The sequence below is a fragment of the Gilliamella sp. B3783 genome (genome assembly GCF_026536125.1).
GTDB lineage: Bacteria > Pseudomonadota > Gammaproteobacteria > Enterobacterales > Orbaceae > Gilliamella.
The window spans coordinates 115,343-173,013 of the sequence record NZ_JAFNOU010000008.1 but is presented as its reverse complement, the minus strand read 5'-3'; the positions used below and the strand labels follow the sequence as shown (position 1 = coordinate 173,013).

The following is a 57,671-nucleotide window of genomic DNA, read 5'->3' as shown; positions in this document are numbered from 1 at the left end:
GTTTTAAAGGGGTAAAGCTAATTGGAATGATATCAAAGCTATTAGCCAAGCCATATAACAACCACAAATGACCATTTAAACTTAGAAACATTAACAGTGCGATTATATTAATTAAGCGCGATAATACCGAGGTTGCAGGGCCACCAATTGGATCAAAAAAAGTCGCCATACCAAGTCCCATTTGCATACCAATTAATTCACCCGAAAACCTGACTGCCATAAATGCTAACTGCATAGTAAAACCTATCATGACACCGATGACAATTTGTTGAAAAATAATAGCAACCCCGATAAAAGAGTAGATCCCTAAAGTATTATCAGCCTCAGGCAAGGGTAAAAGTATAGTAATAAATAAAGCTAAACCAATCTTAAGTCGCTTAGGGACCTCTTTTTCACCGGTAATGGGCGCAACCATAATCAATGCTAAAATGCGTACAAATGGAAAAAAACACTGTTTTATCCAAGTAAACAAATCAATATTAAGTAATTGCTGAATATTAAAATCCATTAAGCCTAACGCGTTAAGTTTGGAATATCGGTAATAACGATTCGAATATAATCAATCATTGTTGATAACATTGATGGACCTAAAATAATGAGTACTAAAACTACTGCCAAAATCTTTGGGATAAAAGACAATGTCATTTCATTAATTTGAGTTGCCGCTTGTAACAAACTAATAATTAACCCAGTAATGAGTGCAGCAAGGAGTAAAGGACCAGCAAGCAAGCCTGCCACTTTTATCGCTTGCATCGCTAATGTACTGATATATTCAGATGACATAACACTCCTCAACTAAAAAAACTTTGCGCCAACGATCCTAATAATAAGTGCCACCCATCAGCTAACACAAACAGCATGATTTTAAAGGGTAAAGATACCGTTGCTGGTGGAACCATCATCATACCGAGCGCCATGAGTGTGCTTGCTACCACTAAATCAATCACTAAAAAGGGAATAAAAAGCGTAAAACCGATTTGAAAAGCAGTTTTAAGTTCACTCACCACAAACGCGGGCACCAATATTTTTAAAGGAATTTCATCACGCGTTGCAATATCACCTGAATGAGACATGTTTACAAATAACGCTAAATCATCTTCACGGGTTTGAGTTAACATAAACTCTCGTAATGGTTGACTGGCTGTAGATAAGCCCTGATGCAGGGTAATTTGGTTTTGAGAGTAAGGTAAATAAGCATCTTGATAAATTTTATCAAATACCGGTGACATAATAAAAAATGTCATAAACAAGGCAATACCTAATATAACTTGATTAGGTGGTGCTGACTGGGTGCCAAGTGCATTACGTAACAAACCTAATACAATAATAATCCGCGTAAAACTGGTCATTAACAGCAAAATAGCGGGAATGAAGGTCAATAGTGTAATAAATACTAGCGTTTCAACCGGCAATGACCAACTTTGCCCACCTTGCGCTGTGGGTTCGGCAATTAAAGAAAACGGCGAAACGTCAGCCTGACATAATTGACTGAATAATAATAAGCTAAGTAAAAAAACGATTTTTAACTTCACTCGTTATTACTCCTTTTCGAACTTAATGTAGACAGTAATAGTTGATGAAATAAATTATTTTTACTTGATTCTTTGCTTGCGGTAGATTGGGATAATAACATTTCAGTACGTTGTTCATCTATCGTATGTAATAACGTCATTTGTTGTGCGCTCACCCCGACAACCAATAATTGGTGATCAACATGTACTAAAATAATGCGTTCTTTTGGACTTAAGTTATAGGTAGATTTAACCTCAATTAACTGCTTTGTCTTTTTTTTCCAACTCAGCCGCTTGACCACCCAACCTAATAACAAAATAACGCTAATAACTAAAACAAAGGATAGACCCATCGATGTTGCAATTTGTGTATACAGGTTCATTTCTGATGAAGAAGGCACGATATGCTCACTTGTGGATATTGCTTGAGATGTATGTTGATTGTTGCTAGACATTAACGACTCAATCTACGTACACGTTCAGAAGGTGTAATAATATCAGTAATTCGCACACCATAATTATCACCCACCACCACAATTTCACCTTGTGCAATTAAATAACCATTAATCAATATATCTAAAGGTTCACCGGCTAAACCATCTAATGCAATAACTGAGCCTTGCGTTAAATTTAAAAGATCTTTAATCGCCATTTTGGTTCGGCCCAATTCAACACTTAAATTCACAGGAATATCTAAAATCAAATTGATATCTTGCTTTTTGATTTCGGTTTGTTGTGGTGAAAGTGTTTCAAAAATAGTTTGTTTACTCACTGATTCATCAGCCATAGCGGACGTTTGATCCTCATCATGAGTTGATTTGCTATCAGTCATTAAGTGCTCCTTCATTCAGTTGTTCTAAAACAGGATTAATTACCTGTTCGACTTGAATTGCATATTGTTTATTCACTTTACCATAGTGACCTTTTAGCACTGGCACCCCGCCAACAGTGACATCAAGATGTGTAGGCTTTTCAATTACTAAAATATCATTCACTTTTAAGGCTAAAAGTTTATTGACTGTGGTATGGATATGAGTAAAGTTAGCCACTAATTCAACGGTTGATTGTTTAATCCCACTGGTTAACGAACTCATCCAAACATTATCATCCTGATACGTTTGTTGTTCCACTGGCGGTTTTATTAGTAATTCTTTGATGGGTTCAACCATTGCATAAGGAATACAGATGCAAAATGTAGCTTTACAATTACCAATTTCGACTTTGAATGTGGTTGTTAATACAACATCATCCGGCGAGCTGGTAATATTGGTAAATTTACTTTGGATTTCAGAACGAATATATTCAGTTTCGATTGAATATATATCTGCCCAAGCATTTTGATAGATAGTTAAAGCGAGCTCTAATACTCGTTTTATAATTTGTTGTTCAGTATGAGTAAATTCTCGCCCTTCTGTTTCAACTTTAGAGAGGTGACCATCACCGCCAAATAAAGTATCGACAACAATAAACACCAGTTCTGGGGAAAATGAAAATAAACTCGTCCCCCTTAGTGGATTAAGATGGACTAAATTTAGATGATTTGTTGCTGAAATTGCCGAAAACTCTTTAAATGTTTTGGGCTCAATCGGGCAAGCAATAACATCGGTGTTACGGCGAAGTAAATTAAATAAGCCAATGCGAAACTGGCGCGAAAAACGTTCATTAATAATTTCTAAAGCGGTTAATCGCTCAGGAATAAAACTATGTTTTACCGATAAATCATAGGGTTTGACTTCAACCTTTTTACCAACAGATTGCTGAGAATCAATCAAAATATCGGATTGAGCCTCTGCTGGGTTATGAGTAAACTCAGCATCTGGAGTTAGATTAATGTCAACTGTTGATTCTTGCTTATCAGACATAATACTTACCGAAGTATAAAATCAGTAAATAGCACTTCATCAATTTTTACAGAATGTTTTGCGTCATATTGACGAGTTAACGTCGACTTAATCTTTTCTTGTAAATCAGTTTTACCGTTCTCTTTTTTAAGATTATTAACATACTGCTTTGATGCCAAAAGTAAAACATCACTTCTCACTTCTGGTAAATATTCTAACAAAACTGTTTTTTGTTGCTCATCAGCAACGCGTAACACCATACCAACATACAAAATTTTAGTCGCATCACTATTATCTTCGGCAACCGGTAACGAAAGGGTAAAAGGTTTTAAAGTTAAAAATACCGGAGATACAATTGGCGTTTCTTGCTCAACTTGAGGCTTGTTACTTGAATGATTTTGTAACCATAAATAAACTGCAGTGCCTGATGCTAATAACGTAATGATAATAAGTATTATGTTTAAAATACTTACTTTTTTCTTGGTAGTTTGCATATTAATTATTATCTCAGTAAAAATTTAAAATTATTTTTTGACCAACTAAATGGTAAAAATTACAAAAATAATAAATCATGCGCCAAAAATTGATTTGAAGAATAGACAATAAAAATATCACCTATTCGACGTTTTTAACATTGAAACAACGGCTAAACCGAAGCTAACGCCTTCACTTAAGCAAATATACTTAATCCTAAGTGTGATAATGGCTTGTCAGCCTCCACTTGCTCAACAGATTCATCAATGGTATCTGAATTAGCAGCAGTGAATTGATGATTTTTACTTGATTTATATCCAGAGGATTGCTCTGAATGATGCATCGTTGAAAAATCACTAATATTGGTTTGTGCTAAACTCATGCCTTGCTCTTCAAGGGAAGCTCTAAGATAAGGCAATGTAGATTCCAAAACACCTTTAACTGCCGAATGGGCAACTATCATATGCATATTGATTTTATCATCGAGCAGATCAAGCTTAATGTGTAACGATCCTAATTGTTCCGGGTGTAACTTGATTTCCGCACTTTGAAGACCTTGACGTGTTATTAAGCTAATTTGCTCAGTCAACGCTGCCTGCCACTGTGTTACATCAACCGGCATAGGCAAATTCATCACAAACGTCGAGGTTGAAACAGGCGCAGCTTGTTGTGAAAAAGGTTGAGTGAACGTATTAATACTGGTCACAAAATGATTATCGGCTTGGGCATGAATGACAGTATCATTATCTACAGAATTAGTTGCAAACTGATCAAATAAAGCAATGGGTTTATTTATACTACCAGAATCGAGCATCTGACTTGATGTATCTGTTTGCAAATAATGGGCGGTAATTGTTTTATCCGCCAAATCTTCTGCCATTAAACGGTTACTAGCGCCATTACGTTGATTAAAGAACTCATCTGGCTGGCAGATGTTGTTGATCAATTGTTCACTATCATTGATCGATATCAACAACTCGGTAACTTGATTATTGGCAATTGTCTGAAAATCAGCATCTTGCAGCGTATTCAACGGCAAGCTATCAACCTTAGCCGATTGATTAGCATTTAAGACCCAATCTGATTTCTCAATTAAATGATGGGCAATCATATCATTTAATGTTACATCTGATCGGGAATTAACGATTTCTAGCGGAGATGGCGTTATCCATACCATAGCTAAACTATTATCATCTTGTTGAAGATCCGCGTCACTATCATCACTTATTTTTGGCGTTAAGTTAAGGCTGTGTTGCAAACCTAACCCATGATTTTGATTAGCGTGTAATAATTGCTGAAATAACTCGCTATTTGCCAACGATAAATCTTCATCCGTTGAGGGTAACTGCTTTGAAGATGCTAATGCTACATCAGTGATTAGGTTAATATTCATTTAACGCTCTCCTGGCTAATTGTTGCTGAGCAAATTCATCTGTAAGTTTTTGTTGTAACCGGTTTTGTTGCTCTACATATTTTTGCTGCTGCTTATCTAACAATGTTTTATAAGTATTAAGCTTTTTTTGAGATTGATTAAGTTCATGCGTTATCTGCTTTTTTTTGATATCTAACGTCAATAATAACTTTCTTTGTTTCGCAATACCTTGCTCAAGTGTTGCAATAAAAGCCTGAAAATTTGATAATTCATGTCCTTTAATGCCATTAAATAAGGCTTTATTCAATCGTCCCTGATACTCAAGATAATACTCATTTAATAAATTGAGCTGAGACTGAGCATAACGCTGATTATCATCAGCTTTTTTTAACTTAATTAACGTATCATCTAGCGATTTTTTCGCTAACTTTTTTAATGTTAAAAACGCCAAATACCCTGAACTTTTATTCATCATTCCCCCCTTTTAATTAGTTAAAATGGGTTGCAACATATTGGCTAATTGTTGATAAGCATCTTGATAACTACAATGTTCATCAATGCCTTGTTGTAAAAAATCTTTCATTGCTGGGTACAATGTTATAGCGCTGTCTAATAAAGAATCGGTGCCCGAAACATAAGCCCCGACATTAATCAAATCACGATTTCGTTGAAAACTCGAAAATAGCTGTTTAAATAACCGAGATTTTTTTTCATCGGCAACAGGCGTTAAATCAGTCATGACACGGCTGATTGACGCTTCAATATCAATCGCCGGGTAATGCCCAGATTCTGCAAGTGAACGCGATAATACAATATGCCCATCTAAAATAGCACGTGCTGAGTCTGCAATCGGATCTTGCTGATCATCGCCTTCAGTTAATACGGTGTAAAATGCAGTAATCGATCCTTGACCTTTATCATCATTACCTGCCCTTTCAACTAATGCCGGTAATTTAGCAAATACCGAAGGTGGATAACCTTTGGTAGCGGGCGGTTCGCCAATCGCTAAAGCGATTTCTCGTTGCGCCATGGCATAACGGGTCAACGAGTCCATAATGAGTAGCACGTTAAATCCTTGATCGCGAAAGTTTTCTGCAATTTTTGTTGCATATGCCGCGCCTTGTAAACGCAGTAGCGGTGAAACATCAGCAGGTGCAGCCACCACAACCGATCGCGCTAATCCTTCTTTTCCTAAAATATTTTCGATAAAATCTTTCACTTCCCGACCACGTTCACCAATTAAGCCAACGACGATAATATCGGCTTTGGTATAACGCGCCATCATCCCTAATAAAACACTTTTACCAACACCTGAACCGGCAAATAACCCCATTCTTTGCCCTCGACCAACGGTTAACAGCGCATTAATAGCTCGAATACCTACATCTAAGATCTCATCAATAGGTGTACGTTGTAGTGGATTGAGCGATGGATTAGCTAATCCTTGATATTCAATATTTTCAGGTAATGGCATACCATCTAATGGTCTTCCAGCTGCATCAACAACCCGACCCAACAATGCCATACCAATAGGCAACACTTTATGATTAAAGTGGGCTAAATCATATTGTGCGGTATAAACTCTAGCACCTAACAAAATACCTTCAGTGGTATCAAAAGGCATTAAATATAGAGTTTTATCGTTAAAGCCAATGACTTCACACTCCACCGCATCAATTTTTCCATGTGATTGCCGCTCAACAAAACAATTTGATCCTAACGGTAATTTTAATCCGATAGCTTCAAGTACCAAGCCCGAAGCTTTAACTAATCGTCCATAATGACGAATTAACGATAACGATTGCAGCTGCTGCGTCGCATACTCAATTTTAGCAGCCCATTGCTTTGCCAAGCTCACGCTACAGATTCTCTCCTTGTATACAATCGGCCATCATTTGCCAATGACAAGCATTGCTAGCATCGACTTGATTAGTATCGGTCCATATTTTACAGTCACCTAATTCAACATTCGTATCTGCAACTAATTGCCAATGATATTGTTTAATTTCATCTTGTAATAATGGTTCAATCCATAACAGATCATCGGGATGCAGATGCAAAGAAGCTGACTTAATTATCATCGAACCTTCGTCAATTAAGGTCTTAATGGTATGCATTAACTGTTTTTGTTTAACTTTAGATATTGTCCCGACCGTTTTTTGTGCCGCAACTAAGGCTAGATCCAACAATTGAGGAACAATTAAATCATCTATTTGATTGATAGCGGCGTGAAAATGGCTAACTAAATTAGTTATTGTCTCTACTGCTTTTAATTTTTCTGCATTAAGCTGCTGTTCAATTGCCGCTTTGCCTTCTTGCTGACCAATGGCATACCCCTGCTCATAACCTGCTTGTTGACCTATATTAAACCCTTCTTCTTTACCTAAATTAAATCCCTCTTGATAAGCTTGCTCTTTTGCTTGTTGCTTGATAATGGCTAATTGTTGTTCAATAACACTGTTGTCGACTTCAATAACTTTAGGCTCTGGCTTGGGCTCAACCTTATCAGCATGTTTAGTTATTTTCTTTTTGGTTAACTTTTGCGACTTAACTAACGTTAAATCCTGAAAACTTAATGGTTCCCAACTCAGGGTATTGGTTCGATTATACATATTCGTCATCACCGCTACTTAAAATCATTTCACCACTTTCAGCCAATTTGCGCGCAATAACCAAAATTTTCTTCTGTTCTGTTTCGACTTGAGATAAGCGCACTGGTGGTCTATTTTCTAAATCCTCACGTAAAATCGAAGCTGCACGCTGTGACATATTACTTAATAGCTTGTCACGTAATGCCACTGATGCGCCTTTTAAGGCAATAATCAATGTTTCATTATCCACCTCTTTAAGTAGACGTTGGATACTTCTATCATCGACTTCAACCAGATTTTCGAACAAGAACATTTCATCAATAATTTTCTGTGCAAGTTCACTGTCATAATCACGTAAGGAATTGATCACCAATTCTTCTTGTTGTGATTTCATCAAGTTAATAATTTCAGCCGCAGTACGAATACCACCCAGGTTATTAAGTTTAATATTTTGACCATGTAATAACGTCGATAATGAGGCAGATAAAACCTGAAGTGCCGACGGCTCAACCCCGCCAAATGTTGCGATTCGAAGCATGACATCATTACGTAATTCATCATCAAATAAATTTAAAATTTCGGCAGCTAAGTCTCGATTTAAATGAACTAAAATTGTAGCAATAATTTGTGGATGTTCTTTTTTAACTAAATCAACCGCTCTGGCCGCATCGACAAAATTAAGCATCTCAAGTCCGTCTTTCGCCTCTTCTAAATCGACCTCTAACAACTCATCAAGTAACCGATCGGCTTTTTCAGTACCAATTGATTTTTCGAGAATTGAACGTAAATAACCATTGGTATCAGTATTAAGTACAGCACACTCTTCGAGTGTTTTTTGACATTCATTTAAGATGTCTTTCAACTGTTCTTGAGAAAGTTGTGGTAACGACATCATGGCACTACTAATTTGCTGTACCTCTTTAGGATTAAGGTATTGCATAACATTAGCGGCAAGCTCTTCACCTAACACCATTAACACAGTTGCTGCTTTTTGAGATTCACTTAAACTTAAATTCATGGATTTGTGTCCGCCTTACTTATCCAACCACGTATAATTAACGCCATGACCCGAGGATCTTTCTCGACAATTTTGCGAATATATTGTTGCTGCTGCATATTATCTTCAAATATCTTCTGCTGCTGTTTACTATGCGCCTTATAATCTAACTTATCCTCACCCGATAATTTAGTATCAGTTGAAGCATGATTCACATTAAAGAGCTGGCGTTGTAATTTAATCCATAAAGCACGTAACATTTTGCGCCAAACAAACCATAACACTAAAACATAAACAAGATATTTAATTACTGTTTTTAGCACATCATAAAACTCATGTGTTCGCCAAAATGGCAAGCTATCATCCGTTTCGAGTGCTTGATCGGTAAATTTTAAATTTGCAACCGTCAACGTATCACCGCGTGAATCAGAAAATCCCATTGCTTGACGCGCTAATGCTTCAATATTATCCAGTTCATCTTTATCTAATTTCACCCACTGTGGTGCTGGTTCCTTGGCATTGTCTGATTGCTCTTGTAATTGAGATTGATCCAATTGTTGAGCCATAAATTTATAATTAACCAGCACAGCGACTGACAATCGTTTAATACGCCCTTCTGGGATTTTACTGTGCACGATTTGTCTATTTACTTCAAAATTTAACGTATTATTTGATTGTAAATTATAAATTTTTTTCTTATCGTCTTTTGATTTTGAGTCTGGATTCTCATCTATGGGCGCACTCGGTGTTGGCATAGGTTGGTTTGACAAAGCGCCCGGCACACCACCGGTGTTATCGTTTGCTGCTAACTGACGATTCTCCACTTGATGCTTACTACGTAGGGTTTGCTGAGCAGCATCACTATTGGGATCGAAGGTTTCAGATGTTGCTTCTTGCCGGCTATAATCAATATCAGCATTAACTTGCACCATAATATTTTGTTTACCTAACACCGGTGTAATGATTTTTTCGACCCGCTCTCGAATGGTATCTTCTACTTTTTGACTGTATTCTAACTGCGCGACATTGACGTTACCGTCGCGAAATTTTTCACCCGTTAATAAATGACCTTGCTGGTCAATAATTGTGACTTTTTCTGCTTGTAATTCCGGTACACTGCTTGAAATTAAATGAACAATAGCATCAATTTGCCCTTGTGATAATGAGCGTCCAGGTAATAATGTTAATGCTACAGACGCGGAAGGAAATTTTCTTTCACGTACAAATAAAGAGGGCTTAGGCATCGCTAAATGCACTCTTGCATCATCCACACTACTAATAATTGAAATGGTTCTTGACAGTTCACCTTCTAATGCGCGTTGATAATTAATCTGTTCATTAAATTGACTCATACCAAAGCTGTCTTTGTCGAGTAATTCAAAACCAACAGCACCACCTTTAGGTAAGCCTTGCTGGGCAATACGTAAGCGCGTGTCATAAACTTTATCAGCAGGAATTAAGATAGTCGATCCTGAAGATGAAAACTGATAAGGAATATTCATCTTATCGAGTTGGCTAATAATTTCGCCGCCATCTTTATCGCTCAACTGGCTAAACAAAACCCCATAATTATCGTCTTTTAGCCATAAATAGGCGATACTACTAATAGCAAGCACAACCACGCCAGCAACAAGCAGCAGCATTTTACGATTTTGTTTAAATTGATTGATAAATGGTAACTTGCTCAATATTGATTCGCCTTTGTTACCGACAGTTTGGCTATCCATAAAAACCCTAATGCTAAACTAATTAGATTTGTTCTAGAGTTTATTATCAATCCATTTAAAAAAATCAATAGCTAAAAAAGCAAATGCTTTACCCCTTACTTGTGGCATTTAGATTTAAGGTTGTATGTTAAATTCAATCACATATTGAGCAAGTTAAGAAGAGATGACTTTTAACGCCATGAACACGCTAAATACAATTAATAACACCTTTCTAGTTGATTTTAATCAAACCAACGCCACAATAAACAACCAAGCAAAGAGCGCACAATCTGATTTTACTGCGGCATTAAAAATGGCACTCGATCACATTAGCCAAACACAAATTCAGGCCCATAATCAAGCACAAGCTTTTGAACAAGGAAAGCCCAACATCACGTTAAATGAAGTGATGGTTAATATGCAAAAATCTTCGGTTTCACTTCAATTTGGTATTCAAGTACGTAATAAACTCGTTGCTGCCTATCAAGAAATCATGAACATGAATGTTTAAATACTGTTATTGTCTATGCTATCTTCAATTTGCAGGTTTAGCATTACTCACAGCTTGTCATATTGCTATAAACGGTTGTAAGCAGTGCTAAACAAGATTCAAACATCTGATAAGTGATTGCGATACCACTTATCATAACCAAAAATCACTAGCCAACAATATAACTATTTTGCTCAACATAGTTATATTTAACCGTATTTTATTAATAAAACTAAAGCTAATAAGACAAATTAGATTAAACTTGCAATTTTTTGATAGCTATCAAGCTTTGTTTGATAATCGACTTGTTCGCCAATTAACTCTTTTAATTGAGCATGACGATAAATAATTAATTGGCTAATTTGCTGTTGATAGCTATGAATATTTTTAATATACATACTAAATATATCTTGCTGTTTTAAAGGTATTTTATCAACAGCAGTGAGATCATCGACTTGCATAATCGCTTTCGTTAATTGGTGATATTTAGCTTGCCAAGTTAACAATAAATCCCAATTTTCATCACGCGCATTGATAAGCATTTGTTCAGTGACATAATTAAGTTGTTCATATTGTTCTAATAAAGATGTTTTCACATTCCATTCCTTTTTATCTCGCAATTTCGCGCCAAGATTCAGCAATATTATTAAGCAAATCAAAGCAAGTTTGTAATTTTTGCCTATCATTATGTAAATTTGCTAGCACCAATTGTTGAGTCATATAGTGATATAAACGATCTAAATTTTCAGCAATTTCGCCACCTTGTTCTAGGTCTAAACAACTTTTCAACCCATTATCAATTATATTAATGGCTTTTGAAATTGCTGCGCCTTTACCCGCAATATTGCCTCGTTCAATGTGTAAACTGGCCAAGCGAATAGCATTAAGTGCACCATCAAACAGTAATACAATCAATTGATGTGGGGACGCCTGGCTAACTTTTGTTTCTAAACTAACTTGCTGATAAGCATCAGAACCAACTTTATACATCGGGTATTCCTATTTTTTTAAATTGGCCATCATGTCAAATTGAGTAGATAAATAGTTACTCATGCTATCTAACGAGCTGATTAAAACATCCAACTTAGTAAATTGCACTCGATAGCGTTCAACAGTTTGTTCAATTGAGTTATTCACTTGTTCATAACGCTTATCTAATGATTTTAATGTCGAATTTAAACCATTCGTTGCTGAATCAATCATACCGTCATTATCAATAAATCCACTAATCTTAGCGAAAACCTCATTAGCGATACCGCTATTTTGACCATCACCAATAAACAACTCAGCAACAGCTTCACTATTCTCACTCAGTACTTTTTGTAATTGATTTTGGTTAATCGTTAATGAACCATTATTATCCATATTCACACCAATTTGTGCTAAAACCGAAAACTCCCCAGCCTGCCCTTTTGCAAAAATTGAACGAATACTTTGATCGATATTACGTAAAGTAGAATCACCAATAAGCGGTCCATTATTACTATCTAACTCTTCGGAATTGGCCTCTTTTGCGGTAAATTTAGTCAAGCTCGATATGGTTGATTGTAATTGGTTAAATGCTTCAACCCACTGTTTAATAGCTTCTTCAGCTTTTTCGTTATCAGCCGTTATGGTTAAATTTTCGCTAGTTGTAGTCGTTGCCTTTAACGTAATATCAATACCCGCAACCACATCTTTAACGGTATTTGAAGCACTGGTAATGGCAATACCATTAAAAGTAAACTTAGCATCTTGCGCTTGGCAAACTTCAGTCATATTAGCATTATCTTTTTGATTATAGTCAAAGCCAATTATGTTATTTAACTGCTCATCATCTGACGAAATGGACGTAATAGTCTGTTGTTCACCGGTCTCTTTAGCGGTGATAACTAACTGATAACTTCCTGTACCTGAACGAACAACGGCTGCATTCATCGTCGATTCACTCGTACTACCATCAGCATTCGTTACTTTGGCGTGATTAATTGCATTAGCAATTGACTCAAGCGAGGTTTCATCTTTAGATAACACAATATTGAGTTCACTACCATTAGCTTGCTTAATGGTCATTGTGCGGCTTTCACTATCACTTCCTAGACTCATATTTTTATCATTAATTGACGTTGTTGCAACGCTATGCGAAGTCGCTAATTGCTCAACGCTCACAGCATAATTACCCGATTGTGCCTGACTATTTACTTTAGCTGTAAAATAACTATCATTGCCAGTTGCGAGTTTGCTTTGAAATAAATCTTTTTTCTGCAATTTTTCGGTGGCTGAATTAAATGCCGTTAATGCACTTTTTAACTTACCAAATCCACTAATTTTGGCATTAACCGCTTTTTGTTGTGATTTAATTGGAGTTAAACGTGTTTTTTCAACAGACTCTAATTGATTTAAAACTTCATTAAGATCGATTCCTGAACCGATACCTAACACACTCATTGCCATTATCTGATCAACCTATAACAATTATTCGATAAGTTTTATATCGGCTAACTTACTAAAAAGTTTAATCAGGTTTGAAATTTTATCGAGACATAATAAAAACGGTGCGTTTTTATAAAACATAAAAAATAATTTAATTAAATGATTTATATCAATTTACCTAACAAAAATCGCCATTAAAACTGAGTAAAATCAACCATAATGTAGAAAAAAATTAAAGTTTCTTTTTTTACTACCGATACATTATCTGTCAGCAAGAATATTGAATTAATAATCAGTATCACGTTGATTTTACTAATAATATTAAAGGAGATAAAAATGGCACAAGTAATTAATACTAATACGATGTCTTTAATGGCAAAAAATAACCTTAACAATTCACAAAGTGTGCTTGGCACAGCTATTGAACGTCTTTCATCTGGTATGCGTATTAACAGCGCTAAAGATGACGCAGCAGGTCAAGCTATCGCTAACCGTTTTTCTTCAAACATTAAAGGTTTAACTCAAGCTGCACGTAATGCAAATGATGGTATCTCACTTGCGCAAACAACTGAAGGTGCATTAAACGAAATTAATAACAACGTACAACGTATTCGTGAATTAACCGTTCAAGCAGCAAACGGCACTAACTCTCAAAGCGATTTAGAGTCAATCCAAAACGAAATCGATCAACGTTTAGAAGAGATCGACCGTGTATCTAAACAAACTGATTTCAATGGTTCTAAAGTATTGTCAGCAGATAAATCACTAAAAATCCAAGTTGGCGCAAATGACGGCGAAACCATTGAAATCAATTTGAAAAAAATTGATAGTACAGAATTAGGTCTAGCCGCTTTCAATGTATCAAACACACCAACAGCAGATCCATTAAAAACACTTGATGCAGCATTATCAAAAATTGATGCATTACGTGGTGAGCTTGGTGCGGTACAAAACCGTTTTGAATCAACTGTGAATAACATCAATAACACAGTAAATAACTTAAGTTCTGCACGTAGCCGAATTGAAGATGCTGATTATGCAACCGAAGTATCTAATATGACGCGCGGTCAAATTTTACAACAAGCAGGTACATCTGTATTAGCACAAGCTAACCAAGTACCACAATCAGTACTATCTTTATTACAATAAGTTTTTTATCTAAATTTTTCTGGTTACTCTAATTTTGAACTTAGCAATAACGGTTTAATTTCCGTTATTGCTAATAATGCCAAATACCTATTATTTATTACGCTATTCTCGCCATTAAATTAACCGATTATCACCATAATACCATCAGGCATTTTTTACATTGGTTCATAAAATGAATGATAAGCTTTATAACTCACAAGGTGTAATGAATGAAGCTGATTGGCAAAAATATACTCATTTGGTTCGTAATGAAGCACTAAAATTAGCAGTACGTTTACCTACAACAGTAGAGCTTGATGATTTATTACAAGTTGGTTATATCGGTTTATTAGACACAATAAAACGTTATGATGCATCACAAGGTAATACGTTTACAACCTTCGCCATCCCGCGAATCAAAGGCGCCATGTTAGATGAGTTACGTAGTCGAGATTGGCTACCTAGACAAACACGCAAAAAAATTAAAGATGTCACTCAGGCAATTCATCAACTTGAACAGCAGTTAGGTGTTGCACCAACTGATCAACAAATTGCCAATTACTTACAATTATCTCTAAGCGAATATCGAAAAATATTATTAGATTCCAATTATAGCCAACTATATTCTTACGACGAAATACAAAAAAAACTTGGTGACAGTTTGGATGCGATGATTGACTATCAAGATGATAACACGCCTTTTTCCAACATCATTAACGATGAAATGCGTAATATCATTATTGAACAAATAGAAAAACTGCCAGAAAAAGAAAAAATGGTGTTGGCGCTTTACTATCAGGAAGAGCTCAATTTAAAAGAGATTGGTAAAATTATGGATATTAGTGAGTCACGAGTCAGCCAATTACACAGCCAAGCAATAAAAAGAATACAAAGTAAAATTAGCTTATAAAAAAGAGCTAAATAAAATTTAATTAATCGAAAATAAATTGAAATTATTTTTTTATTGATTTTTTTCGTTTAAAAATGTAATTTTAAGCATAAAAAAATATTTCTAATAAAAATTTATTTATTTCGCACTTTTTAATGCGAATTTTACTGAATAGGGATTGGTGATTAAATTGGGTAATATATTAGATGACGATATTCTTAAATGCATACATCATTTGAATCTTTCAACATTACTACTAAGTCAACGCATGCTTGAAAAAGATAAAGTAATGGCGATGTATCGACTAGGTATTGATGAAGAAACAGCAGACATGCTTAGTAATCTCAGTGCTTCTCAAATGTTAGTGTTGTCTGAAACCAACCAATTAACATTTAAATTACGTTTTGAAAATTCAGAAATGATGAAAAAACTAACCGAAGAATCTCGTGTGAGTGACATTAAGCAGATGCATACGGGAATTCTTTTATCTAGTTTACTATTAGATTCAATCAATAAGTAATAGGAAATTAGGATGAGATGCACAAGTATTATTCAAAAATATAAGGAAGTTCAACTGGCCATTCGACTAATTTCGTTAGGTGCTAGAATTCAAATGCTGGAAAGCGAAACCAACTTAAGTCGTGGTAAATTAATCAAATTATATAAAGAGATCCAAGGTTGTCCACCGCCTAAAGGATTATTACCCTTTTCGACCACCTGGTTTATGACATGGGAACCCAATATTCACTCTAGTATTTTTTATAATGCTTATCACTTTTTGGTGAAACATGGTACCAAACCCGGCATTCAATCAATTCTAAAAGCCTACCAACTGTATTTAGAGCAATGTCCGTCTTATAATGAAGAGCCAGTTTTAGGACTTACCAGAGCGTGGATCTTAGTCAAATTTGTTGAAAGCAATGTAATGCAACAATCATGCTGCAAAGCATGTAAAGGGCGATTTATTACCCATGCTTATCAACCGCATAATAGTTTTATTTGTAGTTTATGCCAACCACCGTCAAGGGCAGAAAAAAATAACAAAACACAGAAAGAAAACCATGCAAAATGCTTACAAGTATTATCAATACCCAATGGTTTTAATTCGATTATTGCAAAACAAATGACAGCTTAAATCAACATTATAAAAAAATAAGCATAGTTAATCACGATCAGTTTATGGAGAAAAAGGAAAGCCAATGCTCATCATTGTAGGATATATCGTTGTTATCGCTTCTGCCCTAGTTGGGTATGTACTTAGTGGAGGGTATTTAGCCGTACTTTTTCAACCGTTAGAATTTCTAATTATCGGCGGAACCGCTATCGGTGCGTTTATTGTCAGTAACGAAAAAAAAATCATTATCGCTACACTTAAATCGTTAGGTCAATTATTTAAGACATCAAAATATAATAAAACATTGTACTTAACTCTGATTAATTTAATGTACACCATTTTAACTAAAGTTCGCCAAAATGGGGGATTATCTATCGAGGCTGATATTGATAACCCGAAAGAAAGTGAACTATTTAAAGCTTATCCACTTATTTTAGCAAATCCTCAAATCTGTGATTTTATAACAGATTATTTGCGATTAATGATTAGTGGCAACATGGAAGTATACGAAATTGAAGCATTAATGAATGAAGAAATTGAAACCAAGTTACATGAATTAGAAAAACCAGTCGATGCCATTTCAAGTGTAGGCGATGGCTTACCCGCATTTGGTATCGTTGCAGCCGTTATGGGGGTTATTAATACGTTAGCACAAGCTGACAGACCGGCAAGCGAATTAGGAGAATTAATTGCTCACGCGATGGTAGGAACGTTTTTAGGTATATTACTCGCCTACGGTTTTGTTTCACCTTTAGCTGCACTTTTAAGACAAAAAAACGCCGACAGTGTAAAAATCTTGGAATGTGTCAAAGTGATATTAATTGCAAGTATGCATGACTATGCCCCTCAAATTTGTATTGAATTTGGACGTAAAACCATATTTTCTCATGAAAGACCTTCTTTCTTTGAATTAGAAAAATACCTACAAGAAATCAAAGAAAAAAATACTCAGCAAACAGAAAACAGTGAACAATGAAAAACAACTCAGTAAAAATAATTATCTCTAAAAAAAAATCTGGGCATAGTGGTGGGCATCATGGTGGTTCTTGGAAAATCGCCTATGCCGACTTTATGACCGCTATGATGGCACTATTTTTAGTCATGTGGTTAATTGCTAAAGCTAGCCCTCAAGAATTACAAGGCATTGCTGAATATTTTAGAACCCCTTTAATACTGGGGCAAAATGGCGGAAAAAACCTCAGTGATAGTGAAAGTCCAATACCTGGCGGTGGCGATGATTTTCACAAAAAAATAGGGGAAGAAAACAATACCACCTTGCATCAAGACCTGACTGATTCTGAGAAAAAACAGGTTGAAAAATTACAGTTAATCGAAACCGCACGCAAAATTAATGAAGTATTTGAACTCGATCCACGACTTAAAAAATTAGCGGCAAATTTAATTATAGAATTGACTGAAATGGGGTTACGAATCCAAATTTTGGCTAGCGATGATAAGCCCATGTTTGATGTCGGCAGTGCTGTGATTCACCCTAATATGCAAGAAATTTTAAATGCATTAGCACCAATCATTAATTCACTACCTAACAAAATTACGCTATCGGGTCATACCGATGAACGCCAGTATATCACAGGTGATCGGGGTTATAGTAATTGGGAGTTATCAGCTGACAGAGCAAACTCATCAAGAAGAGAACTGATTGCTGGTGGCTTAGATTCAAACAAAATTATTCGTATTATTGGATTGGCTGATACCGTAAGCTTAAATAAACCCAATTACAGTAATGATGCCAATCGTCGTATCAGTATTTTAATCTTAAATAAATCAGCACAACAATATATTGAAGATGAAAATAATATGACTGGCATTGATTTTTTAAAACAATCACAAAAAATTCAATCCGAATAATGCAGCATAAAAAGTTTTACCAAAAATCAGCGTTGTTTAATTTTGCAAAAAATAATTAAAGTTTTTAGCAATTAATCCGATATAGACAATATTCGTTTAGTTAATTATTGCGTGACTAACTAACACTATATTTGGGAGTTTTTATGTCAAATTCATTGATGAATACTGGTATTAGTGGATTAAATGCAGCACAAAATATGCTTAATGTTATAAGCAATAATATCAGTAATGCACATACTACGGGTTATAATCGTCAACAACAAATTTTAAGCCAAGCAAATAGTACTAAATATGGTTTTGGTTTTGTTGGTAATGGTGTGTGCGTCAGTGCTGTTAATCGAGCCTTTAATGGATTTGTTGTTGGACAATTACGCCAAGCACAGTCACAAAATGGTTCAATAAAAGCGTATTACAATGAATTATCTAAAGTGGATAATTTATTAGCTGAAAATGAAAATAGTATTGCATCACAACTCAATAATTTATTTTCTAGCTTAAATAAACTTTCATCAAATGCCGCTGACGCTGCAACTAAGCAAACGGTGATTAGCGATCTCACTTCACTAGTAAATCAATTTAATAAAACCGAATTAAATTTAAAAAATCAAATTGCCAATATTAATACTGAACTAAGCAATAACGTTAATCAAATCAACGCTTATACCAAACAAATTGCAGAACTAAATCAAAAAATTTCAAAACTACAGGCTGTGGGTGAAGCAAACCAACCTAATGCGCTGCTTGATGAACGCGATCAGCTAGTCAATGAATTAAGTGAAATTATCGGCATCACTGTCACCGAACAAAATGGTCAATATAATATTTCGCTTAGTAATGGCTTAAATTTAGTACAAGGTGCATCAGTTAATCAACTATCAGTACAACCTTCAACAGATGACCCTTCTTTAAATACAATTATTTACACTCATCCTTCTGGTGCGACTCAAGAACTCACAAGTCAACATATCACATCAGGCCGATTAAATGGATTATTAACTTCTCGTGATGGACCACTCCTAGAAGCACGTAATCAATTAGGTTTAATTGCATTAAATTTGGCTGAAAGATTTAATCAAGTCCATATGTCAGGTGTTGATATCAATGGTAATGCTGGCGAAAAATTATTTGATTACAATGCGCCTAGCAGTATCGCCAATATTAAAAATCAGGGAAATGCCACGGTAACCATTGATTATCAATCAGTTAAGGATGTTAAAGCGTCTGATTATAAAATCGAATTTAATGGTAGTGATTGGATAGTAACGCGATTATCTGACAATCAGCAAATCACGCCTCAAGTTGAGAATGGTGCATTAAACTTTGATGGTTTATCAATAAAAATCACTGGTACACCAGTTAATGGCGATTCGTTTATGCTTAAACCTGTTGCTAATATTGCTTCATCATTACAATTGTTGGTAAAAGATGTTAATCAACTTGCTACTGGGCTTGCCGATGACGAAAACGGTACTGGTGACAATCGTAATGTGGCAAAATTTTTAGAGATACAAAATGAAAAATTAATTAATGGCACCAAAACATTAAACAGTGCTTACAACACCTTAGTAAGTTATATTGGCAGTGAAACGCATACCGCCAAAATTTCTCTGCAATCCAACCAAAATATTACAGATCAGATTTATGAGCAAAATCAATCTATATCAGGGGTTAATATTGAAGAAGAGTATATTTCGATGCAGGTTTATATGCAGTATTATCAAGCTAATGCAAAAGTAATTGATGCTGCAACAACACTATTCGATACCATCTTAGGTTTGGCTAATTGATAAAAGGGTTTAATAATGCGAATTAGTACTAATTCAATGTATCAAAAAAATTTAAATAGTATCTTAAATACTAACAATAAATGGCAAAAATCTGGATTACATTTAGCAACAGGTAAGAAAATTTTAACACCTTCAGATGATCCGATGGGGGCATCACAAGCACTGATCCTTAAACAAGCACAGTCGAAGAACGATCAATTCCAAGCAGCACGCGAAAGTGTTGATAAATCATTAAGCCGACAAGATACGATTTTAAAAGAAGTTAATACCGTCATTCAAACTATTCAAGAAACGTTAGTTTATGCCGGAAACGAAACATTAAATGACGAAAACCGCCAAGATCTTGCCAACAAATTACAAGGTTTAAAAGATCAACTTATTTCATTAGCCAATGCTAAAGATACCAATGGTAATTATTTATTTGCCGGTAACAAAAACGACACACCACCATTTGTTGTTGATGAAGCAGGTAAAGTCAATTATGTGGGTGGAACATCACAAATTAACGTTTTGATTGATGACACGCGCGAAGTTTCACTTAGTTTTACCGGTGCACAAACCTTTATGAGTGGCGCCAATCCAAACCAACCTGATGCACCAAGCGATATCTTTGCCAGCCTAGATTATGCGCTTGATGCGTTAAATATGAAATTAGACAATAACGATGAAGATGCCATTAAGCAATTTCGAGCAGGATTAACTCAAGCAAGTTTAGGGATTGATAATGCTTTTGATAACATATCAACTTTAAGAGCGGCTGGCGGAACAGTATTAGCAGAAGTAGAAAGATTATCGGCTTTAGGTGACAGCTTAGATATTGAATTTGAAACCCAAATCAGTCAAATTGAAGATGTCGACTGGTATGAAGCAATTTCAGATTATGTAATGTTACAGGCAAATTTACAAGCTGCGCAATATACTTTTATGAATATGCAAAGTATGTCTTTATTTCAAATGAAGTAATTAACTATTTTTAATAGTTGTACTTTTGTTGCAATCATCATCAGTAAGACATCTCTAAAAATTAAAGGCGGGTTTACCCGCCTTTTTGATTATAGCAACTCGCGCCAACAACCAAAGTGCGCTTAGTTAAAAGCAATTTGTTTAAAACCACGGGTGGATATCGATGGTATTGTTGCTGCAATTTGCTCAATACGACCAATAATTTGAATTAGCTTATCGCGATGATACTTGTTGCAATCATCAGTAAGACATCTCTAAAAATTAAAGGCGGGTTTATCCGCCTTTTTGATTATAGCAACTCGCGTCAATAACTAAGGTGCGCTTAGTTAAAAGCGATTTGTTTAAAACCACGGGTGGATATTGATGGTATTGTTGCTGCAATTTGCTCAATACGACCAATAATTTGAATTAGTTTATCGCGATGATACTTGTTGCAATCATCAGTAAGATCTATCTCAAAAATTAAAAGCGGGTTTACCCGCCTTTTTGATTATAGCAACTCGCGTCAATAACTAAGGTGCGCTTAGTTAAAAGCAATTTGTTTAAAACCACGGGTGGATATCGATGGTATTGTTGCTGCAATTTGCTCAATACGACCAATAATTTGAATTAGTTTATCACTATAGTTTGGATCGGTAGCATAATTTGCCGCTTGTAATGCTTTGGCAGCTGAGCGAGCATCAGGCGCATTAACCACAGCACGATAACGAGGACTTTTGGTTAATAAATTGAGATAATCAGTCAATGCATGTTGTTTACTGTTATAAACTTTAAATTCATCCTGAATTTTTATCATCCGATTATTCACAAATTCTTGAGTGGTTAAGCGCGTTGAACTACCTTTCCAGGCAGGCGTCGCTTTAATCCCAAAGTAATTGTGACTGGTGAGATTATCTGCTGTTTTAATTTCCTTTTGCCCCCAGCCCGTTTCTAATGCTGCTTGTGCAATTATAACTTCATAAGGAATACCAGAAATCCCCGATGCTTGCTTAGCGGGTTTAAGCCACTGTTGCACGAAGGTTGTAACATGATCAGCATCAAGATCTTGGCGCGTAGTGTCAAAAGCTAACTCATTTGACTTAAGTTGTGATGCATTGTCTGCCTTATGTTGATGATACAGCATTTGCCCTAATGCTTGAGGTGAAAGATGCGAAGTATTTTCAGAAAATAAAGATTGAGCCAATTTTAAATTAGGATGTTTATTATTGCTATTAGACTGCATGTTAATCTTGGCTGCATCAGGTGAAGACTTGGTTAATTGTTGAGTGAGCATATTGGCTAATCCCAATCCTTTACCTGCAGATTGTTGTGCTATTTGCTGATCAAACATCGAGGTAAACAGCTGAGTGGCTGCACTAGTAAATAATCCCCCTTCTGGTACAGCCTTACGCATTGATTGCATCATCATATTAATAAAAAGTGTTTCAAATTGTTCGGCAACTTGTTTGATACTATCATTTGCACCGGTTGTCACATTTCGTTTTAAATGATGCAAACTCGATAAATCATAAGCAAAACGGTTAAAACTCTGGCCAATTTTATTATTCATCTTCAATTTTTAAATTTAAATTGTTTCTAATGCTGCATGCAAACAGCCTGCGGTTTTTAATGCTTCAAGTATTGACATCAATTCGGTTGGGGTGGCGCCTAATACATTTAGCGAATTAATCACATGTTTCAAATCTGTACCTGAAGCGAGATTATGTAGTGCCCCACCATCTTGCGTTATACTGACTTGATCATCAGGGATAATAGCAGTTGCACCGCCTGCTAATGGCGTGTTGGGTTGACTGACTTTTAGTTTATTATTGACCACAACAGATAAGTTACCATGTGCGACTGCACAATTATCTAATTTTACTTTTTGATTCATCACCACAACACCGGTTCGCGTATTTATCACCACTTTAGCTGAGATTGGCGTCACACCAATTTCTAAATTTTGAATTTGTGATAAAAATTTCACCCTTGCTTGGCTGTCTTTGGGCATAGATAGGCTAACAGTAGTCCCATCTAAAGCGACTGCTGTATTTTTTTGTAACTTATTAATCGCATCAGCAATTTTCAACGCTTGGGTAAAATCAAAATGGTTTAGATGCAAATACATTGTATTTTGTTCATCTAATCGCGTTGCCAATTCGCGTTCAATTGTCGCACCATTTGGAATGGTTGCGCCTGACATTTGATTAATACTCACACTGCTATTTTTACTGTTTGCGCCCATGCCGCCAACAAAAAGATTGCCCTGTGCAATGGCATAAACTTGATTATCTGCCCCTTTTAACGGCGTCATAATCAATGTTCCGCCTCGTAAGCTTTTAGCATTACCCAGTGAGGACACCACCACATCAATTTGCTGTCCCACTCGGGCGTAAGAAGGCAATTTTGCTGTTACCATCACCGCAGCCACATTTTTAAGCTGCATGTTGCTGCCCGATGGCACCGTAATACCGAGTTGAGAAAGCATGTTAGTGATACTTTGAATAGTAAATGGAGTTTGCGATGTTTGGTCGCCAGTACCATCAAGCCCCACAACCAAACCATAACCCACTAAAGCATTTTCTCTGACACCTTGAATAGAGACTAAATCACGTATACGCTCAGCATGACTCAGTGGCATACCTGCGATCATTGTCAAACTAAAACAGAGAATAAAACGCAAATTTTTCAGCATAACACTACTCATTAAAATGGAGAAAAATTAAAAAATAGACGCTGCAACCAACCCATGGTTTGGGCCTCGTCAATGTAACCATTACCGACATACTCAATACGCGCATCAGCAACTTGTGTTGAAATAACCGTATTGTTGCCACTAATAGTTCTTGGATTAACCACACCTGAAAATCGAATAAACTCGGTGCCTTGATTTATAGCTATTTGTTTTTCACCAATGACTTTTAAATTACCATTGACCATGACATCTTGAACCGTCACTGTAATCGTGCCGCTAAAGGTGTTTTTTGCATTCGCCCCGCCAGACCCTTTAAAATCATTTGCACCAGAAATATCAGTATCAACTTTGCCACGTCCAATTAGACCATCAAGAAATTGCGGCACAGCTTTGACACTTAAATCAGTTGAACCGTTTCGTCCCGCATTGATTGATGAACTTTTACTGGCGCTTACATTTTCTTGTAACACTATAGTTAACACATCACCAATGTTACGAGGTCGACGATCTTCAAACATCGGTTGATAACCAAAACTAGTGGGTTGTGAAGACTGATAAATCGAACCGGTTGAATTACCTATTACGGGCAGCATTGGTTCAATGCTTGTTTCGCCTTCAACTAAAGGTTTTTTAGGTAATTGGGCACAACCCAACAAAAGAAATACGGTTAAAATACCAAGATATCGCATTATGTTCATCGCATGATTACTGTTTAGAGTTGATTTAATCGTTGTAGCATTTGGTCCGAAGCCGAAATAGCTTTACTATTAATTTCATAAGCTCGTTGTACTTGAATCATGTTAACTAATTCTTCAGCAACGTTGACATTCGATGTTTCTATATAACCTTGATATAACAAACCTGCGCCATTTAACCCTGGTGTGTTTTCAGTTGGTGCACCAGAACTTTCGGTTTCGAGGTAAAGGTTTTCACCAACACTTTCAAGCCCAGTATCATTAATAAAAGTATGTAATGTTAACTGCCCGACTTGTACTTGTGTTGATTGATTAGCTAACGTGACATTGACAACGCCATCACGACCTACGGTCATTTTAATTGCGTTTGATGGAATATTAATTGTTGGCTGAATTTCATAACCGGCTGCGGTCACTAGCTGCCCATTTTGATTGACTTGAAAAGCACCACTGCGCGTATAAGCTTGCGTGCCATCGGGCATTAAAACTTGAAAGAAACCTTGCCCATTAATAGCAATATCACTGCTATTGTCAGTTAATTCTAAATTACCTTGACTATGAATACGTTCAGTTGCAACCGGTCTTACTCCTGTACCAATTTGTAATCCAGAAGGTAAGGTGGTTTGCTCTGAAGATTGTGCACCTGGCTGGCGGATAGTTTGATAAAGCAAATCTTCAAAAACAGCCCGTTGCCGTTTGAATCCACCGGTACTAACGTTAGCCAAATTATTAGAAATAATATCCATATTCATTTGCTGGGCAGTTAAGCCTGTTTTGGCTATCCATAATGATTTAATCATGGTTGTTTTTCCTATTCCTTTTAAGTTAATGATAAAATTTGATTGGCTTTTTGTGCATTTTCGTCAGCAGTCATAATCTCTTTCATCTGCATTTCAAATTGACGCGAGTGGCTAATTAAATTAACCATAGCAGCAACCGGATTAACATTACTGCCCTCTAAAACCCCTAACATCAATTTAGTATTAGGGTTATCTTGCATAACCGCGCCTCGGGTATCGCGTGTTGCTTGTGTTAATTGGAACAAGCCATTATCACCCCGTACAATTTCATTACGTTCAAGCTGTACTTTTTTTATTTTACCCACTTGCGCAATTGTCGTTGGCTGGTCACCCGCCCCCAAAGCCGATAAGGTTCCATCAGAACTAATAGTAACTTGTGAACCTTGGGGCACAGTTAATACATCATTATCACCGAGTAATGGATAACCTTGCACATTAAGCGTGCCATTTTCATCAATCTCGATAGCGCCATTGCGCGTGTATGCTTCGCTACCATCAGGTAGTTGCACCGCCAACCAATGATCTTTTGCCAATGCAACATCTAAATCACGTCCGGTATAATTAAATGTACCCATTTGCGAATCAAAGGTTGGTGTTGTCGCGGTAACCATAGTCCTTGTTGGTCTATCATTGCCAATGATAGGAACAGCTTTCATCGCTGTTAGCTGTGCTCGAAATCCTACTGTCGATACATTAGCAAGATTATTGGCAGTAATAGATTGCTGATGAAGTGTCTGACTTGCTGCTGACATAGCAGTATAAATAACGCGATCCATAAATAACCTTTATATCAACGAAGATTCACTAGTGTATTTAAGATCTGATCTTGAGTCTTAATTGTTTGTGAATTAGATTGATAGTTACGTTGAGCAACAATCATATTGACCAATTCTTGACTCATATCGACATTTGATGACTCAACTGCGCCACTGGTTAATGCACCTAAAGTCCCCGAATTTGCAATACCGAGCACTTCAGCACCAGAATTAATGGTTGAGCGCCAGTTATTGTTGCCGGCTGATTCCAATCCATTGACATTGGCAAAATCAGCCATCGCAATTTGACCCAGTAACATCGTTTGTTGATTAGAATAGATACCATAAATCGAACCATCATCACTAATACTGTAACCGACTAAATCCCCCGGTGCATAACCATCGACCACAGGTGTTTTGATGCTGCCAACTTCCTTACCCATATTTTGTTGCGAGCTATTGGCTAATGATAAAGTAAAGGTATTATCAGCAGATCCGTTAAGTCCTTTAATATTAATCGTCATTTCAGGATTGCTAATGAGTTTTCCCGAGGAATCAAACTCCATCTGCCCAATTTTTTGTAAATTACTGCTCGGATCACTACCATCGATATAATGCACATCCCATTGATTGTCGGCAGTTTTGACATAAAAAAGCTGAACATTACGTTGATTACCCAATGAATCATAAGTAGTAACAGTTGTGGAATAATTGAACGTATCAGCATCAAGCGCATTGACAGGTTGTTTTTCAGGTATTTTGCTGTTTGAATTTAAATTGGTTTGTAACGATGCCTTGGTTGTCGCTGATGCATTTAACATTTCTTGCGAAATTTTAAGAGGTCCAGGCGCACTACCTTGTTGTACTTTGGGCGGTGTACCTGATGCCAGATAACCCGTTAATTGCAAACCATCAGCAGAAATAATATTGCGCTCAGCATCTAATTGAAATTGCCCATTACGGGTATAGTAAACTTGACCACTACTATCCACTAAACGAAAAAAACCATTCCCCGAGATAGCAACATCTAAACTATTATTGGTTGAAGTTGCGGTGCCATCATTAAAATTTTGCATAACAGCCGCCACTTTCACGCCCATACCGACTTTTGAGCCAGCATAAATATCGGCAAATGAAATACTCGCACTTTTAAAGCCTACTGTTGCAGAGTTAGCAATATTATTACCAATAACATCTAACTGTTTTGATGCGGCATTCATACCGCTAATTGCTTGAGAAAATCCCATATAAACTTTATCTCCCTAAAGAATTTGACGAACTTCGTCAATACTAATTGAACCAAGTATGCCTAAATCAAGTAAGACTTTATTATTCACTTGACTATTTATAACGCCATAAACGACAGAATAAGATAGTGACGTTGACGATACACTTTGCCCATCGCTTGTCGCCTTAACGGTAAAGGTATAACTGCCATCCGGGGCTGTTGTTCCATCATTAAGTTCACCATCCCAAGTAAAAGAGCTCACCCCAGCGGAAATCGAACCTAAATCAACTTCACGTACCACATTTCCATTTTCATCTTTAATGGTAATAACAACAGAATCCGCATCACGGGCTAATTCAAAACCAAATGGGGTAGTAATGGTTTCGCGCTCACCACCGCTCTCATCTTGTTCTGAGGTAGCAACCAAAATTTTATTACCGGGCACCATCACACCTTTACCAATCAGGTTACTGGCATTAACAGAAAGACTGTCGTCAATTTGACCAGATACTACCCCTAATGTTGTGTTTAACCTTTCAATGCCAGCTAAGGTATTAATTTGAGCCAGCTGCGAAGTTAATTGGCTGTTATCCATTGGATTAGTTGGATCTTGATTCTTCATTTGAGCAATAAGCAGCGTTAAAAAGTTATCTTGCAACTCTTTACTTGAATTTGCTTCCGCTGCACTTTTTTGCATGGATTGTGGGCTTTTTATCGTTGATGATTCCGAAACCGGTACGTTAGACACTCCCATAAATGACTCCTTACTACTGTCCTAAGGTCAGTGTTTTTAACATTAAACTTTTTACCGTATTAATGACTTCTACATTTGCCTGATAACTGCGCGAAGCCGAAATCGTGTTAACCATTTCACCGACAATATCAACATTAGGTTTTTGAATATAACCTTGCTCATCAGCCAGTGGATGATGGGGTTCGTAAACTAAATTCATCGGAGTTGGATCATCAATAACTTGGGTAACTTTTACACCAGCAATGTGATTTTGATAGCCCTGATGATCAACACTAAACACCACCTGTTTAGCGCGATAAGCTTGACCTGAAGTACTGGTCACACTGTCAGCATTAGCAAGGTTACTGGCACTGACATTCATCCGCTGCGTTTGCGCCATTAAGGCTGAAGCTGAAATTGAAAAAATAGAGAAACTCATATCTATTGTTATCCTTGCTGTAATACTGACATTACATTCTTAAATTGTTCACCTAAAAAGGTTAAATTGCTTTGATAATGAATCGTGTTGTCGATAAATTCCGTGCGCTCTTGATCCATTTCGACAGTATTCCCATCAGCCGAAGCTTGATAAGCAATACGATAAAGAAGATTGGTATTCGTTGTTATAGGTGATTGAATTGCAATATGATTTTTGTTAGTCACTTGCAGTTTTACGCCATTAATATTATTTTGATTATTCAGTGCTTTGTTTAATTCAGCATTAAAATCAATATCTCTAGCCTGATAATGCGGCGTATCACTGTTAGCAATATTTGCAGCTAAAATCTGTTGACGTGTTTCACGTATATTTAATGCTTGTTGATGAAAATTCACAAATGTATCTAATTTATTCAGCATAAAAATCATCTCACCTTTATTGATGTTTTGAATTTTAAGTGAATCAAAAAAAAATCATCGTACAAATAACACCAAAAATTGTCCTTATTTCAACATTCAAACCATTTACGCATACAGTAAAATTCGACCATAAATAATTTTAAAAACAAGTAACTATGACATTTTTTATTAGATTGATATTTTGCATTTTTATACTATTAGGCTGGAAAACATCGTTTGCTGATGTACTTGATAATCAGATCCATCATTTTATTTTGGAACAATTGCAAGATAAAAAAATCGATCATATTGCGATTCGTTATCTAGCCGCTCAACCTGATTTAAACTGCCGTAAACCAACATTAAAATTACTAAGTAAAAATAAACTATGGGGCAACCTTACCCTGAGTGCAAAATGTAAAAATCAAACCAAATATATCCAACTCTATGTCGATGTGGTTGGCAGTTATATTGTTGCCAATCAAGCAATAAATGCCGACACCAAAATTACAGAACAACACATAACAGAGCAATCAGGTCAATTAGACAAACTCCCGGCCACAATCATTTTAGATAAAAGCCAAATTATTAACCATATTGCAATACGGCATATCGATCCACAAGAACCCATAAAAACTTCAATGATTAAAAGACACTGGCAGGTTAAAGCCGGACAACAGGTTAAAGTGATCATCAATGGAGATGGTTATTTAGTGGCAACTAAAGGTAAAACGTTGGCTAATGGTGCCTCGGGTGATTATATTCACGTTAAACTCAATACAGGCACGATTGTTGAAGGTATTGTCAGTGAGCAAGGTATAATAATTAATCAATAAATAAAATTAATGATTTTCAAATTTTTGCCGATAATAACATTAAACAAATCATTTAAATTTGAACTTCAATTAAAGGTATTTTATGAGTATAGATGCAACTAAATTGGTGACAACAATATCGGGACTACTCAGCCGTGAGGTAATCAATGAACAACAAAAAAATCCAAAGGCATCTGTACCAGAAAAAAATGATTCAACCACTTGCACTGACTTAAGGTTAAGTCAACATGTTATGGCACAATTGCAGTGCAGTGAGAACGATATTGATATCGAAAAAATAAAGACAATAAAGCAGGCAATTAGCAACGGTAGTTTAGTGATTAATCCAAGTAAAATTGCAGATGCGTTAATTCAACAAACTATTGAAGATATTAAAAGCTAATTCAAAACTGAAGGGAAATAAAAATGTTAGAATTAGACAACATTTTAGATAACGTCATCATTATGTTGCAAACATTATCCGACGTTCTTAACAATGAACAGCAAATATTGATTGAAAATAGTGCTATCAATCAACTCAATGCAGTTATTAACCAAAAAAACCAACTACTCATTGAGTTAAAATTACTCGACGAAAAGCGCATAAATTTTAGCAAACAGAATAATATCCAATCACCTTATAGTGAAAAAGCAAAGCTTGCTGATAAATGGCAATTTATTGTCAATACCACACAACAATTAGCGCTAATTAATCGTGAAAATGGCATGATTATTCAAAAACGTATGAACTTAACACAACAATCAATTGATTATCTAAAAAGCATTAATAATCCGGTTGTTTATACTAATCACGGTTATCAACAGACCGAAATTATTTCATCAAAACGCGCCAAAGTTTAGTGATAAAAGATATTATATGTTAGTAAACGCGATAAATACCCCGTAATTTAGGGTCTTTTCTAGCCAATAACTTTTTCGAGTTGAGTTCATACTGTCACTATTCTTATCCCCTAAATTTTATTTAAGCTCAATATGGCTGACGACAGTGATTTAGATAAAAGCGAACAACCCACAGATAGTAAAATCAAAAAAGCTAAAGAAAAAGGGCAGATTCCACGATCGCGTGAACTAACTTCGTTAATCATATTACTGGTAGGTATTACACTATTTTCGATGATCGGTGCCAATTTAGTTGGCAATTTGATCGTTATTATCAAAACAGCAATGAAAGTGTCTAATCATGTTTTGGATGATAAGCTAGTCATTTTTAATTTGGTTAATTTATTCACAGCTGGTTTTTGGTCTATTTTGCCAATTTTTTTAGGTTTAGTGATTGTAGCTATCCTAGCGCCGCTTTGTGTTGGCGGCTTACTATTTAGTTTGCAATCAATTAAACCTAATTTTAAAAAACTCAATCCAATTGCCGGATTCGGTCGATTATTTAGTACGAAAATTTTTTCTGAACTACTCAAATCTATCCTTAAAGTCGTGTTAATTTCTGCTGCATGCGCACTTTTTTTATTACACCAATTTTCTACCATACTCTCATTGCCCAACATGTATTTAAGCAATGCGTTAGCAAAAGCCGCACAATTAATTATGATTTGTGGGTTATTTGCCGTCATATCTTTAATTCCAATGGTGGGGTTTGATATTTTTTATCAAATATGGAGCAATTTAAAAAAATTGCGCATGTCGAAACAAGAGATTAAAGATGAGTTTAAAGAGCAAGAGGGCAATCCGCAAATCAAAGGGCGCATTCGTCAAGTGCAACAAGCGATGGCAAGGCGCCGAATGATGAACGATGTAAGTAAGGCAAATGTGATTATCACCAATCCAACCCATTATGCGGTGGCTTTACACTATGATGAAAAAACTATGGCGGCCCCTAAATTACTTGCCAAAGGCACCGATAACACGGCTTTACGGATTAAAGAAATCGCCAGTGAACATGATATTCCACAATTAGAAGCACCACCACTTGCTCGCGCGTTATATCGTCACGGTGAAATTGGTCAAACCATTCCGACTGAACTTTATACCGCTGTCGCGCAAATTTTAGCTTGGGTGTATCAATTAAAACATTGGCGTAAACATGGTGGCAACAAACCAGCAAAACCCAATAACTTACCCATACCCGATTTTTTATCTGAAAATAAATAAAGGCAACCACTATTTTTATGATTAAATCTAAATTACTCAATATATTATCAATAAACGCATTAAAAACTGGTCATTATCAAATATTAGCCGGTCCATTACTGATTTTATTAATACTATCGATGATGGTATTGCCCTTACCGGCATTTGTATTAGATCTGTTTTTTACCTTTAACATTGCTTTGTCGATTATTATTTTAATTGTTGCATTATTTACTAAGCGAGTACTTGATTTTGCTGCCTTTCCAACTGTTTTACTTTTTGCCACCTTATTGCGATTATCGTTGAATGTTGCGTCAACGCGCGTCGTGTTATTAAAAGGTCATACAGGTAGTGCTGCCGCAGGGCGAGTTATTGAAGCTTTTGGCCATTTCTTGGTTGGTGGTAATTTTGCAATAGGCATTGTGGTGTTTATTATTTTGGTGATTATTAACTTTATGGTTATCACCAAAGGGGCTGGGCGTATAGCCGAAGTGGGTGCGCGCTTTGCGCTTGATGGTATGCCAGGTAAACAAATGGCGATTGATGCTGATCTTAATGCTGGATTAATTGGTGAAGACGAAGCCAAAGCGCGCCGAGCCGAAGTCACGCAAGAAGCTGATTTTTATGGTTCGATGGATGGTGCCAGTAAATTTGTCCGTGGCGATGCCATTGCCGGCTTATTAATCATGGCCATTACCATTATTGGTGGTTTAATGGTTGGTATTATGCAACATGATATGACACTTGCTGATGCCAGTAAAACTTATGTCTTACTAACCATTGGTGATGGTTTAGTCGCTCAAATTCCCTCACTGATTATTTCAACCGCCGCAGGCGTGATTGTAACTAGAGTCAGCTCGCAAGAAAATATTAGTGAGCAGATGCTCAACCAGTTATTTAAAAATCCACAAGTATTAATTTTAACAGCGGCTGTGATAGGGCTACTTGGTTTGATTCCTGGTATGCCAAATTTAGTGTTTTTATTGTTTACCGGTCTATTATTGGCTATTGCTTGGTGGTTAGCTAAATATAAAAAAAATGAGGTTAAACAACAAACCAAACAAGTCAATGTCGATGCCACTACACCAAGTAATATTGAAGCATCTTGGTCGGATGTCAATATTGAAGATACTTTAGCGATGGAAGTCGGATATGGGTTAATTCCAATGGTTGATCAATCACAAAATGGCGAATTACTTGGTCGAATACGCAGTTTACGTAAAAAATTTGCACAAACTTTTGGATTTTTACCACCACAAGTACATATTCGTGACAATTTGTCCTTAGCCCCTTACCAATACAAATTATTTATAAAAGGTGGTGAAATTGGGCAAGGTGAAATTATGAATAATAAATGGTTGGCAATCAATCCAGGTAAAGTGGTAGAAACCATTGAGGGTATTGCAACAACCGAGCCGGCTTTTGGATTACCGGCAATCTGGATAGATGAAAGCAATAAAGAAAATGCACAAATATTAGGTTATACCGTTGTCGATACCAGCACCATGATTGCCACACATTTTAACCACTTACTACAACAATTTGCCAGCGAATTATTAGGCAGATTAGAAACCCAAGAACTGCTTGACCGCCTGAAACAAGAGGTACCTAAGTTAGTTGAAGATTTTATTCCAGAGGTTGTAACGTTAACAACCTTTCATAAAATACTACAAAATTTAATAGCGGAAAAAGTGTCTATTCGTGATATGCGCACTATTATTGAAACTATTTGTGAAAACGCACCAAATCAAAATGATGTTTATCAATTATTGAGTATAGTCAGGATTGCTTTAGGTAGAGTCATCACTCAACAATGGTTTGCAGGTAACAATCCAATCGAGGTGATTGGCTTAGATATCAATTTAGAACGTTTATTACTGCAAGCCATGCAAAATACCAGTCATGTTGAACCGGGGCTTGCCGAGCAAATCATTGAACAACTTAAACAAGCACTTCATCAACAAGAAGCAATCGGCGCGCCACCAGTATTATTAGTTAACCACTCACTAAGGCTGATGCTATCACAGTTTTTGCGACCTAATTTTCCACAATTGGCGGTATTATCTAATCTTGAAATTACTGATAATCGTGAAATTAAGGTGACATGCCAAATTGGCAATACCTAATAGAACATAACATAAATAAGCATTAAAATTGGTTGACTAGCGAAAGTCGCTAAAGCATAACTGAGTTAACAAAGATGATCATTATCAGTAATGATCATCATTCAATATCACTTATTACTTTTTTCAAAAATAGTACCTTTTCTAAATGGGGATTGTTTAAAGGCATATTTTGTTAATAGAATATAACTCAATCCACCAACAAAAAAGCCAATTAGCCACGATAAACTCACTTCACAAAACGCGGCAGCCGAGCCAATAAACATTGCTAAAATAGCAGCTTTATTAAAGCCTGCAAATTGACCATTTTTATTATAGAGTTCATTAATATCGACTTGTTGGCGCCTTAATAGATAATACTCTACAAGTAAAATTGCCACAATTGGCCCTAAGAACGCAGAATAGATCAAAATAAACAGACCTAAGCCCTTGGCTGATGAGTCTTGCACTAAGATCCAAGGAAAAGAAGCAATGGCGAGTAACCCCGTGATCGTTACCGCTGATTTATATTTGACTTTAGTTAATAAACTAATCACATATGCCGGTGGAATAATATTTGCCACCATGTTAACTGCAATCGCCCCAAGTACAATAAATGACGATACCGCAACAGTAATATAAGAATTATCAACAACAATTGCAAAAGCTTTAACTGGGTTACTGTTGCCTGTCACCGATGCTAACATAGCACCAATTGTGATAACAAATCCATAGGCAATGGTGATAGGTACAAAATATAACAGTCCGCGTTTACCGTTACTAATACCTGATTTGAGTTCGCGTGAATAATCCGCTGCACTCAAAAATATTGCAGCATAATTACCTAAAAACATCATAATAAAACCAAAAAATGGTAATCCCCAAGTTCCTTGAGTATTAATCCATTTTTCAATAATGACAGTTTGATGATTGCGAAGTAATAAAATAAAAGCATAGACAAGTGCGGATAGAATAACTAATGATATTAATATCTCAACCCATTTAATCGCATGAAAGCCATACAGTGATAACCCAATTTGTATAAATTGTAAAACCACAAAACAGATAAAGACATTATCAAAACTCTCATTGGATAGAATTTTGATAATTTCATTAAGTGCCGTGCCACCTATCCAACTTTGAAAGCCATACCAGACAATACCTGGAATACCACGAAGCAGTGAAGAGATTATCGAACCTTTTATACCAAATGACATTCTAAGTTGGACAACATAAGGAATGCCAGTACGGTAACCTAAGCGATCATTAAGTACAAAAATACTGGTAATAATTAAAATAGCAATCAAAGCCGCCATAAAGGTTTGCACAATATTCATAGTGGCAAAACCGGCAACCACTAAACTGGCACCTAAGGTCATATTGCCAAGATTCACACCATCACCAATCCACATAAAAGCATATGCCAAAGGATTAACCGTACGCTGTTGTGGTGTTTTGGGTAATAGTGATTTATCAATATTTAATTGGTTATTAGATAATTGAGGGCGATTATTATTCATTACCTATTCCTTTCGTACTTAACTTTTTAACGCCGCTATATTTAAACTAACGACGAATAAATGATCCTTTTGGTGTCGATTCAATACCCGTAGTCAAATTGTAAACTGTTTCGCCACGTAATAACGTACGTACCACTTGTGCGTTAATTTGTCGTCCAACATAAGGACTAAATTTGTTACGATATTGAAGATCTTCTGCCCTTACCACATAACTTGATTGGGGTTTGATAAAGATAATATCCGCATCTTTGCCAATCTGAATTGAACCTTTAGTTGGTAAGTTATAACGCTCAGCAGGATTTTTAGCGATGATATCGGCAAACTGTTTTAATGACATACCGCGTTTTTGCACCGCTTCATCAAAGAAAATATCGACATTATTTTGTACACCCGAAATTCCACCCCATGCATCAAATGCATTAGTTTTATTTTTCATTTCATAAGTACAAGGAGAATGGTCAGATACGGCGGTAATAATGTGACCAGAAAATAGATATTTCCATAATCCATCTTGGGCTTGTTTATCACGAATAGGGGGTGAACATTTTGCTAAAGGTCCGATAGCATCAAGTTCATCGGTGGTAAAATAGAGATAATGAATACAGGTTTCGCAAGTGACATCAACCCCTTCTTGACGCGCTTTTATCACCTCTTCAACGCCTTCTGGGCACGCCACATGACAAATATGAATACGGCACCCCGTTTGTTTAGCAAAAAAGATTGCCCGGCGAATTGCTTCTACTTCTGTAAAAATAGGACGGGTTGCCACATACTGTGAAACGCGCGTTTCACCTCGATCTTTGGCTTGTTTACCTAACATGTCGGTAATGGCGGCATTCTCAGCATGAATAGCCAGTAACTTACCGGTTTTAGCAATTTGACGCATGCCCTCCCAAAGTGCATAGTCATTAACGTTTGCAAAATCGCCCTCTAAAGTAGGATCGCCACACGTTGCCATAAAACATTTAAATGCGGTAACACCTTCTTTAACTTGTGCTTCAATGCCACCATTAGTGAGGTTATAAGGAACTAAACCGCCAAATGAAGCAACATCAACATAGAGTTTGCCCTCACCGGCAGCGTATTTTTGTCGAAGTGTATCACCACAAGTGGTTGCTGGCAGTTGATTAAGTGGCATTTCAACAAAGGTTGTCACGCCACCTTTAGCGCAAGCTTTGGTACCAGTGACATAACCTTCCCACTCACAACGAATACCGCCAGGTTCGCTTATATGTACATGTACATCAACCATACCAGGGCTAACAATTAAACCTTGAGCATCAATAACTTCATGTGCACCATTTAGATCTGGAGCAATGGCTGCAATTTTGCCATTTTTAATGGCAACATCAGTACGGACTTCACCTGATTCTAAAATGACAATACCATTTTTTATAATTCGATCATACTGCATAATAATTTTCCAAAAATGATTAGTAAAAAATATACTTGTAATAACGCTTATTGTTCATCTTATTCATTATTACTGTTCATTACTACATTTTTGTGCAAAAAACATACCAAGGAAAAAACCACGTATCATTGCTACTTATTTGATCTTTACGCACCAAAATGATCCACTTTATAATTATTGCAGACTGTTTTTAAACATTATGGTGCATTAGGTTAAGCAATACCAAAACGTATCAGCAACGTCATATCAAATAATTTAAATGGTGATGTACTTTAATTATCAATATCAGCCTAAAACCAGGTTCTATTTGTTATTTATGTAAAGTGTTACTGACATAAATAAGAACGACGTTTTAATCTATCGAAAATACTTTTTATAAAGTTTTAATATACTATATTTTTATATAGATTTTATCTTTCAAAAAATCAATCTGTTAAATCTTTAATGGATTTTATTATGGCATTAACTCCAATTTCTACTTTACTGCGGGCACAACCTACATTTAATCTTAAAAATCCTAGTCCAGCATCTCCATAGGTGGATCCAGGCATAATGGCAACTTTTTCTTTAAAGATGAGTTGATGTTGTAATTTCTCATCATTTAAATGAAAAGATCTTAAATCAATCCAAGCTAAATAAGTTGAATCTGGAGGTGTGCAATTTAATTGGGGAAACGCTTTATTTAGTTCATCTGCAACAAAATTTAAATTAGCTTGTAAATAAGTTTTTAACTGAGAAAGCCAAGGTAAACCCTCCTGATAGGCAGCAATTGTTGCAACTAATGACAAAACCGCGGGTGATGAGAGTCCATCACAAGATTTAAGCTGTTGTAGATAATCATTTCTAGTCTCTTCACTTTGGATGATACCGTAAGCACCGGTTAAAGCAGGAATGTTGAAGCTTTTAGAAGCAGAAGAAACTATAGCCCAGTTATTTTTACCATATTGGCTCCATGGAATATGCTTGCCAACCCATACCATATCCATATGAATTTCATCACTAATGACTTTCACATTATATTTATCACATAAACTCGATATAACCTTTAACTCTTCGTGATTCCAGACCTTACCGGTAGGGTTATGAGGATTGCATAACAATAGTATTTTGACATCTTTTTTAGATAAGATTGTTTCAAGATAATTGAGGTCACATTCCCAATTATTATTTTGTTTAATTAAAGGACATGATTGTACTTTTCTTTTATTACCTAAAATGGTTTTATAAAAAGCATCATATGCCGGAGTATGCAATACGACACTATCCCCTTCGTCACTCCATAAAGAAATTAATTTTGATATTATATAAATAACTGATGGGCCATAGACAATCATTTCAGGATCAATTGAGGTATCAAATTGAGATGAAAACCAATATTTAATAGCACCTAGATATTCTTCATTCTTCCAACGACTATAACCTAAAACCCCATGTTCAATTCTTTTTTCCAGTGCTTTTTTGATACAAGGTGCTATTTTAAAATCCATATCTGAAATGGTAAAAGGTGTTAAATTAGCAACGCCAAAACGATCTTGAACATAATCCCACTGTGTACACCATGTCCCTAATCGATTAACAGGTTGGTCAAAAACAAAAATGTCGTTTGATAACGTCATGTCCATATTCCTTGCAAACAAAAGGGAGAGTATAAGTACTCTTCCTTTAGGGTATATAATTAATTATTCAAATATTTTTGTAAATCATCTTTTACAACTTGAACTTGGGGGCCTATCACAACTTGTAAATTATGATCATTAAGTCTAACCACGCCAATAGCTTTGTTAGCTTTTAATTTAGCATCATCGACAAGATTAATATCTTTTACAGACAATCTTAATCTAGTAATGCAATTGTCCAAAGAGATGATATTGTCCACACCACCTAATGCTTCAAGAATTTCAATAGTGTTATAACCAGAATTAGTCGCTAAATTATTCTTAGCTTGAGGAGTACTATCGGTATCAAATTCGTTATCACTTTCTCTGCCTGGAGTTTTTATATTGAATTTCAGTATGAAAAATCTAAAAATAAAGAAGTAAATAACAAACCAAAAAGCAGCAACAACGGGTACTAAATACCATTTAGTGGCAGTACCATGTAAAATACCAAAGACCACAAGATCGATAATATTACCGTCAGTATTACCAATTGTTACACCGAGCAGTGACATTACCATAAAACCAAGTCCAGTTAAAACAGCATGGATAACATATAAAACTGGGGATACAAATAAGAACAAAAATTCTAATGGTTCAGTTATTCCACCAATAGTACAAGCTACAATACCTGAAATTAGCAATCCTTTTATTTTATGTCTATTTTCTGGCTTAGCGCAGACATACATAGCCAATGCCGCTCCAGGTAATCCCCCTAAAAATGATGGCATTTTACCTTGAGATAAAAATCTCGTTGCGCTTTCTGAGAATTCAGTCGTTGTAGGACAAGATAATTGTGCTTGGAATATGGTTAATGCCCCACTAACTGTTTCATTACAAACTTCCATTGTGCCACCAGCATCAGTAAAACGCACCAAAGCAACTAAAATATGGTGTAATCCAAAAGGTAATAACAGTCGTTCGCCAGTACCAAAAATAAATGGACCAAAATCACCAGTACTATTGACAATATAACCTAATCCACTAATACCTTTGGCAAAAAATGGCCAAATTAAAGGTACTAATAATCCCAAAATACCGAAAGTAACAGTTGTAATAATTGGCACAAAACGATTACCACCAAAAAAAGCTAATGCATTTGGCAAACGAATTGCTCGGAAGCGTTCATGTAATATGTAAACCAAAATACCAACAAAAATAGCACCTAAAATACCAGTATTAATTGATTGAATACCAAATATCGATTGAATATCATTAGCTCTTAAGACCGCTGGGTCTGTAGTCGGTAAAATACCAGAAATAGTCAAATAAAAGTTAATACTTAGGTTAAGTACAATATAACCAACAAAACCAGAAAAAGCAGCAACGCCTTTATCTTCTCTAGCTAAACCTAAAGGAATAGCGATTGCAAACATTACCGGAAGAAAGCTAAATGCAAAAGAACCAACTTTACTCATCCATGTGAAAATGGTAATACAAAAGGCATTATCTAAGAAAGGAAGTAAATCCCGCACATCCTGGCTAGCTAATGAACTCCCAATTCCAAGCATAATCCCACAAAATGAGAGCAAAGCTACAGGTAGCATAAATGTCTTACCTAAACTCTGAAAAAATTCCCAAAATGTTACTTTATTTGTTGTTTTATTTTCCATAATTTCATCCATTTTTATAAAAACACATTTAATTTAGCTCAATACTCTATTTTTTACCATAGATGAAATGAGGGAATTATCTCGATAATAATAATAAAATATAATGTGTATGATAACTATATGAATAAAAATAACATTAATAGAATCTGACCAGATTAAGCAGCATGATTAGTTTGCCTATTTTTACCTAAAGTTTAATTTATAGCTGAATTTTGCCTATGCAAACAATAAATATGCTTACCGTGTTTATTGTTTGGCAATTTTAGATTATAAATTAACACTCGTTTAAGCGCTGATGGCCTTAATCAAAAACTTGCAACACTAGTTCGGCAAAAGTGAGCTGAATCGGCAAACCTCATATCATTAGCTAAAGTTGTTAATGTATGACACAACATTTATCATATAAATCATATAAAGTACTAAACGAATTCGAGTTTTCATTTATCCTATTTTCCTAAATTTATCTGTAAATGATTAATAAACAGCTACTCAACCAAATACGATAAAAATGGTTATTAATAGTTGATAAATAGAGTGGTTTATTGGGGGAAAGGTGATCGGTTTTAACTACCTTACATTAATCACAACGACTTAATGTAAGGTAATGTCTAAAGATTACTCAGTAACAATAGTAAAACGTTGTTTAATATGTTTAGCATGTTCAGCTTCGTCGATCATAGCAATTGCATAATCGGCATAGCTAACGTGGCTTTTACCGTTACTATTGAATAAAACTTGCTCACCGCCAGAAGTGTAATGACCGGTTCTTGGTCCATCAGCGATAAACTCAATAGCTGGACTTAAATAGGTCCATTGTACGTCATCGCATTTTTTCAATTGATCAAGGCCTTTAGCCATATTATTGGCTAGCGGTTTAAACTCGTCAGGGAATTGAGGTGTATCAACTAAACGAACTGTTTGTTCTGGGTTAACGTACAAGCTTCCCGCTCCACCAACAACTAACAAGCGATTAGGTTTACCACTTAAAATATCAGTTAAATGTTTTAAGCTAGTTTGATGTTGTGGAAGGGTGTCGGGCGTCCACGCCGCGAACGCATCAATAATGACATCAAAAGATTTCAAATCGTCGTATGTAAGTTGAAAAAGATCTTTAACTAGCACGTTTGCTTTAGGATCAACTTTCGCATCAGCTTTACGTACAATGGCGGTAACATCATGTCCACGCGATAGCGCTTCTTTAACAATCAAACTACCTGATTTACCATTAGCACCAATAACTGCAATTTTCATTATCCACTCCTTTTGTCTTATCTAAATAAAATATTTTAAATTTTGGTTAATGCCTAATTTACTGAGCATCTACGACCCAAACACGATATTTAGATTAATATTCAAAGTTTCTATTGTAAAGTAGGTACTAAGTAGTAATATAGTATCCAATTTGGAACCATTGTTGAATTTAAAGGAATTATTGATATGTTAACCATTGACAATTTACCACCTTGCCCTGTTGAAACTACATTAATGCTAATGGGTGATAAATGGAAAGTTCTGATTATCCGAGACTTACTGACCGGCACTAAACGTTTTGGCGAATTAAAAAAATCACTAAATGGCATATCACAAAAAGTGTTAACTCAACATTTAAGAGCAATGGAAAAAAGTGGTCTTATTCATCGTAAAGTCTATGCTGAGGTTCCCCCTAAAGTTGAATATACTCTTACCGAAGTCGGGCAAAGTTTAAAACAAGTACATGATGCGATGTTAGATTGGGGACAAGCGTATAAATCAAGAAAGAATCAGCAATAATAATTACAAATCAATCATATAGATATAACTAAAAACGCATAATTAAAACCCAAAAGAGTGGTAAACAACTTACCATTCTTCAATCAAATACAGTTAGTTATCTACTTCCAGACAACCAAAATAAAATTCACCGGTTTTAGCGTCTTGATCGCGACCAATAAGCACTGTCTTTGGATAAGGATTATCAGTAGTCACAGGGGCAGTATATTTATAATATTGATTGATATTCCCCCAAGAAAGCGTTTGTTTTAGCTCATTAGGAATTGGTTTTGCGCCAATCGATTGAGCAAAATTATTCATATCCCCTTTAGCGATAGCAAAAAAATAAGACCCACTATCACCAAGATAACGCACAACAGATACTGTAACATTATCAATGTTAAACGGTGTGGCAAAATGAAATTCCTGATTAATCAGTCCATCTTCTTCCAAATTTTTAACTTTAATATTGTGTTCACGTAGTCGCGCTACTGTTTTGGCATCGCGCGCATCAAAAGCCTCGGTTTGGCAGAATAAAGCAGCTTTAAATTCATCTTCAACGGTGGCTGCTTTTGGATTAGCCAATGCCACCCCTTGTAAGCCCAACATAAGTACTATACCACCGAAAATCTTATAGTGTGTTTTCATATGTTCCTTATAAAATCCTAAACCATACATGTAAATATTCAGCTAATTAAATTTATTTAACCGACCAAACAACATATTGCTGGCTTTTGATAAAAGTCTTTTTTGTCTAAACATTGAAGTTTTTCATAAACGCTATTATGACTTTTTTTGTATCAAAAGATACTATTTTTTCTCAAAGCAAAAGTGAGCCATGCAATATGAATATCGCAATTTCCCTTAAACTATATTACTATGATTTAACTGATTTTCATTCACTGAACTAACTATGCGCGAGTCTTCCAATAACTTAACCATTAAAGATATTGCCAAACTTTGTGGGGTAAGTAAGTCCACTGTTTCAAGGGTAATAAATCACGATCCTATGGTGAAGGAAGTGACGCGTAATAAAGTCATGGCGATAATTGAGCAGTATCAATTTACCCCATCAAAATCAGCCAGGGCAATGCGTGGTTATGGTAATAAAGTGATTGGTATTATTGTAACTCGCCTTGATTCGATGTCTGAAAATCAAGCAGTGCGCTCAATGTTACCTATTTTTTACCAGCGTGGTTACGATCCTATCATTATGGAAAGCCAATTTAACATTGATAAGGTGCAAGAACACCTAGCAATGCTAAAAGAGAAACAAGCAGATGCGGTAGTAATATTTGCGTTTACCGGGCTTGATAAATCTTTATTATCTGACTGGAAAAATAGGTGTGTGATATTGGCAAGATCGTTTTCCGAATATACTTGTGTTTGTTATGATGATGTTGGAGCGGTAACAAATTTATTTAACTATCTACACCAAAATAAAAAACATCAAAATATTGCTTATATTGGTGTAGATAAGCAAGATCAAACAACTGGCGCACTGCGATATCAAGCCTATCAAGATTGTTGCTTAGCACATCACACCATACCTAATGCTTACTTAGGCAAATTAAGTTACCGTTCTGGCTATAACCTTGCTCAATCAGTTTTAAAGCATTCACCTTCGGCTATCATTTGTGCTACCGATGCTATCGCATTAGGACTAAATAAATATTTAAGTGAAAAAAAACGCAATCATATCGTTGTGGCTAGCGTTGGTCATAGTGAACTGCTTACTTTTTTGTTTCCACAAACTGTCGTTATAGAACTAGGTTTTGATAGAGCCGGCATTTATGCTGCCCAAGAGTTACTTAATATGTTACAAGGTAAAATTACCGGTAAAACTATCACGGTTCCTTGCCAATTAACGAATCAATAATCCATCTGATTCGAATTATACGCTAAAAAATTGTGAATTGAATCACAATTTGGGAACGTTCCCATTTATTATTTATTGAATTCAATTTATGATAACTATTGATATAAAATAGCCAAATTATTGATGTAATAAAACAGCGAAAGTACTAATTGAAAGGAGACTTGCGATGGCTAAAGATTCGAAAATATCAACAGAATCGATCATGCAATTAATTGAATTTGTTGGCGGCAAACAAAACATTGCGAGTGTAAGCCACTGTTTGACTCGATTAAGGTTTGCTTTGGTTGATCCTAAAACTGCCAATATCCAAGCTATCGAAGCGTTACCTTTTGTCAAAGGATGCTTTAACAATGCTGGACAATTTCAAGTGATTATTGGCACGAATGTGGATGATTATTACAAAGTACTAATCCAGCAGTTAAATTTAACCGAAGCAACCAAAGAACAAACAAAAGCTGCATCTAAACAAAATATGTCTGTTTTTGAAAGATTAATTTCGAACTTAGCTGAAATTTTTGTACCTTTGCTGCCTGCTTTAATTGCTGGCGGTTTGTTATTGGGATTACGCAACATTATTGGTGATATGCCCACCATAGATGATAAGCCATTAATTCAAACTTATCATTGGTTAGCGCCTATTTACAATATACTTTGGCTACCTTGTGAAGCAATTTTCCATTTTCTACCGGTGGCAATTTGCTGGTCTACAGTCAAAAAAATGGGCGGGTCGCCTGTGTTAGGTATCGTTTTAGGCATAACATTGGTTTCACCACAATTGATGAACGCTTACGATCTTGGCAGTAAAATACCTGAAGTGTGGGATTTTGGCTGGTTCACTATCCAAAAAGTCGGCTATCAAGCACAAGTGATTCCATCGATTTTTGCCGGTTTAGCACTAGGATGGATCGAAACGCGATTACGTAAAATTATCCCTGATTATCTTACTTTAGTGATTGTTCCGATTGTATCACTACTACTTGCTGTTTTTTTAGCGCATTTTTTATTAGGTCCTTTAGGGCGTATGTTAGGTAATGGTATTGCCTATGGAGTTAGATATTTGATGACTGGCGACTATGCCTTTATTGGTTCAGCCATTTTTGGTTTTTTATACTCACCGTTGGTGATTACTGGTATTCACCATACAACGTTGGCCATTGATATGCAGATGACCCAAAATATGGGGGGTACTCCAATTTGGCCTATTATTGCCTTATCCAATATTGCTCAAGCCTCGGCGGTTGTTGGTATTATTTTAGTCAGTAAAAAACATAACGAACGTGAAGTGTCGGTTCCGGCTGCCATATCAGCTTATCTGGGCGTGACTGAACCAGCTATGTACGGGATCAATTTACGTTATAAATTCCCGATGCTATGTGCCATGATCGGTGCTGCGTTTGCTGGCTTAGTTTGTGGTCTATTTGGTGTGTTATCTAATGGTATTGGAGTCGGCGGATTACCAGGCATCTTATCGATTCAACCCGTTTATTGGGGAATTTATGCCTTAGCTATGTTGGTGGCAATAGTTGTGCCAATTGTTTTAACAGCAGCTGTTTATAAATTAAAATTGAAAAAAGGCACCTTAGATATTCGCTAAACACGAATTAATATCCGTTAACCATTCGATTACTGAATGGTTAATTCATGTCAGATTAAAAAATAAAGAGTAAGCAATGAATAAAATAGATATCCCGTGGTGGCAAAATGGTACTATCTATCAAATCTATCCCAAAAGCTTTCAAGCCAGTGGCGCGGGTTCAACGGGGGATTTATTAGGCATTATTAGTCGATTAGATTATCTGAAAAATCTGGGCATTAGTGCGATTTGGTTAACGCCAATTTATCCCTCTCCGCAAGTTGATAATGGTTATGATGTATCGGATTATTATGATATTGATCCGGCTTATGGCACGATGGACGACTTTGAATTATTGGTTAAGCAGGCGCATGAACGTGATATCCGGATTATGATGGATATGGTATTTAACCATACTTCAACACAGCATCCATGGTTTAAATCCGCCTTAGATAAAACCAGCCCATTTCGATCGTTTTATATTTGGAAAGATGCCAAAGCTGACGGATCAGAACCCAACAATTGGCGATCTAAATTTGGCGGCAAAGCCTGGCAGTGGCATGAGCAATCCAAACAATACTATTTACACCTATTTGCAAAACAGCAAGCCGATCTCAATTGGGAAAATCCAACCGTTCGCCAAGAGATTAAAAACGTCTGTCAATTTTGGGCGGATAAAGGGGTTGATGCATTAAGGCTTGATGTGATTAATTTGGTCTCTAAACAGCAAGACTTTCCGGATGACGTACAAGGTGACGGACGAAAATATTATACGGATGGCCCGAAAATACACGAATTTTTACAAGAGTTAAGTCGAGATGTTTTTCAACCTAATGACTTAAAAACCGTGGGTGAAATGTCATCAACTACGCTTGAAAACTGTCAAAAATATGCCGCATTGGATGGCAAAGAGTTGACCATGACGTTTAATTTTCATCATTTAAAGATTGATTATCCAAATGGGGAAAAATGGACGCTGGCTAAGCCTGATTTACTTGAACTCAAAAAGATACTCGGCTATTGGCAACTGGGTATGCACGGTAAGGCGTGGAATGCGATTTTCTGGTGTAATCACGATCAACCTCGCATTGTGTCACGTTTAGGTAATGAAGACCAATACCACAGCGAATCGGCCAAAATGCTGGCAATGATTCTTTATGGACTACAAGGCACGCCATATCTTTATCAAGGTGAAGAGATCGGGATGACCAATCCCCATTTTACCGATATTTCGCAATATAAAGATGTGGAAAGCCTTAACATCTACCAAGAAAAAATTGCCGAAGGTGTGTCAGAGTCTGATATGTTAGCGATTCTTGCCAGTAAGTCACGCGACAATAGCCGAACACCAATGCAATGGGACAACACCGTCAACGCCGGATTTAGTCAAGGTAAACCTTGGATTGAAGTGGCAAACAATTACCCAAAAATCAATGTGAAGGCAGCACTTGACGATCCTAATTCCATTTTTTATTGCTATCAAACTTTAATCAAATTACGCAAAACATACCCGATCTTTATTTTCGGTGACTATCAAGATCTAACGCCTGATAATGCTGATTGTTGGTGCTATATCAGACATTGGAATAATCAAACATTACTTGTGATAGCCAATCTGACCGAAAATACGGTTAAATGGCAATTGCCTAAAGCATTAAAAAATCGTCATTGGCAAAAATTATTGAGTAATTACCAAAATGAAACAACGTTAGAATCGGAATTAACATTGCAACCTTACGAAGCGATGTATTTTCTATTGAACGAAGATTAATAATTTTAATTATTGGCTTTTAATAAAAGCCAGTAACAGCGTAATCAATAAAGATTACGCTGTTTAATCACATCATACCGACTAATATTGATACAATGACTCTCGCATGTTAACCAGAATCTGTAATACTTTAGCTGAATCAGGTTGTTCAGGTAGTGATGATGTTAGCGATGCGGTTTCAATGTCAACAAGTAATGATTCGGCCATATTTATAATCTCATCATAGCTTAATTGACCATTTTTAATGGCGAGCAGTTCATCACGATTAGCGCATTTATTGGTAATGGTGCCTCTGGTCATTATTTCGTGAGCAACTTGTAATAAGCGAATGGTATGCATCATATTTTTAGCATCAAAATCATTACCATTTTCAATATTGCTACGATAACGCTGCTCATTTCGTTCGGCAACCCATTGCCAGTAAGCCTTATAATCACGACAATGCGATGAAAAACCATCACGATTAAAACTTAAGTAAGCATTTACTGGGGTGCCTTCTTTCACCGACGACAAGCACAGTTCAGTCGAATCATCATGCTGAATAATGCCATGATAACCGCAATCTCCCGATGCATCATAAAAAAGTGCATATAAATCTCGACTATGTGGCACATTCACCAAACCACATAAGTGTTGTTCAAGATGCTTTTCATTTAACCAATTGGTGAGAGGATAAGCATGCTGACCTTGAATGATATAACAAAAATCAAGGACTGTTTTACGTTTCACCTCAACGGGATTATTAATTTTTTTATTCAATCCTTTGGCTTTTTTAATTTGTGACATGGCATAGTGCGCAAAGGTTTGTTTAGTTTGTTGGGATAAAAATAGATCAAGGGTAAATTGCTGCATGATTGGATGCTGATATAAAATACAGTCCGGTGCAGAAGCCAATACTTCTAAAATATTCGGATTATTTTTTAGCAATAACTCAACAAAACGTCCTAATTCATAATAGACAATATCATTGGTTTCATTACTAATTTGCGGAATATACTCGAGCCCATAAAACTTATCTTTAGGTAGATAAAATACCCCTTTGATATCTGTATCTGATGTTTCAGTGGCTAATCCGAACGAACGACTACCACTAATCACTTCAAACAAAATAAGGTTTTGCGCTTTTAAATCATCAATTGTCATTAAGCCTCCCTCAACGCTATTTTAAAGTCATTAATGTTTGCCTAAAAAATTGATCTAATTTATCTGCATTAAAATGTTGTTCGCAGATAGATTGAACTTGTTCAGAGATATCAATCATTGTTTGTTCAATAAACAATAAGATTTCTGGCGCAATGGTAATTGACGCTGATTCCATCATGGTTGCTTTTAATGTAATAATATCATTAATTTGCTGGCGTAAACTATCCGGTAACAGCGTTAATAACGGGATGATTGACATGGGTGCAATTTGCCGTTTTTCTAGGCACCATTTAGCACACAATAGTGGTCTTAGCACATAAAACAGTTTTTTTATGCCAATCTGCTGCCCATCACGGTTTTGTAATGCACTTTTGGCAATACCTAAATAGTGATAAATATTACCACGGGCATTAAAAAAGTGGGCACACAGTTGCCACAGTTGGCTCGCAATGGCTTCATTTTGTCGATAAATAATTGGAGATTGTAGCCATTCAAAAGGTGTTGTATTGGACTTACGTATCAACTGCAAGGTTTTTTTCAAATCCCAACCCTGTAAGTCCAATTCATCATCTACAGGAAAAGTTAAGTGTGATGATGGATCGTCAATAGCCAAATATTTATCAAACGGGTGGATATAAATAAAACGCACATCATAATCACTATTTGGCGAGGGAAATCCCCACGCTCGACTACCCGACTCACAAGCATACAGAATATGGATATGATAGTGTTGTTCTAGTTCGGTAATTTTTTGTTTTATTCGCTGTTCCATTGCAACTATCCCACTGTTGTTATTTTCATCGTTTAATTTATATCTAAATTTTGCTTATGCAAACAATAAATATGTTTACCATGTTTATTGTTTGGCAATTTTTGATTATAAATTAACGCTCGTTTCAGCTCTGAGGGTCTTAATCCGAAACTTGCAACACAAGTTCGGCTAAAGTGAGCTGAATCGGCAAAACCCATATCATTAGCTAACGTTGTTAATGTTGCCGATGCGTCAAGCGTGTTAATAACATCACGCAATCTTTTCCATAACAGGTAGCCTCGGAAATTGATACCTAGATTTTCTCGAAATAGATGTAAAAAACGACTTTCGGATAAATAAATTTTATCAGCAATTTCTTTTGAGGATATCTGTTTTACCGGCAATAACGAAATTATTGAGGTCGCTTTAACTATGCGACTATCTTGCCGACAAAGACAACTGGTATTAGGGCGATATAATAAATTAACAATATGCTCGATATCGAATACCTGTTTATTTTCAATAGTATGTATAAAATATTGTGCCAGTATTGAGGCTTCTTCACGCGATAAACGATAAATAGGATCGTTTTCGGTAAAATGTGACAATAAATGAAAATAAGGCGCGTCGGGTTCGAGTAAAAAATTGATAGCGCAAGCTGTATTTAATTTATGTGACAGATTTGAACGAATAATAAAACCAAATTCACGATACTTTTTATCTTCTGTACTTAAAAAAATATCGTTTAGTGATATCGTTAATTGTAAACAAGGATGGCGATGAAAATCGGTATTAACGTTATGGAGAAAGTACAAAGTTGCTGAATCTTGTTCATCTAATTGAATCACTGAATCAATATGCAAAATGCGCTCTCCTGCTTATTTTATATCTGAATACTATACCACTGATTGATTCTTTACTCCTGCCACAAAATAAAAATCACGTTGATTTAATTAGCCAGGTATCAATTAACCTTCACTGAAGATTTTGCTAACCATACTATACCAATTAAACCTAAAAATATCATACCATATAGCCAAAAAATTTCATTAATGCCAATTAATAAACCTTGATTGGTAATCTGTTGTGCCAGCATAGCTGATACTTGCATGTTAGATAAATCTAGTTGATTGAACTGTTGATAAGTGTAATTTAATGCTTGGGAATTTTGATAAATTATATCAGTCAATTGACTATGATGAATCACTTCACGACGCTCCCATAAAGTAGCGGTTAACGAGGTACCAACTGATGTCGACAACGTTCTAAAAAAGTTAAAGATACTGCCGGCAATTGCTAATTTATGAATGGGAATATCAGATAAAATAATGATATTTAATGGCATAATAAAACACGCTATCGCAAAACCTTGATAAAACTGCGGCCATGCTGCATCAGCAAAAGTCATGTTTGATTCAAATGTATATGCTCGCCAAAAAAAACAGAGTGCAAACACAATAAAGCTAAACGTCACCACTTTACGCATATCAACATTTGAAGCAAATCGGCCAATTATTGGCGCAAGAAAAATAGGAACCAAACCAATTGGCGCCAACACTAAACCGGCGTAAGTTGCAGTATAACCAAACACACGTTGTAATAATTGTGGTTGAATAACCAGCGTGCCAATATGGAGTAAAAATGCCAAACTGATACAAATTGTGCCAATGGTAAAATTTCGGGATTTAAAAACGGATAAATCAATAATTGGATAATCTGTTGTTTGTTCCCAAATAATAAAATAACTAATAAAAACAACAGCTAATACAGAAAGAATAATAATCTGATTAGAATTAAACCAATCAAGCTCTTTTCCTCTATCTAATACCAGTTGTAAACATCCCACGCCAGCTATAAATAAAACTAATCCAATCCTATCAATGGGTAATTTGCTGGTAGCCGTTTCACGATCTTTTAATAAAAGGTGAACACCAAACCAAATGATGATCCCGAAAGGAATATTGATTAAAAAGATCCATCCCCAAAAATAATTATCACTAATCCAACCACCTAGAATTGGACCACAGATTGGCGCAATAATAATTGTCATTGACCATATGGCTAATGACATATTTTTTTTGGCCGGCGGGCAATACGCTAATAGCAAGCTTTGCGATAGAGGGATGATTGGTCCAGAAACCATACCTTGCAATAATCTTGAAAAAATCAGCATTGCTAAACTATTTGAAATACCACAAAGCCAAGAGGTGACTACGAAAAATAAGATAGAATAAGTAAATAATTTCACTTCACCAAAACGCTGAGCTAACCATCCCGTTAAGGGGATCGAAATAGCATTAGCAACGGCAAAAGAGGTGATAACCCACGTTCCTTGCGAATTTGAAGCACCAAGATTACCCGTAATGGTTGATAACGCCACATTAGTAATTGTTAAATCCAAAATCTGTAAAAACGCGATTACCGCTAATAAAATAATTAGTAAGATAAATCTGATGCCAGTTAAAGGCAATGAGGACGCTTTACTTTGATTCATTGAATAATCTGCGTAGCGTAGAAATTGGTTTTTACAATATCCTCAACGAGCTGCTCAAATTCAGTTTCATCAAAAGAAAGTGAATCCGTTTGATATTTTATCGTCTTCGCTGGAATATCGGTTAAAAGCTTACCTGACGTATCATGCGTATCCACATTAACATTCATTGATAAGCCTATACGTAATGGAAATTGTTTAAGTTGCGCTTTGTCTAATTCAATCCGTACCGGTAAACGTTGAATCACTTTGATCCAATTTCCTGTTGCATTTTGTGCAGGTAGCAAAGAAAAAGCGCCACCGGTGCCCATCGCAATACCACTTATCTTTCCTTTATACTCAACTTTTTCACCATAGTAATCACTTTCTAAGGTAACTGGCTGACCGATACGAATATCGTTTAACTGTACCTCTTTAAAATTTGCTTCTACCCATACTTGATCTAACGGAACAATAACCATTAAACGCTCACCTTTAGTCACTTGTGTACCAACTTGGACACTTCGCCTCGCGACATACCCAGTTACAGGTGCGGTGATTTTGGTTCGCTTTAAGTTAAGCCAAGCTTGTTTTAATTTAAAAATTGCTTGCTGAATACTTGGTTGTTCTAATAATGGCGTTTTCATTAGTAGAGCATTATTAATGGCTAATTCATGCTTAGATATATTTAAATCATTAATAGCAAAATCGACATCTTGCCTTGCATGAATAATCTCTTCTTTTGAAATAACCTTTCGTGACCAAAGATTCTCCCGGCGTTCAAGATCTTGCTTAAGCTTGTCTAAGGTGACTTGTTTTAACTGAATGCTGGCTGAAAGTTTTTCATTTGTGATCTGAATTTGATGCAACTCTCTAATCGCTTTGATTAACGCATTTTTGGCATAACCAAATTCATTTTCTGCATCAACTGCATCAATCGTTGCTATCACATCATTTTGTTGAATAAAATCGTTATTATCGACATTAATCGTCAATATTCCACCATTTACTTGCGCATCAACCGGGACCTGATTACCCATAACATAGGCATTATCAGTTGATTGATTAAATCGACTAAACATAAACCAATAAACGCCATAAGCCAAAGCAAAAAAAAGAAATAATAGCGTTAATATAATCAGCTTCTTTTTACGTTTAATTGGCTGCGGTGGCGAATCTATCTCTTTATCCATACTTTTGTCCGTCTTACTACAACATCATTAAGGGTAGAAAACAGTAGTATTAGATAGATAATTGGCTTTGTCTTGAATAAAGTAGCTAACTTGATTTTAAATTGATATAGCTGATTTATTTGAATGAATTTTGGTTAATATATCGACTATAGAATGTAGAAAGCAAAAACAGCAGTCAAAATTCTATAATCGCGATTTTAAAGAGAAATCATTTAACGTGCTTATTGAAACGGTATAGACTCCTCAATATTTTTTACAGAGATATGAATCAAAAATGTGATTTATGCCTAAAACGAGAGCCAACGGTGGGTAAAAATGTTGCTCCGGCTTTAACATCTAACCAAATTTGCCGATAACGTTGGCGTCGCTTTACTCGGCAATAATTCGCCAATATGGAAAACCCTTGCTTTTCCATTATCCACAGAAAACAGGACTTCCATTTAGCGGCGGTATTGGAGTTAATCCCTAATTGCTGATTAGCGGTTTTAAGAGTTTCACCTTGTAGCAATAAGTCAACAAAAGGTAACCACAGTTCGCAATGAGATAAATGATCTAATTGATATTTTTTGAGTGGATTAAACGTGCGTCGACAGCTTCGGCAACGAAAATTAAGGCGGTGACCAATACGAACCGTCAGAGGTGATTGGCAATAATCGCAAGGCATGACGGATGTACTGAGCAAATCTTTAAGCCATGATTTAAATGCTTGCGCTTGTTGACTGACCTGGTCAGGGGTGGTTTGCTCAAGGTCTAATACCGCTTGATAAAGGTCAGGCTCATGCTGTTCCAGCAATTGTCGAATAACATTATCCCGCCTACGAGCTGCTCGTGGTGACAGGTTGAACTGAGCTGCAATAAAACTGTGGGGCTGAGCCGTTAAGGTGTACGGAGCAATATCAATCAGCAATGATGTAGGTTTAAGGCGCTGGCATAATGGACTTGCTGCAACGAACTTGGGCAACTGTTGCAAAAATCGCTCTGCAGCAGGCTGTTGCTTACTCGGTAAAATTGCATGATACATTATTACGCTCCTTATAACGGTATAGACTCCTCAATAATTTTCACAAACACTATAACCTAAAAAGTAAACAGTTGGAATTGTTTAATTAACGACTGCCCAGCCTAAACAGAATATGCTATATTATTTTTTAACTGATTTTACAAGGTGATACGATGGATATTAAACTGACTAAGCATGACAAACGCTATATTGAAGGCACAGATGATGTGTACAGCATTATGCAACGTGTGTTATTGCGTGATAACCAAATCGACCAAGAGAAAGAACATCTTTGGATGATTGGTATGAATCAAGCTGGTTATATTCTGTACATCGAACTGATTGCGCTTGGCAGTTATAAATCGGTCGACGTTGAACCGATGAATGTATTTCGTGTTGCGGTAATGAAAAACGCCTCACGCGTGATATTAGTTCATAATCACCCGTCAGGATCGCTGACGCCGTCGGATGCCGATAAAGATATCACCGATCGCCTCATTCAAGTTGGCCGTATTTTAAATATCGACCTAATCGACCACCTAATCATCACCCCAAAAACCTATATCAGCTTCCGCAGTACTAAACTTATGGACGAGTTAGAACAAAGCCTAAAATACGTCCCAACTTATCAAGTGATTGATATGATCCGTAAGGAAGAAAAAAAGATCGCTAAAGAGAAGTTGGCGGTTGAAAAGGATAAGACAAAAACAGCTCAACAAAAAGCAAAAGCGGAAAAAGAACGTCGGGAAAAATCAGAGACTGAAAAGAAAATATTGATTAATGCTTTGTTGGAAAAAGGTGTTTCGGTTGAGGATATAGCTAAAATTTTGGGGATTACTGTTAAAAAAGCTGTGAAACTCGTTAGTTAAAAATAATAACAACATTAGATATAGATAATTTTATTAAAATAGGAAAATATATGTCTCAATTCATTTCTATACCTCGGGTTAATGACACGCATCTCATTAAATGTCTTATTGAAGATCGCTATAAAGAAGGTTTTTTTGGAAAAGATGACGAAGTGTCTATTATTGTTGGAGGTAAAAGTTTTACCTTATCAAACACAGATTTCAATAAAAAAGGGGATTGCTCTTTACCTGTTGTTATTGAGTTGAAGAAGTTAAAATCTGAAAATATTCTTGAAATAAAATTAAGAAAAGGGAGTCAATTTCAGATTATTTATAGAAGAGATGCTAATTCTTTTGTTGATCACTTTGGGATAGAATCTATAAATGGTCAGAACTATAATCGTCAATCGTTAAGTGATGAAGCTATAATATTAAGTATGAGGCTACATAAGGATCTACTTAGAAATACTTCTCCAGAATTGAAATTAGATAATATTTCGAATTTATTATCATCACATCATAGCCTTATATCACAACTTGAAGCATTGAATACTGATCTAATTCAGAAACATCATGAGAACGTTAATCAATTAATTGATGATAAAAAAGCTTTTATTTCTGAACAAGAAATAGAATTTAGTAGTAAAAAAGCAAAATTAGAAGATGAAATAACCAATTTAAAAAATAAATTAGATCAGGATTACAAAGAAAAATTAGCTGCTTTAAAGGAAAGAGAACAAAAAATAATTGATCTTGATAATACAACTGCAAGACGAGAAACAACCAAAAATGTTTTAGATTCAGTAAAAGATAAAGCTGAAAAATTTAGTTTTTCACCATCAGTAAATAAAAACTATGGCATGGCATGGATGTTAAGTGCAATATTGCTGGCATTTTCAGGTGTATGTGCCGTCTTTAGTTATATCTCTATGCTGAAAACTGATCTTACTGAAGCCAATTTTACAGTTGAACAATGGCTTATATTAGCAAGAATATTTATATTCACGTTATTAACTATTTCAAGCGCTATCTATTTAATACGTTGGTTTAATGCACAAGGAAATAGACTAGCAAATATTGAGCTAGATTATCAAAAATTCTCACGAGATTTAAGCCGAGCGGATTTAACAATTGAAATGTGTCTAGAATGGAATGATAAAAAAGAGGGACAGATTCCAGAAGAACTAATTAAAGCTATGACTAAAGGTTTATTTGATGAAGCAGATAAACGTAAAGATTTAGATGATATACAACATCCAGCAGAACGATTAGCATCAGCTCTGATAAAAAGTGCTGAAAAAATTGAATTTCCATTAGGTACAAGTCAAATTACGACAAAGGGTAAAAATTTAAAATCATAAATGTAAAATCAACTAATTACCTTTACGCACCTCGCGTAATGAAATAGCGAGCCGGAGGCTTTCGTTGAAAACTCGCGATTACTTGAACACCCGAATAATAATATTAAACAATTGCGCTAAAGGTAAAACCAATTGCAATAACCTAAAGGGGGAAATCTGTAAAGATCTTATTGAAGAGAATACAAATGCAATTACCGCGCTTAATAAGTTTGGCAATTTAAAGTTGATAGCAGTAAATATTAATTGAAATCGAGGATCGCAACTCGATAATTTTTATCCCTTCACACCCACCACTTGCCTTAATTGATGCATTATCTCGACCAATTCATTTTGTGCAGCCATAACAGCATCAATATCTTTGTATGCCATTGGGATTTCATCAATCACATTAGCATCTTTTCGACATTCGACATGTGCCGTTGCTTTGATTTGATCTTTAATGGTAAATCTGTTTCTCGTCGCTGTTGGTTTTATCACTCACTACACAATGTGAACAGGAGCAGAAACTATCTGCTTTGACCAGCCCTTGTAAAATTTAGCTTTTTGCGATTTCGAGAACCAAAAAACAGAAGAGTAATGATGCCGACAGGCTGAAAAAATATTTGGTGGGCTGAGTTGGGATGAGATTCAATAGCCCCTAGAGCAAATTAGAGATCATGCATTAAAGACCAAATAATTGCTTCACCATTTGTTGATTGTATTTATCCTGACCACGCCAATAAGTGGCATATACCCAATCGTGTTTTCCCCTTGTTGGGCGTTCATAAGAAGCGGGTTGTAAAATCCCCACACAAGCCAAAATTTCAATAACGGTGTTACGTTCATCCTGATTGGATTTAAAGTTAGGTACATCCGTCAGTTTATCACTCAGTGAACCCGGGTAATCATCTTGCTGACAAGATGCAATAATGGCTAATATCCCTTTTAAAATAGCTATATCATCTTTGGTCGGTTCAGAGATTGCCTGTTTAGTGAATTGCATGAGATCAAAGTAGGTATAAAGTAAATCACCATGACGCACTCCTCCCCACTTTATTCGTTCAAAGTTTAAGATATTTAAATCTGCTTCGACGTAGTTTTCATTACCTATCATGCCATATTTGAGATCACGGCAGACCTGACACGTATAGGATGAATGACTCATTTGACCATCTTGATAAGATTGACCAGACACGACTGGCGTATATTGATGCGCTGTCATTAATTTGGCGATAAAGTATGACGCAATACCTGAGCGCCAATCAAGTCGCCGCGTTGATAAGCTGCTCAAAAATGCTTTGGCAACGTGTTCAAGTGTGATTGTGGCGACGATGTTTATGATTTTATTGACACAATCATCGTGTGATATGGTAATGGGATCAAACATTAATCCTTTTTCTTTCGCATACGCGAAGTCGTTCGGTTCTGTTTTTATCTCTTTTTTGTCTTTCCAGCCATTTTTCCAATAGGTTTGAAACAGAATCTTTTTTGCTTTTTTGTCCATTTAATCACCGTATTTGTCTATTTTACTTTGAATTAGCACGAGTGAGCCCTCTAGCCATTGAGTTTAACTCATTGCGATAAATGATCAGATTCAGCAGTGATTTGATGTTTTTTTACTGCAATTAGCTTCGAACCGTCATTCAAAGTCACGTGCTAATCTTTAGCAAGCAAATAGTGTGTTAACACTTGCCTAAGCCCAAAGCCAAATTTCGAAAGCATAGGAAAACCTTCCCAATATTTGGATTGAAAAATACAAATCATCACCCAAAATGATCTGCTGTTTTTTGCATATCAATCTGCCAAGGTTGACCATCAATAACACCTTTTAAGATTTAAATAAACTTCATCAATTTATCGGTGAGT

58 protein-coding genes and 1 pseudogene (1 of these 59 cut by a window edge) are annotated in these 57,671 nt (G+C 35.9%); 20 read left to right on the top strand and 39 right to left on the bottom strand.

Annotation, left to right across the window (positions count from 1 at the left end):
- The 13 genes from fliR to fliF form a co-directional block, all read right to left on the bottom strand.
- A protein-coding gene (gene fliR / locus J3U59_RS09765; RefSeq protein ID WP_267334096.1) for a flagellar biosynthetic protein FliR crosses the window boundary here: on the bottom strand, positions 1-508 show its 5' portion. It extends 293 nt beyond the left edge of the window; only the first 508 of its 801 coding nucleotides appear in the window; its start codon is at positions 506-508; its stop codon lies beyond the left edge, outside the window.
- A 5-nt stretch (positions 509-513) separates the two neighbouring features.
- Positions 514-783 (bottom strand): flagellar biosynthesis protein FliQ, encoded by a 270-nt coding sequence (fliQ, locus tag J3U59_RS09760; RefSeq protein WP_267334095.1) that lies wholly within the window; start codon positions 781-783, stop codon positions 514-516.
- An 8-nt stretch (positions 784-791) separates the two neighbouring features.
- Positions 792-1,532, bottom strand: a complete 741-nt coding sequence (gene fliP, locus J3U59_RS09755) for a flagellar type III secretion system pore protein FliP (protein WP_323849471.1) — start codon at positions 1,530-1,532, stop codon at positions 792-794.
- Positions 1,529-1,966, bottom strand: coding sequence for a FliO/MopB family protein (locus J3U59_RS09750; RefSeq protein ID WP_267334094.1), 438 nt, complete (start codon positions 1,964-1,966; stop codon positions 1,529-1,531). The genes fliP and J3U59_RS09750 overlap by 4 nt, the downstream gene beginning before the upstream one ends.
- Positions 1,966-2,298 (bottom strand): flagellar motor switch protein FliN, encoded by a 333-nt coding sequence (gene fliN, locus J3U59_RS09745; RefSeq protein ID WP_416379605.1) that lies wholly within the window; start codon positions 2,296-2,298, stop codon positions 1,966-1,968. The genes J3U59_RS09750 and fliN overlap by 1 nt, the downstream gene beginning before the upstream one ends.
- 37 nt (positions 2,299-2,335) lie before the next feature.
- Positions 2,336-3,373 (bottom strand): flagellar motor switch protein FliM, encoded by a 1,038-nt coding sequence (fliM, locus tag J3U59_RS09740; RefSeq protein WP_267334093.1) that lies wholly within the window; start codon positions 3,371-3,373, stop codon positions 2,336-2,338.
- 5 nt (positions 3,374-3,378) lie between these two features.
- The gene (locus tag J3U59_RS09735) at positions 3,379-3,846 is read right to left on the bottom strand and encodes a flagellar basal body-associated FliL family protein (protein ID WP_065799326.1); all 468 of its coding nucleotides are present in this window, start codon (positions 3,844-3,846) and stop codon (positions 3,379-3,381) included.
- A 176-nt stretch (positions 3,847-4,022) separates the two neighbouring features.
- Entirely contained in the window at positions 4,023-5,219 is a 1,197-nt protein-coding gene (locus tag J3U59_RS09730) for a flagellar hook-length control protein FliK (protein WP_267334092.1), read from the bottom strand.
- Positions 5,209-5,670, bottom strand: coding sequence for a flagellar export protein FliJ (fliJ, locus tag J3U59_RS09725; RefSeq protein ID WP_267334091.1), 462 nt, complete (start codon positions 5,668-5,670; stop codon positions 5,209-5,211). Before fliJ ends, J3U59_RS09730 begins: the two co-directional genes overlap by 11 nt.
- A 12-nt stretch (positions 5,671-5,682) precedes the next feature.
- Positions 5,683-7,056, bottom strand: coding sequence for a flagellar protein export ATPase FliI (gene fliI / locus J3U59_RS09720; RefSeq protein ID WP_267334090.1), 1,374 nt, complete (start codon positions 7,054-7,056; stop codon positions 5,683-5,685).
- 1 nt (position 7,057) lies between these two features.
- Positions 7,058-7,810, bottom strand: a complete 753-nt coding sequence (locus tag J3U59_RS09715; protein WP_267334089.1) for a flagellar assembly protein FliH — start codon at positions 7,808-7,810, stop codon at positions 7,058-7,060.
- Complete coding sequence (gene fliG, locus J3U59_RS09710; protein ID WP_267334088.1) at positions 7,803-8,807, bottom strand: flagellar motor switch protein FliG; 1,005 nt, start codon at positions 8,805-8,807, stop codon at positions 7,803-7,805. The genes J3U59_RS09715 and fliG overlap by 8 nt, the downstream gene beginning before the upstream one ends.
- Positions 8,804-10,513 (bottom strand): flagellar basal-body MS-ring/collar protein FliF, encoded by a 1,710-nt coding sequence (gene fliF, locus J3U59_RS09705; RefSeq protein ID WP_267334087.1) that lies wholly within the window; start codon positions 10,511-10,513, stop codon positions 8,804-8,806. The genes fliG and fliF overlap by 4 nt, the downstream gene beginning before the upstream one ends.
- Positions 10,514-10,676: 163 nt before the next feature.
- Here fliF and fliE point away from each other — a divergent pair, with 163 nt between their 5' ends.
- Entirely contained in the window at positions 10,677-11,003 is a 327-nt protein-coding gene (gene fliE, locus J3U59_RS09700) for a flagellar hook-basal body complex protein FliE (RefSeq protein ID WP_267334086.1), read from the top strand.
- Positions 11,004-11,233: 230 nt separating this feature from the next.
- On the opposite strand, the gene J3U59_RS09695 is transcribed toward fliE, so the two are convergent.
- Genes J3U59_RS09695 through fliD form a run of 3 tightly spaced genes read right to left on the bottom strand, consistent with a single transcriptional unit; the run spans position 11,234 to position 13,415 of the window.
- Entirely contained in the window at positions 11,234-11,578 is a 345-nt protein-coding gene (locus J3U59_RS09695) for a hypothetical protein (protein ID WP_267334085.1), read from the bottom strand.
- Between the two features lie 13 nt (positions 11,579-11,591).
- Complete coding sequence (fliS, locus tag J3U59_RS09690; protein WP_267334084.1) at positions 11,592-11,972, bottom strand: flagellar export chaperone FliS; 381 nt, start codon at positions 11,970-11,972, stop codon at positions 11,592-11,594.
- Positions 11,973-11,981: 9 nt separating this feature from the next.
- Positions 11,982-13,415 carry a flagellar filament capping protein FliD gene (gene fliD / locus J3U59_RS09685; protein WP_267334083.1) on the bottom strand — a complete coding sequence of 478 codons (1,434 nt, stop codon included), beginning with the start codon at positions 13,413-13,415 and terminating at the stop codon, positions 11,982-11,984.
- Positions 13,416-13,730: 315 nt separating this feature from the next.
- On the opposite strand from fliD, the gene J3U59_RS09680 reads away from it, so the two are divergent.
- The 8 genes from J3U59_RS09680 (at position 13,731) to flgL (ending at position 21,144) form a co-directional block, all read left to right on the top strand.
- Positions 13,731-14,543 carry a flagellin gene (locus tag J3U59_RS09680; RefSeq protein ID WP_267334082.1) on the top strand — a complete coding sequence of 271 codons (813 nt, stop codon included), beginning with the start codon at positions 13,731-13,733 and terminating at the stop codon, positions 14,541-14,543.
- Between the two features lie 172 nt (positions 14,544-14,715).
- The gene (locus tag J3U59_RS09675; protein WP_267334081.1) at positions 14,716-15,432 is read left to right on the top strand and encodes an RNA polymerase sigma factor FliA; all 717 of its coding nucleotides are present in this window, start codon (positions 14,716-14,718) and stop codon (positions 15,430-15,432) included.
- 178 nt (positions 15,433-15,610) lie between these two features.
- Entirely contained in the window at positions 15,611-15,931 is a 321-nt protein-coding gene (gene flhD, locus J3U59_RS09670) for a flagellar transcriptional regulator FlhD (RefSeq protein ID WP_141671490.1), read from the top strand.
- A 12-nt stretch (positions 15,932-15,943) separates the two neighbouring features.
- The gene (gene flhC / locus J3U59_RS09665) at positions 15,944-16,546 is read left to right on the top strand and encodes a flagellar transcriptional regulator FlhC (RefSeq protein WP_267334080.1); all 603 of its coding nucleotides are present in this window, start codon (positions 15,944-15,946) and stop codon (positions 16,544-16,546) included.
- Between the two features lie 64 nt (positions 16,547-16,610).
- Complete coding sequence (motA, locus tag J3U59_RS09660; protein ID WP_267334079.1) at positions 16,611-17,501, top strand: flagellar motor stator protein MotA; 891 nt, start codon at positions 16,611-16,613, stop codon at positions 17,499-17,501.
- On the top strand, positions 17,498-18,394 hold the full coding sequence (gene motB, locus J3U59_RS09655) for a flagellar motor protein MotB (RefSeq protein WP_267334078.1): 897 nt from the start codon (positions 17,498-17,500) through the stop codon (positions 18,392-18,394). Before motA ends, motB begins: the two co-directional genes overlap by 4 nt.
- A 143-nt stretch (positions 18,395-18,537) precedes the next feature.
- Positions 18,538-20,181 carry a flagellar hook-associated protein FlgK gene (gene flgK / locus J3U59_RS09650; RefSeq protein WP_267334077.1) on the top strand — a complete coding sequence of 548 codons (1,644 nt, stop codon included), beginning with the start codon at positions 18,538-18,540 and terminating at the stop codon, positions 20,179-20,181.
- A 15-nt stretch (positions 20,182-20,196) separates the two neighbouring features.
- Positions 20,197-21,144 (top strand): flagellar hook-associated protein FlgL, encoded by a 948-nt coding sequence (gene flgL / locus J3U59_RS09645; protein ID WP_267334076.1) that lies wholly within the window; start codon positions 20,197-20,199, stop codon positions 21,142-21,144.
- 523 nt (positions 21,145-21,667) lie between these two features.
- On the opposite strand, the gene flgJ is transcribed toward flgL, so the two are convergent.
- The 9 genes from flgJ to flgB are packed head-to-tail and all read right to left on the bottom strand — an operon-like array spanning position 21,668 to position 28,887.
- On the bottom strand, positions 21,668-22,693 hold the full coding sequence (flgJ, locus tag J3U59_RS09640) for a flagellar assembly peptidoglycan hydrolase FlgJ (protein WP_267334075.1): 1,026 nt from the start codon (positions 22,691-22,693) through the stop codon (positions 21,668-21,670).
- A gap of 15 nt (positions 22,694-22,708) precedes the next feature.
- A complete protein-coding gene (locus tag J3U59_RS09635; RefSeq protein ID WP_323849470.1) occupies positions 22,709-23,818 on the bottom strand; it encodes a flagellar basal body P-ring protein FlgI in 1,110 nt (369 codons plus the stop codon).
- Positions 23,819-23,829: 11 nt separating this feature from the next.
- Positions 23,830-24,516 carry a flagellar basal body L-ring protein FlgH gene (locus J3U59_RS09630; protein WP_065799319.1) on the bottom strand — a complete coding sequence of 229 codons (687 nt, stop codon included), beginning with the start codon at positions 24,514-24,516 and terminating at the stop codon, positions 23,830-23,832.
- A gap of 14 nt (positions 24,517-24,530) precedes the next feature.
- Positions 24,531-25,313, bottom strand: coding sequence for a flagellar basal-body rod protein FlgG (gene flgG / locus J3U59_RS09625; protein ID WP_065633064.1), 783 nt, complete (start codon positions 25,311-25,313; stop codon positions 24,531-24,533).
- A gap of 20 nt (positions 25,314-25,333) precedes the next feature.
- Positions 25,334-26,089 (bottom strand): flagellar basal body rod protein FlgF, encoded by a 756-nt coding sequence (locus J3U59_RS09620; RefSeq protein WP_267334074.1) that lies wholly within the window; start codon positions 26,087-26,089, stop codon positions 25,334-25,336.
- Between the two features lie 14 nt (positions 26,090-26,103).
- The gene (gene flgE, locus J3U59_RS09615) at positions 26,104-27,315 is read right to left on the bottom strand and encodes a flagellar hook protein FlgE (RefSeq protein ID WP_267334073.1); all 1,212 of its coding nucleotides are present in this window, start codon (positions 27,313-27,315) and stop codon (positions 26,104-26,106) included.
- Between the two features lie 15 nt (positions 27,316-27,330).
- Positions 27,331-28,050, bottom strand: coding sequence for a flagellar hook assembly protein FlgD (flgD, locus tag J3U59_RS09610; RefSeq protein WP_081297424.1), 720 nt, complete (start codon positions 28,048-28,050; stop codon positions 27,331-27,333).
- Positions 28,051-28,063: 13 nt separating this feature from the next.
- Positions 28,064-28,468, bottom strand: a complete 405-nt coding sequence (flgC, locus tag J3U59_RS09605; RefSeq protein ID WP_065633067.1) for a flagellar basal body rod protein FlgC — start codon at positions 28,466-28,468, stop codon at positions 28,064-28,066.
- Positions 28,469-28,476: 8 nt separating this feature from the next.
- Positions 28,477-28,887 carry a flagellar basal body rod protein FlgB gene (flgB, locus tag J3U59_RS09600; protein WP_065633081.1) on the bottom strand — a complete coding sequence of 137 codons (411 nt, stop codon included), beginning with the start codon at positions 28,885-28,887 and terminating at the stop codon, positions 28,477-28,479.
- A gap of 155 nt (positions 28,888-29,042) precedes the next feature.
- Here flgB and flgA point away from each other — a divergent pair, with 155 nt between their 5' ends.
- From flgA to flhA, 5 genes are all read left to right on the top strand, one after another.
- Positions 29,043-29,702, top strand: coding sequence for a flagellar basal body P-ring formation chaperone FlgA (gene flgA, locus J3U59_RS09595; RefSeq protein WP_267334072.1), 660 nt, complete (start codon positions 29,043-29,045; stop codon positions 29,700-29,702).
- Between the two features lie 82 nt (positions 29,703-29,784).
- Entirely contained in the window at positions 29,785-30,084 is a 300-nt protein-coding gene (flgM, locus tag J3U59_RS09590) for a flagellar biosynthesis anti-sigma factor FlgM (RefSeq protein WP_267334071.1), read from the top strand.
- 23 nt (positions 30,085-30,107) lie between these two features.
- Complete coding sequence (locus tag J3U59_RS09585; RefSeq protein ID WP_267334070.1) at positions 30,108-30,542, top strand: flagella synthesis protein FlgN; 435 nt, start codon at positions 30,108-30,110, stop codon at positions 30,540-30,542.
- 132 nt (positions 30,543-30,674) lie between these two features.
- A complete protein-coding gene (gene flhB, locus J3U59_RS09580; RefSeq protein WP_267334069.1) occupies positions 30,675-31,805 on the top strand; it encodes a flagellar biosynthesis protein FlhB in 1,131 nt (376 codons plus the stop codon).
- 17 nt (positions 31,806-31,822) lie between these two features.
- On the top strand, positions 31,823-33,910 hold the full coding sequence (flhA, locus tag J3U59_RS09575) for a flagellar biosynthesis protein FlhA (protein ID WP_267334068.1): 2,088 nt from the start codon (positions 31,823-31,825) through the stop codon (positions 33,908-33,910).
- Positions 33,911-34,017: 107 nt separating this feature from the next.
- Here the strand turns inward: flhA and J3U59_RS09570 are convergent, their stop codons facing one another.
- From J3U59_RS09570 to J3U59_RS09550, 5 genes are all read right to left on the bottom strand, one after another.
- Positions 34,018-35,406 (bottom strand): NCS1 family transporter, encoded by a 1,389-nt coding sequence (locus J3U59_RS09570; protein WP_267334067.1) that lies wholly within the window; start codon positions 35,404-35,406, stop codon positions 34,018-34,020.
- Positions 35,407-35,452: 46 nt separating this feature from the next.
- Positions 35,453-36,820 (bottom strand): allantoinase AllB, encoded by a 1,368-nt coding sequence (gene allB, locus J3U59_RS09565; protein WP_267334066.1) that lies wholly within the window; start codon positions 36,818-36,820, stop codon positions 35,453-35,455.
- Positions 36,821-37,245: 425 nt separating this feature from the next.
- Positions 37,246-38,418 carry a MalY/PatB family protein gene (locus tag J3U59_RS09560; RefSeq protein WP_267334103.1) on the bottom strand — a complete coding sequence of 391 codons (1,173 nt, stop codon included), beginning with the start codon at positions 38,416-38,418 and terminating at the stop codon, positions 37,246-37,248.
- 77 nt (positions 38,419-38,495) lie between these two features.
- A complete protein-coding gene (gene malX / locus J3U59_RS09555; protein ID WP_267334065.1) occupies positions 38,496-40,088 on the bottom strand; it encodes a maltose/glucose-specific PTS transporter subunit IIBC in 1,593 nt (530 codons plus the stop codon).
- A gap of 615 nt (positions 40,089-40,703) precedes the next feature.
- A complete protein-coding gene (locus tag J3U59_RS09550) occupies positions 40,704-41,339 on the bottom strand; it encodes an NAD(P)-dependent oxidoreductase (protein ID WP_267334064.1) in 636 nt (211 codons plus the stop codon).
- Between the two features lie 186 nt (positions 41,340-41,525).
- Between J3U59_RS09550 and J3U59_RS09545 the strand changes: the two genes are divergently transcribed.
- Positions 41,526-41,858 (top strand): winged helix-turn-helix transcriptional regulator, encoded by a 333-nt coding sequence (locus J3U59_RS09545; protein WP_267334063.1) that lies wholly within the window; start codon positions 41,526-41,528, stop codon positions 41,856-41,858.
- Between the two features lie 93 nt (positions 41,859-41,951).
- On the opposite strand, the gene J3U59_RS09540 is transcribed toward J3U59_RS09545, so the two are convergent.
- Positions 41,952-42,485, bottom strand: coding sequence for a hypothetical protein (locus J3U59_RS09540; protein WP_267334062.1), 534 nt, complete (start codon positions 42,483-42,485; stop codon positions 41,952-41,954).
- 265 nt (positions 42,486-42,750) lie between these two features.
- Here J3U59_RS09540 and treR point away from each other — a divergent pair, with 265 nt between their 5' ends.
- The 3 genes from treR to treC all read left to right on the top strand — a co-directional run bounded on the left by treR (position 42,751) and on the right by treC (position 47,060).
- Positions 42,751-43,716 carry a trehalose operon repressor TreR gene (gene treR / locus J3U59_RS09535; RefSeq protein WP_267334061.1) on the top strand — a complete coding sequence of 322 codons (966 nt, stop codon included), beginning with the start codon at positions 42,751-42,753 and terminating at the stop codon, positions 43,714-43,716.
- Between the two features lie 166 nt (positions 43,717-43,882).
- Positions 43,883-45,310 carry a PTS trehalose transporter subunit IIBC gene (treB, locus tag J3U59_RS09530; RefSeq protein ID WP_267334060.1) on the top strand — a complete coding sequence of 476 codons (1,428 nt, stop codon included), beginning with the start codon at positions 43,883-43,885 and terminating at the stop codon, positions 45,308-45,310.
- Between the two features lie 76 nt (positions 45,311-45,386).
- A complete protein-coding gene (gene treC / locus J3U59_RS09525) occupies positions 45,387-47,060 on the top strand; it encodes an alpha,alpha-phosphotrehalase (protein ID WP_267334059.1) in 1,674 nt (557 codons plus the stop codon).
- A gap of 81 nt (positions 47,061-47,141) precedes the next feature.
- On the opposite strand, the gene J3U59_RS09520 is transcribed toward treC, so the two are convergent.
- From J3U59_RS09520 to J3U59_RS09495, 6 genes are all read right to left on the bottom strand, one after another.
- A complete protein-coding gene (locus J3U59_RS09520) occupies positions 47,142-48,203 on the bottom strand; it encodes a DNA polymerase beta superfamily protein (protein WP_065632951.1) in 1,062 nt (353 codons plus the stop codon).
- A gap of 16 nt (positions 48,204-48,219) precedes the next feature.
- Entirely contained in the window at positions 48,220-48,975 is a 756-nt protein-coding gene (locus J3U59_RS09515; RefSeq protein ID WP_267334058.1) for a nucleotidyltransferase domain-containing protein, read from the bottom strand.
- A 32-nt stretch (positions 48,976-49,007) separates the two neighbouring features.
- The gene (locus J3U59_RS09510) at positions 49,008-49,817 is read right to left on the bottom strand and encodes an AraC family transcriptional regulator (RefSeq protein WP_267334057.1); all 810 of its coding nucleotides are present in this window, start codon (positions 49,815-49,817) and stop codon (positions 49,008-49,010) included.
- Between the two features lie 101 nt (positions 49,818-49,918).
- Positions 49,919-51,448: a DHA2 family efflux MFS transporter permease subunit gene (locus tag J3U59_RS09505; protein WP_267334056.1), complete on the bottom strand. Its 1,530-nt coding sequence runs from the start codon at positions 51,446-51,448 to the stop codon at positions 49,919-49,921.
- A complete protein-coding gene (locus J3U59_RS09500; protein WP_267334055.1) occupies positions 51,445-52,617 on the bottom strand; it encodes an HlyD family efflux transporter periplasmic adaptor subunit in 1,173 nt (390 codons plus the stop codon). The genes J3U59_RS09505 and J3U59_RS09500 overlap by 4 nt, the downstream gene beginning before the upstream one ends.
- A gap of 268 nt (positions 52,618-52,885) precedes the next feature.
- On the bottom strand, positions 52,886-53,638 hold the full coding sequence (locus tag J3U59_RS09495; RefSeq protein ID WP_267334054.1) for a hypothetical protein: 753 nt from the start codon (positions 53,636-53,638) through the stop codon (positions 52,886-52,888).
- A 152-nt stretch (positions 53,639-53,790) separates the two neighbouring features.
- On the opposite strand from J3U59_RS09495, the gene J3U59_RS09490 reads away from it, so the two are divergent.
- Both J3U59_RS09490 and J3U59_RS09485 read left to right on the top strand, forming a co-directional pair.
- A complete protein-coding gene (locus tag J3U59_RS09490) occupies positions 53,791-54,486 on the top strand; it encodes a JAB domain-containing protein (RefSeq protein WP_267334053.1) in 696 nt (231 codons plus the stop codon).
- A gap of 50 nt (positions 54,487-54,536) precedes the next feature.
- Positions 54,537-55,826: a hypothetical protein gene (locus J3U59_RS09485; RefSeq protein ID WP_267334052.1), complete on the top strand. Its 1,290-nt coding sequence runs from the start codon at positions 54,537-54,539 to the stop codon at positions 55,824-55,826.
- Between the two features lie 273 nt (positions 55,827-56,099).
- Here J3U59_RS09485 and J3U59_RS09480 read toward each other — a convergent pair.
- Positions 56,100-56,361, bottom strand: a pseudogene (locus J3U59_RS09480) (RtcB family protein); the annotation flags it as partial.
- Between the two features lie 126 nt (positions 56,362-56,487).
- Positions 56,488-57,309 carry a hypothetical protein gene (locus tag J3U59_RS09475; RefSeq protein WP_267334051.1) on the bottom strand — a complete coding sequence of 274 codons (822 nt, stop codon included), beginning with the start codon at positions 57,307-57,309 and terminating at the stop codon, positions 56,488-56,490.
- Between the last annotated feature and the right edge of the window lie 362 nt (positions 57,310-57,671).

Coding starts and splice junctions, on each gene's coding strand:
- flgB (WP_065633081.1), bottom strand. CDS start 28,887: ATGCTGAATAAATTAGATACATTTGTGAATTTTCATCAACAAGCATTA.
- malX (WP_267334065.1), bottom strand. CDS start 40,088: ATGGAAAATAAAACAACAAATAAAGTAACATTTTGGGAATTTTTTCAG.
- flgJ (WP_267334075.1), bottom strand. CDS start 22,693: ATGAATAATAAAATTGGCCAGAGTTTTAACCGTTTTGCTTATGATTTA.
- J3U59_RS09495 (WP_267334054.1), bottom strand. CDS start 53,638: ATGTATCATGCAATTTTACCGAGTAAGCAACAGCCTGCTGCAGAGCGA.
- flgG (WP_065633064.1), bottom strand. CDS start 25,313: ATGATTAAATCATTATGGATAGCCAAAACAGGCTTAACTGCCCAGCAA.
- treR (WP_267334061.1), top strand. CDS start 42,751: ATGCGCGAGTCTTCCAATAACTTAACCATTAAAGATATTGCCAAACTT.
- flgC (WP_065633067.1), bottom strand. CDS start 28,468: ATGAGTTTCTCTATTTTTTCAATTTCAGCTTCAGCCTTAATGGCGCAA.
- flhA (WP_267334068.1), top strand. CDS start 31,823: ATGATTAAATCTAAATTACTCAATATATTATCAATAAACGCATTAAAA.
- J3U59_RS09735 (WP_065799326.1), bottom strand. CDS start 3,846: ATGCAAACTACCAAGAAAAAAGTAAGTATTTTAAACATAATACTTATT.
- motA (WP_267334079.1), top strand. CDS start 16,611: ATGCTCATCATTGTAGGATATATCGTTGTTATCGCTTCTGCCCTAGTT.
- fliF (WP_267334087.1), bottom strand. CDS start 10,513: ATGGATAGCCAAACTGTCGGTAACAAAGGCGAATCAATATTGAGCAAG.
- fliM (WP_267334093.1), bottom strand. CDS start 3,373: ATGTCTGATAAGCAAGAATCAACAGTTGACATTAATCTAACTCCAGAT.
- flgA (WP_267334072.1), top strand. CDS start 29,043: ATGACATTTTTTATTAGATTGATATTTTGCATTTTTATACTATTAGGC.
- J3U59_RS09490 (WP_267334053.1), top strand. CDS start 53,791: ATGGATATTAAACTGACTAAGCATGACAAACGCTATATTGAAGGCACA.
- J3U59_RS09680 (WP_267334082.1), top strand. CDS start 13,731: ATGGCACAAGTAATTAATACTAATACGATGTCTTTAATGGCAAAAAAT.
- fliD (WP_267334083.1), bottom strand. CDS start 13,415: ATGGCAATGAGTGTGTTAGGTATCGGTTCAGGAATCGATCTTAATGAA.
- flgE (WP_267334073.1), bottom strand. CDS start 27,315: ATGGGATTTTCTCAAGCAATTAGCGGTATGAATGCCGCATCAAAACAG.
- fliJ (WP_267334091.1), bottom strand. CDS start 5,670: ATGAATAAAAGTTCAGGGTATTTGGCGTTTTTAACATTAAAAAAGTTA.
- motB (WP_267334078.1), top strand. CDS start 17,498: ATGAAAAACAACTCAGTAAAAATAATTATCTCTAAAAAAAAATCTGGG.
- J3U59_RS09730 (WP_267334092.1), bottom strand. CDS start 5,219: ATGAATATTAACCTAATCACTGATGTAGCATTAGCATCTTCAAAGCAG.
- J3U59_RS09475 (WP_267334051.1), bottom strand. CDS start 57,309: ATGGACAAAAAAGCAAAAAAGATTCTGTTTCAAACCTATTGGAAAAAT.
- J3U59_RS09515 (WP_267334058.1), bottom strand. CDS start 48,975: ATGGAACAGCGAATAAAACAAAAAATTACCGAACTAGAACAACACTAT.
- J3U59_RS09550 (WP_267334064.1), bottom strand. CDS start 41,339: ATGAAAATTGCAGTTATTGGTGCTAATGGTAAATCAGGTAGTTTGATT.
- J3U59_RS09485 (WP_267334052.1), top strand. CDS start 54,537: ATGTCTCAATTCATTTCTATACCTCGGGTTAATGACACGCATCTCATT.
- J3U59_RS09750 (WP_267334094.1), bottom strand. CDS start 1,966: ATGTCTAGCAACAATCAACATACATCTCAAGCAATATCCACAAGTGAG.
- J3U59_RS09620 (WP_267334074.1), bottom strand. CDS start 26,089: ATGGATCGCGTTATTTATACTGCTATGTCAGCAGCAAGTCAGACACTT.
- flgD (WP_081297424.1), bottom strand. CDS start 28,050: ATGGGAGTGTCTAACGTACCGGTTTCGGAATCATCAACGATAAAAAGC.
- fliQ (WP_267334095.1), bottom strand. CDS start 783: ATGTCATCTGAATATATCAGTACATTAGCGATGCAAGCGATAAAAGTG.
- J3U59_RS09540 (WP_267334062.1), bottom strand. CDS start 42,485: ATGAAAACACACTATAAGATTTTCGGTGGTATAGTACTTATGTTGGGC.
- J3U59_RS09715 (WP_267334089.1), bottom strand. CDS start 7,810: ATGTATAATCGAACCAATACCCTGAGTTGGGAACCATTAAGTTTTCAG.
- treB (WP_267334060.1), top strand. CDS start 43,883: ATGGCTAAAGATTCGAAAATATCAACAGAATCGATCATGCAATTAATT.
- J3U59_RS09520 (WP_065632951.1), bottom strand. CDS start 48,203: ATGACAATTGATGATTTAAAAGCGCAAAACCTTATTTTGTTTGAAGTG.
- fliS (WP_267334084.1), bottom strand. CDS start 11,972: ATGTATAAAGTTGGTTCTGATGCTTATCAGCAAGTTAGTTTAGAAACA.
- flgM (WP_267334071.1), top strand. CDS start 29,785: ATGAGTATAGATGCAACTAAATTGGTGACAACAATATCGGGACTACTC.
- treC (WP_267334059.1), top strand. CDS start 45,387: ATGAATAAAATAGATATCCCGTGGTGGCAAAATGGTACTATCTATCAA.
- allB (WP_267334066.1), bottom strand. CDS start 36,820: ATGCAGTATGATCGAATTATAAAAAATGGTATTGTCATTTTAGAATCA.
- J3U59_RS09635 (WP_323849470.1), bottom strand. CDS start 23,818: ATGCTGAAAAATTTGCGTTTTATTCTCTGTTTTAGTTTGACAATGATC.
- fliN (WP_416379605.1), bottom strand. CDS start 2,298: ATGGCTGATGAATCAGTGAGTAAACAAACTATTTTTGAAACACTTTCA.
- J3U59_RS09675 (WP_267334081.1), top strand. CDS start 14,716: ATGAATGATAAGCTTTATAACTCACAAGGTGTAATGAATGAAGCTGAT.
- J3U59_RS09545 (WP_267334063.1), top strand. CDS start 41,526: ATGTTAACCATTGACAATTTACCACCTTGCCCTGTTGAAACTACATTA.
- J3U59_RS09630 (WP_065799319.1), bottom strand. CDS start 24,516: ATGAACATAATGCGATATCTTGGTATTTTAACCGTATTTCTTTTGTTG.
- flgK (WP_267334077.1), top strand. CDS start 18,538: ATGTCAAATTCATTGATGAATACTGGTATTAGTGGATTAAATGCAGCA.
- flhB (WP_267334069.1), top strand. CDS start 30,675: ATGGCTGACGACAGTGATTTAGATAAAAGCGAACAACCCACAGATAGT.
- J3U59_RS09585 (WP_267334070.1), top strand. CDS start 30,108: ATGTTAGAATTAGACAACATTTTAGATAACGTCATCATTATGTTGCAA.
- J3U59_RS09570 (WP_267334067.1), bottom strand. CDS start 35,406: ATGAATAATAATCGCCCTCAATTATCTAATAACCAATTAAATATTGAT.
- fliE (WP_267334086.1), top strand. CDS start 10,677: ATGACTTTTAACGCCATGAACACGCTAAATACAATTAATAACACCTTT.
- fliG (WP_267334088.1), bottom strand. CDS start 8,807: ATGAATTTAAGTTTAAGTGAATCTCAAAAAGCAGCAACTGTGTTAATG.
- flgL (WP_267334076.1), top strand. CDS start 20,197: ATGCGAATTAGTACTAATTCAATGTATCAAAAAAATTTAAATAGTATC.
- J3U59_RS09500 (WP_267334055.1), bottom strand. CDS start 52,617: ATGGATAAAGAGATAGATTCGCCACCGCAGCCAATTAAACGTAAAAAG.
- flhC (WP_267334080.1), top strand. CDS start 15,944: ATGAGATGCACAAGTATTATTCAAAAATATAAGGAAGTTCAACTGGCC.
- J3U59_RS09505 (WP_267334056.1), bottom strand. CDS start 51,448: ATGAATCAAAGTAAAGCGTCCTCATTGCCTTTAACTGGCATCAGATTT.